Below are 57,119 nucleotides of genomic sequence, written 5' to 3'. Positions count from 1 at the left end.
CCTGTTGCAGCTCCTGTTCGCGTAAACGTCCTGCGGCGATATGTACCCCGAGCTGTTTATATTCATCCTGTACCCCGTCAAACATTTTATCCAGGGTATCAACACGTGCTTTCAAACCGGATTGCGAGGTTTCAATCTCTTTCACCAGTACATCTAGCTGCTCTTTAGTGGTATTGAAATGCGCATCAAAGTTATCTTTCGCACCTTTGAATTTGCTAATGATATTGCCAAAAAAACCCGAACTTTTCTTTTTATTGAGAATACTGCTGGTATTTAGCTGCTGAGCCACCTGTATCACCTGATTCAGTTTTTGTCCTGTCGCATCCAGATCTCTATTTTGCACCAGATTCAGTAATTCATCGGTATAGGTCGAAGTTTTGGTCGCAATATTTTTGCCATATTCAGCCACGCTGTTATGACTCATGTTCTGCAACTCTTTACGTGCAGCCAGCACCTCCTGAAAGTCAGCAGGCTGTAAGCCCAGTTCTTTCAGGTCCATTTGCTGGAATTTTTGTTCGACCAGTTCATTCGAGCTTTCAACAGGTAAATTTACTAAATCAGACTTGGTCATAGTTCACCTTATATTGTTATGTTTTCGAGGGTTTCTCGAGGGATTTTTTTAACGTTTTAATTAGACTCTCACGGCTATTATCAAGTTTTTCCAGATCACTTGTCGAGTGTTTCGTCTGGCTTTGTTTGACATGATATTGCCAGGCCGGAATCAAGACCTGCTGTGCTTCCTTAAAGCGATCCAGCAGGCTAAAGGAAAGCTGCTGCGAAAGCTGCATCTGGGTAATGGCGATGTCATTACTGCTTTGCAAGGTACGTAAGGTATTAATTTTCTTGGAGAGGCGTTCTGAAAAATTATCCAAGGGATGCTGGTTTTTGACGAATAGCGGATATTCAGACAGAAACTCGTCTGCTGCGACAATGTGCTTGGCCATCTGTTCGCGCAACCCCAAAAGCTGCTGAAAACGTGACTGCGATTTCTGAATTTCAATCTGCAATTTACGGCTTAAGTGATCGGCCTGATCCAGCAAACGGTCCAGCCGTTGATAATATTCCATCTGACTTGAGCCATAATCCAGATCGATGCCCAGCCATTTCTGTAGAGCATTAAATTTACGTTTTTTCAGATATTTTTTAGATTCTGCCAAGGCATGAATCAATTGCTCAATGGTCTGGCTTAACTGTTGGGTCAAGTGCGGATCTACACCATTCAGTAGAACGGACTGTGCCTGAATCAGAGCATCTGCATAATGATTCAGCCCATATTGATTATCCAGTACAGGCACAAGCTCATTACGCTTAATCGCCAGAATTTCCTCACGATCAAGCATCATGTCAGTCAAGGCAGGTAGAGCTTCAAAGCGCGACATGGTTGAGGCGATATCCTTTAAAAAAGTGAAACAAAGAAGTCTAGAACATCTTCGAATGTAGCAAAAAAACAGACCGCGTTGTGTATATTTATCCAGAAATTCGTTACATCACTTTAACTAAATCCATGTTTTATCTTTATTTTAATTATGATTTTGGCAATACGATTCAATTGCAGAGATAAATGACTACATTGCATTTTGAGAATTATTTAACTTTAAGCATTTAGAACTTTAAAATGTATTCAATCTGATCTAAATGCTTACAACATCAGGTTTTACTTAAAATCCATATACAAAAAAAGCCATATTGCTATGGCTTTCAAGGATGATCCAACGCTGGCTTAAAGATAATCCCCTTCGCTCTCCGGCTGAAACAGCACTTTTTCAATGGTTACTTTCATGGTATTACCATCCGGTTGTGGCCATTCAATGGTTTGACCTTCCGCTAAGCCCAAAATGGCTGCACCTATTGGTGCGACCACATTGACCTGCCCCTTTTCACCTTTAAATTCGTGTGGGTAAACCAGTGTCACCTCAACAGCTTCCGTAGAAGGTGCAATGGTCAGCAACACACGGGAATGCATGGTCACGATATTGCTTGCGATCGCTTGCGGCTCGACCACTTCGGCACGTGCCAATTCATCCTCTAAGCGGATCATGGTTTCACTCAGCTTGCTCTGATTCTCCAGCATCGTTTCCAGACGATGTAAATCTTGCTCAGATAAAATAATGTTGGGTTTAGTCATCCTTATTACCTTGTTTAATGCATAAATGAAAAATTAATCAATCAACCGCCAGCAGCATTTTTAAATACAGGATTTACCCATATTCAAATGATACCGATCCATATAACGTTTAAATAAAAAGAATGATGTCATTCACGGCGCTTATATCAGCACCACCTTACAGTAACATGGGATTCACTCAAGCGCTTCATCTACCATGATCTTCAGCTCAATAACCTATTATTTTTAAAGTGTCAGGTTCTGAAAATAATTCCTGTAAATAATTTCAAGCAAAGCATGCAACGAATGCATTCATTCTTTTAAAGCATTTAAAAATACAAATAGTTGATAAAAGACTTTAAGCCAGATTGAGAAAAACTCAATATGATTTTATTGATGACTCAATCTCTTACGGCATGGAAATTGATCTATATAAGCCCGATCAAGTCTAAACATCTTTTACATCGTTATTTTTACAGCTATAAAAAAAGCTCCCGGTTGGGAGCTCCTTTCCGTTTATAAGCGATTATGCATAAACTGGGAATTTAGCACATACCGCTGCAACTTTCTCTTTCACCGCGTTGATAACAGCTTCATCGCCTTTAGCATCTAGGATATCAGCGATCCAGCCTGCAAGTTCACGTACTTCAGCTTCGCCAAAACCACGCGTTGTTACTGCAGGTGTACCGATACGGATACCTGAAGTCACGAACGGAGAACGTGGATCGTTTGGTACAGAGTTTTTGTTCACAGTAATGTGAGCAGCACCTAACCAAGCATCAGCTTCTTTACCTGTAATGTCTTGTTTGATTAAAGACAACAAGAACAAGTGGTTTTCAGTACCACCAGAAACTACGTCATAACCACGAGCGATTAATACTTCAGCCATTGCTTTCGCATTAACAACGACTTGTTGTTGATACGCTTTATATTCAGGTGCCATTGCTTCTTTGAAGCAGATTGCTTTCGCAGCAATCGCGTGAACCAAAGGACCACCCTGGTTGCCTGGGAATACAGCCGATTGAAGTTTCTTCTCGATTTCTTCGTTTGCTTTCGCAAGGATCAGACCTGAACGTGGACCACGAAGTGTTTTGTGAGTCGTAGTCGTAGTAACGTCAGCGATTTGCACCGGGCTTGGGTAAACGCCAGCGGCAACCAGACCTGCAACGTGAGCCATATCAACAAATAGGTAAGCGCCAACTTTGTCCGCGATGTCACGGAAACGCTGCCAGTCAACGATTTGGCTGTATGCAGAGAAACCAGCAACGATCATGCGTGGCTTGTGCTCAAGCGCCAAACGCTCAACTTCTTCGTAATCGATCTCGCCAGTTTCAGGGTTTAAACCGTACTGAATCGCATTATATGTTTTACCAGAGAAACTTACTTTTGCACCGTGCGTCAAGTGACCACCGTGAGCAAGGCTCATACCCAGAACTGTATCGCCCGGGTTAAGAAGCGCTAAGTAAACTGCTGAGTTTGCTTGTGAACCAGCATGTGGCTGAACGTTAGCATAATCAGCACCAAAGAGTTCTTTAGCACGGTCAATCGCCAATTGTTCGATAACGTCTACATACTCGCAACCGCCATAGTAGCGTTTACCTGGGTAGCCTTCCGCATATTTGTTAGTAAGTTTTGAACCTTGAGCTTCCATAACTGCTGGTGAGCAGTAGTTTTCAGAAGCGATTAGCTCAATATGAGCTTCTTGGCGAGCATCTTCATTCGAGATTGCTTGAGCTAATTCTGGATCAAATTCAGCGATAGAGATATTGGCAAACATTAGCGAGGTCCTATTGATTTAGGGCTTTTAAGCCGTGCTAAGATTGGCGCGTATTGTAGCATGAAGTTTTAAATTTTCGATCATGAACTTTATTCAGTTTGCAATAAAAATGGCTCATATCTAAAAAACATGAGCCATTCAGATAAAAATAAGTTATTGAATTGGCATTAGAGATTTTACATCTGAAATAATACTAGGAATATTCAGTGCATAGACACTACCATGATCCCATTTAGTCGCATTTGACTCATCCGTAATATAACGTACTGAAGTTTGTTTCTGATTGGCAACTGCCACCATAACATCTGTTGCTGCTTTTGGCACGGTGCGATCGGCTGAACCCTGATAAATAATCACTGGCGTAGACACTTTAACAAGTAAAGGCTGAGAATCTTTTTCCAGGAAATTTTTCACCGCCGGAATACTCATGAAGTTGGCCTGAGTACGCGGGTATCCTTCTAAAGTCCCGTTATTTTGAGCATACTGTCCCATTGCAGCACCAAATTTATTACCCAGTACATCATAGCAATCAGTTTCAGCATTTTTCGCGATCTGGTCAGTCGGTGTTTTAAAAATCTGGCTATATTGCAGATTTGGGTTTGGATTACGTAAACCGGCAGTAATCAATGCTGTGAACGTATCTAAAGATGCCAAAGTTTCAATCTTTTTACCCAGATTGGTTTCTTGTCCAGCTTGGGCCTCACCACCTGACAAAATCAGGCTAAAATTAGAAGCAGGTGCTAGAGCTACTGTCCCCTTATAAGTCATTTGAGCAGCCCGTGCTGCATATTGTGCAGCACCTAAAGCCGCTTGACCACCTTGAGAATGTCCAACAGCCATCCATTGACTAGACGCTTGTGAACCTAAATAATTTCGTGCAGCCACGACTGCATCAGTAATAGAATAAGCTTCACTTTTCAGATTCAAGAAAGGATGAAATTCTTTTCCACTCGGCTCTCCTAAACCTTCATAGTCAGGTGCCACTACAATATAGCCAGCTTGGAGAAACCCGCCAATCATGGCTTTGATATAATCATTTAGTGCTTTTCGACTCGGTGCGCACTGATCAGCAACCCCAGTTGTACCGTGTGCCCATGCCACAATTGGCCAGCCTTGAGCTGGAGGCGTTCCCTCGGGTGTGAAAACTAATGCAGTAGCTTGTGTTTCCTTACCATTAATTCCTAACATCTTATAAGTCATGATCACACTTTCGTCAGCGATCCCGGAGAAATCCGTTTGAGTATAGGCTACAGGTGTTGCCACGACTGGATTATCGATATTATTTACTGGAATGGCAGGTTTGGACTCGTAAAAACGATCATTATCACTATCATCGTTACAAGCAGTTAAGGCTACACTTAATGTGAGAAGAGTACAGGTCAATACTTGACGTTTCATCGATCTTATCCTTATCTTATTTATTATCATCTCTAATGAGTTTCTCTGGTTTTATCTTTAACAAACGATAAAACTACATGTAATTTCCCAATTTATCTAAATAATATCAAGAAAAGAATGCGTTATTTTTTTCTATTAAATTCGCGTCAGTTTATATTTATTATGAAATCAGCAAACTTAAAAATAGAGAATTTCCCCTTTTCAGAACTATACAAATAGTCGTCATACGTTAAAAAGCCTGCAATTAATACAGAAATAAAGCAATTCAATTGTCAGTTGCAAAATAATAATGTTAGATTTTACTCTCCTCTCTTTTCAGGCACATTTCCGACATGCAGGCCATTATTCTTGATACCGAAACGCATACTTTAAATGGTCAACCCATCGAAATTGCTTATGCGCCTGTCGAAATTGTAGAGCATAAAATCAGTCTGGATAAAAGCCGCCTGTTTGATCAGCTTTATTCATGTGACGAAGCCATTTCTTTTGCTGCCATGGCCGTGCATCATATTCTGGAATCGGATCTGGAAGGTGAGCCGCATTACACTACCTTTCGCCTGCCTGATGAAACCGTCTATATGATCGGCCATAATATTGATTATGACGTCCGTGCCATCGAAAAATGTGGTGTAGATACTTCAAAAATCAAGGCGATTTGTACACTGGCTTTAGCACGTCAGGTCTGGCCAGATGCAGAAGCACACAATATTTCTGCACTGATTTATATGATCACCAAAGGCAGCGAAAGAGCGCGTGAAATGATCCGTAAAGCGCATCGTGCCGATATGGATATTATTTTAACTGCCAATATTTTGATGCATATTGTGCATCATTTAAAAATCAACAGCATGCAGGAATTATTCGAGGCTTCTGAAGATGCCCGAATTCCACGTACGATTAATTTTGGCAAACATCGCGGTACTGCCATCGCCGAACTTCCTACTGACTATGTGCAATGGCTATTGCGTCAGGATGAACTGGATCCTTATTTACGTAAGGCCCTTGAAAATACGGCGATCACGACATTATAGGTCTTATCAAAATAAACCTCAGTATTTTAATAAATACTTCATATTAATGTAATTTTCACAGACTATGCTCTAGCTGAATTTTAGCAACAATCTATTCAGCTATGATGCATTTTTATAAAACTCAACGTGGGATCGAGGTGCTACAGGATCGCTCCATCCCACTGACCGCACGCCAACGCCGCTTACTGGTTCTGATCGGCAGCCAAGATTTCAACTTATTAAATGATGGCTTAAAACAACAGCTTGCTCCTGCCGAACTCTTAGATCAGCTTTATGCCATGGATTTAATTATTCCAGCTGAAACGGGCGAGGTAGCCATCAGTCAAAAGCAGGCTGATGCAAGAACAGATACAAAAGTTGACCTGGCACACTCCGAGATTCACCGATCGTTGGACTCATCGATAGCAGCAGCTTCTGCGACAAAAGAACTCCATCCTGAGATGGAATCCATTAAAGTAGCGCAGGACATTCCATCTGCTGAAACGGATTCAAGCCATGCAAAAAAGCTGCCTGAACTGCAACCTATGTCTTTTGAAGACCTTAAATATATGATGATGGAAAGCTTACAAAAATATTGTGGCTTGATGGCCAAGCAGCAAATTCATCAGATTTTACAGGCGCCGGATACGCGCAGTTTAAAACTGTGCCAAATGCAATGGATCACGTCCCTTCAGGAAAGCCGTATTGCTCCCCAAGAATTGAATCACATTCTGAAGCAGATCAATTTTGCTTTAGATCAATTGCAGTAAAATGAAGCGCCTGAATAAGAACATCTTAGTCTTTTAAACTCTTAAATAAGTGAGTTTAACAATGAGGCAGCTTTAATTATTCAAGATAACTAATTGGTTATTTGATATATTTATATTTAAGCAAAATTTAAAGCTCGAAATATCCGACTTAAGCGTGATAGAAAAAGAATTATAATCCCGCCATATAGTGAGCATAGATATCCGATTTAATCATGTATATGTCACATTATTTAGAATTCGATGCGTTCGATAATCCCATGCAACTGAGTAAAGTTGGCAATTGGGTAATTACCTTTTTAAGTCCGGTTGAAGAACTGCAATTTGTGCAACTGGCGATCACCTATGTACTTCCCCGCCAGATCAGTGACAGCTTGCAACCGCGCCGTGTGTTGATTCAAAAAAGTCCCATTGAGCATCATTGGCTGATCCAGGCCATTGAATGTTTTGACAGCACGACTCGTCAGGAAATTTCTTTAAGCCCTGAGCATACAATCGCACAGCAAACTTTAGTGCAGATTCTAAAAGATTTTGAAAAATATGATGTGAATGTGCAGCTTAAACAGATTTAAATATTTGCTCACTCCAGCGAGCTTTTTTATTGTTATGGGATATTTCTTCGGCCAATTAAAGCCTATTATCACGTTGTCTTCTCTTAGATATTGAATCAGAAGCTGATTATAGCTGCATACAGTAGTATCCAAGCTAGCAAACACCAAAGTATAAAAAACTCACCTAAATGGTGAGTTTTTTATCTGCTGAATCGGTGATTTCGGATAAATAAGTTCAATTTTTTTCTACCTATCTGAAGTTCACTGATTAAATTATTCGATAACGCGATAAATATTTGAAGATTGTTGGCTTTCAAACAACAACTCAATACTCGGCAGAATCGTTTCACCATCCACCACGATGTGTTCAATTTTTTTGACCAACTCAGCTGCATGATGAATGTTGTGCTCTGCAAAGGAACGCAGCATCGCTTTCGCTTCAGTCACTTGGCTAAATTGATCTTTCACCTTGATATCAATCATCTTTGACATTTTTCCTTCCTCTCTCATTATCCAATTTGCAGTTTTTTATACCATAATTAGCCAAGCGATTAATCTTCAAGATGTTAGCGAATTTGGCAATGTAAACTTTTTTATCTGGATGGATTATAAGAAAAAAATATTACACTTAATGAATTGCGCAGACATTAAAAAAGCTCGCATTTCTGCGAGCTCTGTGTTGGATGGCTAGTGCTAGATTTATTGTCTGGTGATAAACATCAAACTCAACTAACTGTCATTGATCCGTCCAACTTATCGGTAGCGTCTTATTGGTTTTACGACCTACCATGAGTTCAATATAACGGTATTTTTTTAGCCGACAATACCCTTTTACACTTCTAAAAGAAGACTTATACAAGATTTCAATTGTCATTTTTTTAAAGCAGATTAGAATATTTCTGGCTTGTTATCCGAAGACTTCTGCATTCATATCGTCTTTATTTAATTCATTGATTTTTAGAAAAATACCTTATTAAGCATACGAATTCTTGTTGAATAGCGGTTCAACACCCTCTTTCATAATCTCAATAAGCGCTTCAAAATTTAAACTCGGATATGATTTTTTATTAAAAATACTTTCGAAAAAGGACGCAATATTTAAAGAAACTACTGTTATATAATCTATACTACTAATTTTAAAAGGTTATCTTTAAAAAATTGGAGATAAATCAATCGCTTCGTTCAAGTTAATTCACCATAATTACGTATGAGCACTTAATCATTTGGATGGACAGATCAAAATTATTGAGTAGATTTTCTGGATGTTAAATACCATATTTTTATTTGCAACCTAGTCAAATATTCAGAATCCTAGCCAGCTTTTCAAATTCACCCTATTTACAGCCAAGCGACCTATAAATTCTGAATTTGATCGAAATAAAAACTCCCACCTAATGGAAATTTAATTTTATATCAACCTTAAACATTGAATATAAATGCAATACAATGCTCATAAATACATCGAGATATATCTAATTTTTTATGTCAGCTAATAATTTTAGGAAACACCTTGATCTCAATTTAAGGCAGTTAATACTTTTATTGGCTATTTTTAGTGTATCTAGCCTTTTTATTATTTCTCTCATTATTAGCTATCAGATCGTAAAAAATCAGTTAATCGACAACTCTCTTGCCTTAAACTCTGATCATGCACATAAAATCGCATTAAGCACAGACAACCATTTTAGAAATATGCTTCTTGAACTGGACTATAGCGCCAAGATATTAGGTCAAGACTTTAATAACAATGAACTAAGAGAAGCCGAGGTCAATAAATTAAAATATCAGTCTGAACACTATAACAGTGTCGTAATCAGTGATACCCAAGGCAGACTAATAAACTTTTCGCCGAATATTCTGCATATTGATAAAAGCAAAATACAACATACTCAAGGGATTATTGACTCTCTGCATAAAAAATCGACTTATATATCTTCACCCTATTTTTCTGTGCAAAAAAACATGATCGTGTTTATATCTCAACCTATTTTTGACAAGTCAAATCACTATCAGGGCTTCATCGGTTCAGCGATTTATTTAAAAGAAAAAAATGTGATCAATCAACTCCTAACCACTTATAAAAATTATAAGAATAGTTATATGTATGTGATTAACAATGAAAATAAAATTATTTTTCATCCGGATCGTGAAAGAATTGGGCAATGGGCCAGCAATAATACTGGTCTGGAATATATGCATGCGCATAAAAATGGTCAAATTCGTTTAATCAACAGCCAGGGCGTTGATAATCTGGCAGGTTTTTCTCATATTCCGACTTCAAACTGGATCGTGGTTTCCCAGCAACCTACCCATGACTTACTTAAACAGGCGAATTCTATCCTCTATAAATTAGCCGCAGGATTCTTTTTATTTTATCTGCTTGTTTTTTATATTGTATGGCGACTGTCTGATTCTATCTCGGCCCCATTGAACCAACTGGCAGATATGGCGAGTTTACTGAATCAGGCAGAAATCGGCTCAAAAATTAAGGATATCCAGCCCTGGTACTATGAGGTCACAAAATTCAAGTTAGCCCTACTGCTGAGTGTTCGAAAATTTTCACAACAAATGAGCAAGATGGATCATCATATTAATACAGATCCTTTAACCGGCTTGATGAATCGTCGTGGTTTGAATTATGTCATGACTCAAAACATGAAAATGAACATCCCTTTTTCAGTGCTTCTGATGGATGTTGATCATTTTAAAAACATTAATGACAATTACGGTCATGATCAAGGTGATGTTGTCTTAAAGCATATTGCCAAGACGATGCAGCAAAAATTTCGTAAAGATGATATTTGCTGCCGCTACGGTGGTGAAGAATTTATCATTATTATACCGAACAGCAATCTCACTGAAGTTTATGAAAGCGCAGAAAGGTTCAGAAAAGAAATTGCAGGTAAAGAGATTCAGGACATAGGTCACATTAGCATTTCGATTGGTATTGCTTCTTGGCCAGACAGTTCTAAAAATATTCTAGACGTTTTGAAAATTGCCGATAACAATCTTTATCGGGCGAAAGATGATGGTCGTAACTGTGTGCGTTACTAATTTGATTTATTTTTCAGATTTATAGATTAAATAAATGGTGCGCTCAGCGGGACTCGAACCCACGCCACAGGCTTCGGAGACCTGTACTCTATCCAGTTGAGCTATGAGCGCATCTTTTTTGGATCGCGCACATCATAACAAAAAAAAGCATAAGGTAAAGCAACTATCTCTAACTTCATCATTTTTATGCTTAAGCTTTATACAATGTTCCAAAACAGCAACACAGAATTGCGTGTGAATCACTTGGCTTATTTTGCGAGATCACTCACAATATCTCAACTTTTCACCATTTGAGATATTCATGACTGATGCACTGATCTTAAGGGATGTGTCAAAGACCTATCGCAATGGCTTTCAGGCATTGAAAGGAATTAACTTAAATGTACCAGAAGGTGAATTTTATGCGCTATTGGGTCCTAATGGCGCAGGAAAATCTACTACCATCGGTATTATCAGCTCATTAACAAAAAAAACCTCCGGTACAGTCGAAATTTTTGGTCATAATCTGGATACCCACCCCTCTCAGGCCAAACAGTGCCTAGGTGTAGTACCTCAGGAATTCAACTTTGCCCAGTTTGAAAAAACCTTTGATATTTTGGTGACTCAGGCAGGCTATTACGGCATTCCTAAAAAAATTGCACAGGAACGGGCGGAGCTTTATCTGACCAAACTGGGTTTATGGGAAAAGCGTGCCACTCAGGCCCGCATGTTATCGGGCGGGATGAAACGTCGCCTGATGATCGCGCGTGCCATGATGCACGAACCGAAACTGCTGATTCTGGATGAACCGACGGCTGGTGTTGATATCGAGTTGCGTCGTTCGATGTGGGAATTTTTGAACGAGATGAATGAAAAAGGCACTTCCATCATTCTGACCACACATTATCTAGAAGAAGCAGAAATGCTGTGTCGCCGTATTGCGATTATTGATCGCGGTGTGATTAAAGAAGACACCACCATGAAAAGCTTCCTGAGTCAGCTCAATGAAGAATCGTTTATTTTTGATCTGGCCGAACCGATTGAACCTTTGCATCTGGATATCATCGGCGTGCGTTTTAACCTGATCGATCCGATGACCTTAGAAATCACTATGGACAAGGCACATAGCATAAATGATCTGTTCCAATTGCTGGAATCACAAAATATTCAGGTACGCAGTATGCGCAATAAATCCAACCGTCTGGAAGAACTTTTTGTGAAAATGGTCGAGAAAAATCTGGATGGAGCTGCGCAATGAACATTAATCAACTCAGCGTAGCTTTATATACCATTATCTATAAAGAAGTGCGTCGCTTTATGCGCATCTGGCCACAGACCCTGTTGCCACCTGCAATCACCATGAGCCTGTACTTTGTGATCTTCGGTAATCTGGTCGGTTCACGCATTGGAGAAATGGGCGGCTATAGTTATATGGAGTTCATTGTGCCCGGTCTGATTATGATGGCCGTGATCACCAACAGCTATGCCAACGTCTCGTCTAGTTTCTTCAGCTCAAAATTCCAGAAAAGCATTGAAGAACTGATCATGAGTCCGGTACCGATGCATGCCATTTTATGGGGGCATGTATTGGGCGGTGTGATTCGTGGGATACTGGTGGCAATCATTGTCAGTGCCGTGAGCTTATTTTTTGCCGATTTATACATCACCAACTGGTTTGTGACTATATATACAGTCTTGATTACTTCCCTGCTGTTTTCCTTGGGTGGTTTTATCAATGCCGTCTATGCCAAATCTTTCGATGATATCTCGATCATCCCGACTTTTGTTTTAACACCACTGACCTATTTAGGTGGTGTGTTTTATGCTATTTCGAGCTTAAGCCCATTCTGGCAAAATTTATCTTTAATTAATCCTGTCGTGTATATGGTCAATGCGTTCCGCTATGGCATTTTAGGACATAGCGATGTCAATGTTGCCATTTCACTGACAGTGATTACCTTGTGTTGCGCCGTGCTGTATGCAGTGGCCTATCATTTACTCTCCCGTGGTTCAGGAATGCGTGAATAATGAGTGTAGAACAATCTCTCCTTGGTAAAGACACCAATTACCCGACAGAATATCAGCCTGGTGTTCTGTTTCCGATTTCGCGCGCGCCTGCCCGTGAACAATACGCACATGTCGAAGCGATTCAGCAAGGTGCAGACTGGTGGCATGTATTTGAAATTTCCTGGTTAAATTCAACCGGTGTGCCGCAAGTGGCTATTGGCCGCATTAGCTTGCCAGCGTCTTCGCCAAATCTGATTGAATCCAAATCCTTGAAGCTGTATTTCAATAGCCTGAATTTTGCCAAGTTTGCATCTAAAGAGGCCTTTATCGCGACCGCAGAAAAAGATTTATCTGCTGCGGCTGAAGCTGAAGTCAAACTGCAACTGTTTCAGGTTGATGAGTTAGAAATCAGCAAGCCGGAAGGTATCTGTATTGATGAGCTTACACCTGAGCGTCTGGAAAATCATCCAGATGCCAGTTTATTGGCTTTGGATTCGAAGGATGCAGCAGAAGGCGAAATACAGCTGTATTCACATTTACTCAGAAGTAACTGCCCTGTCACTGGCCAGCCGGACTGGGGAACAGTTTTTATACGTTATCAGGGTAAAAAACCTTGTTATAAGAGTATTTTAGCTTATATTATTTCCTACCGTCAGCATAATGGTTTCCACGAACAATGTGTGGAGCAGATGTTCGCCGATATCTGGCAGCAACTGAAACCGGAAAAGCTGATGGTCTACGCAACCTATACACGCCGTGGTGGATTGGATATCAACCCTTGCCGTGTATCGGATTTAACATGGATGCCTCGCCCTATTCGTTTAGCGCGACAATAAAAAACATTGAGGTTGAACAATGCCATTTTTTGGGTTTATTCCTTCTGCAGAGCTTTTAAATACAATTCAGACTGCACAAAAAAACAAAAATTCAAGTGAGCCGCTTTACCCATTGCGTGATAAAACCGCATTAATGATTAATGATGAAATTATTGATGCGATTCTTACCGAGCTGGTGCGTCGCTTTCCTGCCAGCGATAAACGTGATACTGCGGAAAAACTGGCTGGCTATATCAAGTCGACTGTTGCGGTTTTACTGAAGCAGCTATTGAGTAAAGCGCCGAACGATGTGGTCAGAGAGTCAATTGCATTCTCTGAGCGCAGTCTGTTTAAAGATCCTGAAGGACATTTCCGCATTGGTGAATCACTGGATGCCAGTCTGGTGACGAATTTAAAACATCATTATGCAGAACTTAAAGCCGGTCAGAGTATCGATAAACAAGCGTTCAGTAACCTGTACAAACAATTTGGTGAAGCAACAGTCCGACATTTTATGGTCGACTTTAATAAAACCCTGGATCTTGGCATGATCAAACGTAAGGCAGCAGATATTGGCGCATCTGCAGTGATCAAGGCCATCAATATGGCAGCAGATAAAATCATTCTGAATTTGAATAAAGATGAGCTGCGCGCCATGGCCGAATATCACGACACTTTGTTCTATACAGAATAGTTTTGCACAGCATGGTTTCAAGATTTTCTACAAATCTTGAGGAATTAGCCTGACTTCGGTCAGGCTTTTTTATGATCAGTGAAATAGCTTGTTACAGATAAGCGGCTCTATAAGACAGACTGCCGTAAAAATAGCCAATCCATCGCTATTTTTGTATAAGCGGCTAGGTCTCTTATTCATCCGAATGTTATCTTTAATCTGGCACTTTAAGCCTCACGATTGAAAAAATTTTATCAATCTTTTTCATGGCATGATTCAAATGACATCGCCAGCAACTCATCAAAAAAACTGGAAATCGTAGCAAGATGTTGAAATCGGATTTTTATAAAAAGTTTAAGCAGCTTTCAATCGCACTTACCGCATTCGGTCTCAGCAGTTTGAGTCTGGCCAACGATTTCCAATATCACCCCTCTTATGCCAGTTTTAAGCAGAACGCCATGCAGAGCTATGGGCTGAGTGCCCAGCAAGTAGATTCCGCCATGAGCGGGACGCGTAACCTGCCCAATATCATCAATATCATGAATCGCCCAGGCGAAAGTAAGCCTTGGTATTCATATAAGACTAACTTTCTGGCTGAATCTACTATTCAGCGCGGCGTACGCTTTAAACAGCAATATGCAGAAACGCTTAACCGTGCTGAACAGCAGTTTGGTGTACCGCAATCGATCATTCTGGGCATTTTAGGTGTAGAAACCGGTTTTGGCAGCAACAAGGGCTCTTTTGTCACTCGTGATGCCCTGGCAACCTTAGGGTTTGGCTATGAACGTCGTGCCCAATATTTTCAGGATGAACTGGCTGCTTTAATTGCCTGGTCATATAGAGATGGTGTTGCCACCTCTTCTGTAGTGGGTTCTTATGCTGGCGCTGTCGGTTATCCGCAATTTATGCCAAGCAACATTCCCAAATTCGGCGTGGACTACGATGGCAATGGTCATATTGACCTGCGTAATTCAGCAGTAGATGCGATTGGGTCGATTGCCAACTATCTGGCACAGCATGGCTGGCAGCGTAATCAGCCGATTGCCTTTCCGGCACGTTATACCGGTTCAACTCCAGATGCCGTGATTGCCAAGGATCTGACTCAACCTATGCCTTATGGTGTGTTAAAAACGCAAGGCATCAGCCCAATGAATCCAATCGTAAAAATTGACGATCTGGATCTGGTCAATGTAATTCAATTACAAGAGAATTATGGCTCAATTTACTATATCACTTATCCAAATTTTCAAGTGATTACCACTTATAATCGCAGTCGTATGTATGCCACTGCTTTGTGGTTATTAGGTACCGAAATTACCAGCCGTTAACACTAAAAATTAATACAAATTATGAAAGTCAACATTTTTATGGGTTAATTTGTACGTATTTTAAGCATTTTTAATATTATGTTACAATGTTGATTATTTTTTGATCAATAATTGTTTATTTTGCGTTCTTTTTTTAACTATTTTAATTAAACACTAGACAGGGTATTGCCGGCATGAATATTATCCATTTCGTTAAATGTAGTTGCATAAGTTAAATATCAGGCATGTTTACATGGTTTTTCAGCCATTTATGAACAACCAATAGATATGCTGTTAGGAGTTGATTCGATGCATTCTTCAATTTTGAAGTCTTTTATGGCCATTGCCACGATCGTCACGCTGACGCAATCGCAGGCAGATATGGTTCCGTCATCTTCATTCACCAATGAAAATGACAATTCGCGTCTTGCAACGCGAGTACTCAATAAAGAAGCTCAAAGCTTCAATTCAAATTTCACAAATTTGAACAGCCTTTCAATCACTGAGCGTTCTGGCGATAAAGTTCGCCGTGAAACCATTGCAGCGAAAATTGAACTTCCTGCAGAAGAGCCTTCAGTGATTGAAAAACTGAATACAGTGGCTTCTAATACTGTACGTAAATTCAGTCAGACAGGTACAGCGTCTTGGTATGGTCGTCAATTCCACGGCCGTAAAACTGCAAGCGGTGAAACCTTTGACATGAACGCAATGACAGCTGCCCATCGTAGCCTGCCATTGAACTGCTATATTCGCGTAACTAACCGCAATAACGGCAAGAGCGTCGTGGTTAAAGTAAATGACCGCGGTCCTTTCCATGGTAACCGTGTTGTTGATTTATCTTACGGTGCTGCGAAACAGTTGGGTATTACCAGTGCAGGTACTGCAAAAGTCAGTATTGAACGTGTCGCTGGTCCAAATTCTTAAGATTTGACCTGCAACACATTTAACAAAAGCCACAGCAATGTGGCTTTTTTATTGTGCTCATTTTCTAGAAGAATATAAACGCTCCTGCTCCGCCCTATCTTAAAGTTCTTTCAAGAAAATTTTGGTAGGCTCATCCTGCCTGATAAAATTCGCTCGCTTGCATGATTAACTTTTGACCATATCCGGATTCTGCTTTATATTTCCAGATAAGCAAAACATGTTCATGGAATGGAGCGAAGAATGAAAACAATATCTGAATGGTTTGATGAATATAGTGACAGCCATCAAAATAAAACCAATAAGCTGATTCACTGGGTCTGTGTACCGACTATCTATTTTTCGATTATTGGCATTCTGGCGCATTTCAGCGCTTTGCTGACTACCCTGCTACTGGTTTTGGCTTTTATCTTCTATGCACGCCTAGATCTTGTTTTGGCAGTAGCGATGGCTACGTTGACTTTGGTCATGGCCTGGCTCATCTGGATTCTGCCAGTCGGTACCGGTTTCTTTATTGCCCTGTTTGTCTTGGCCTGGATTGGCCAATTTTATGGGCACAAAGTGGAAGGTAAAAAGCCTTCATTCTTCAAAGACCTCCAATTCCTCCTCATTGGCCCAATTTGGTGCATGGATGCCTATTTAGGTAAAATCCTACCGAACTGGAAATCACGCCATAACAGCGCAATTATGAGCGTTTAAACGCTATATTCGATTTATTCAATTAGAAGAACCTTATTAATAGGTTTTTCCTTGATGTTTTAACCAGCCATCGACATGTTTTCGCGCAGGGTCATGATGCGTCCAGTGAATCACCCCGCCCTTGTCACTGTATTCATATTCTCCATAAAACTCGACCTGATCCTGTTTTTGAATATTCTGAATACGCGGCGCCAGATCGATATTATGTGCAACCAGTACAGTTTGGCCATTTGGTAATTCGAGGATAAACTTTTGATGACGCGATCCTTCATGATCATCTGGTAAAACAGCAACCACCTGCCCGCTTGAACTGACCTGTAGATCACTCTGGCGATGTTGAAACGCCCGTACAATTCGGTCCAGATCATCAGTGGCTTGAGAAGGTGCTAAGTTAGGCTCTGAATGAAGTGTTTCAGTGGTGGTATCAGATGCAGATTGAATAAGTGGTTGGGATTGCTGTAGATCCAGGCCCAGATAAGCAGCGATCAATAATGCAATGACTGCACCGATGCCCAGATTAGTTTTATTTGGCATTTTTTATAACTTTTTTATTAAATGATAAATACATGATCTGAGCTCTATCACTAGACCCAAATCCTGCTCTTGAATTGCTGATGAAGAATAGATCAGCATAAAAAAGCCCCATCAATCAGATAGGGCTTTTTCTAATTCCTAAGGAATTATTTTGCAGCAGCTTGAGCAGCAGCAACTTCTTCAGCGAAGCTCATTTCTGCTTTTTTCTCAATGCCTTCACCAACTTCGAAACGAACGAAGTTTGCAACTGTAGTACCAGTTGCTTTAAGAACGTCTGCAACTTTCTTGTCGTTGTCGATTACGTACATTTGACGCTCAAGCACAACTTCATTCAAGTATTTCTCAACAGAACCTACAACCATCTTCTCAACGATGTTTGCTGGCTTGCCTGATTCAAGTGCTTTCGCTTCAGCAATTTCTTTCTCTTTCGCGATAAGCTCAGCAGAAACGCCTTCAGCATTTACAGCAACTGGGTTGAACGCAGCAACGTGCATTGCCAAGCCTTTACCTGTAGCTTCATCACCAGTGTAAGAAACAACAACACCGATTTTAAGACCGTGTTTGTAAACTGCAAGGTTTTCGCCTTCAACAATTTTCGCACGACGTACTTGGATGTTTTCACCGATCTTTTGAACAAGAGCGATACGCGCTTCTTCAACAGTTGCACCATCTTCTAGTTTCAATTCAGCGATTTGAGCAGGATCAGTTACGTTTGCAGCAAGTGCAGCAGCAGCAACTTTCGCAGAGAAACCAGCAAAGTTTTCGTCTTTTGCAACGAAGTCAGTTTGACAGTTAACTTCTAGAAGAAGTGCTTTGTTGCCGTCTTGAGCAATTGTGATCGCGCCGTCAGCAGCAATGTTACCTGCTTTTTTAGCAGCTTTAGCTTGACCAGATTTACGTAGGTTGTCGATCGCCAGTTCAACGTCGCCGCCCGCTTCTGTCAAAGCTTTTTTACATTCCATCATTGCAAGACCAGTACGATCGCGCAATTCTTTAACCATGCTTGCTGTAACTGCAGTCATGTTTATCTCCTAAATTCGGTAGAAAATGAATTCTTTTTAGAACAGAAACGGCCCAGAGGAGTTCTCATGGGCCGCCTGCATACATAACGCTTACTTTGCCACCATCACATGTCGCAAAAATGACAAGCTAGCGTCAAACGCATTAAGCCTCAGAAGCTGGAGCTTCTTCTGCTTTAGCTTGTGCATTTGCTTGTGATTGAGCATATTCTTTACCAGCAAGAATCGCATCAGCCATAGCAGAAGCATAAAGTGTTACTGCACGGATCGCATCATCGTTACCCGGGATAACGTAGTCTACGTTGTCTGGGTTAGAGTTTGTATCAACGATACCGATTACAGGAATACCAAGGTTCTTAGCTTCTTTGATTGCAATCGCTTCGTGATCAACATCGATTACGAATAATGCGTCAGGTAAACCACCCATGTTTTTAACGCCGCCTAAGCCACGCTCAAGTTTTTCCATCTCACGAGTACGCTCTAGAGCTTCACGTTTAGTCAGCTTAGCGAAAGTACCGTCTTGAGATTGAGTTTGAAGGTCTTTTAAACGGTTGATAGATTGGCGAAGTGTTTTCCAGTTCGTCAACATACCACCTAACCAGCGGTGATCTACATATGGTTGACCAGCGCGTTGAGCTTGTTCACGGATGATCGCAGAAGCTGCACGTTTAGTACCAACGAACAAAACTTTGTTCTTTTTGCTAGCCAAGTTGTTAGCAAAGTTCAAAGCATCATTTAACGCAGGAACAGTGTGCTCAAGGTTGATGATGTGAATTTTGTTACGCGCACCAAAGATGTAATCACGCATCTTTGGATTCCAGAAACGAGTTTGGTGACCAAAGTGCGCGCCAGCTTGAAGAAGGTCGCGCATGCTTACGTTGTAATCTGCCATTTTCTTTACCTTAAAGTTTGGGTTAGGCCTCCATATACCCGCATTCTCCACCCTAAAGGGCACCCAGAGTAATGTGTCGATATATGTGCGGATTTTTTTGCCTCATCGCACAAAGCCCGTGAAATTTATTCACGAAAAAGCATTTGATAAAATGGGCGGCTATTTATACCATAGTCACACACAAATTTCCAAAAGTTTTTAGAGATCATGAACAACACTTATCAAGCTCCACGTCGACTCATCAAAACCCCTGACGAAATTGAAAAAATGCGTGTGGCAGGGCGACTGGCGGCAGAAGTTTTGGATATGATCAAACCGCATATTGTTCCAGGTGTCACCACTCTGGAACTTGATACGATTTGTCATGACTATATTGTCAATCAACAACAGGCAATTCCTGCATGCTTAGGCTATGGCGCTGCACCGGGTCGACCTGCCTTCCAACATACTATTTGTACTTCTGTAAACCATGTGGTGTGTCACGGCATTCCATCAGACAGTAAAAAATTGAAAAAAGGCGACATCCTGAACATTGATGTGACCGTGATTAAAGATGGCTACCATGGTGACACCAACATGATGTATATCGTGGGTGGTGAAACTTCAATTCTTGCCAACCGTCTATGTAAGGTAGCGCAAGAAGCCATGTACCGGGGTATTGAAACTGTAAAACCGGGTTCAACTATTGGCGATATTGGTCATGCCATTCAGCAGTATGTTGAATCTGAGCGTTTTGGCGTGGTACGTGAATATTGTGGTCACGGTATTGGTACGACTTTCCATGACGAACCGCAAGTGCTGCATTATGGTCAACCAGATACTGGCATGGTGCTTGAAGAAGGCATGACCTTTACCATTGAGCCAATGGTCAATGGCGGCGACTGGAAAACCAAATTACTCGGTGATAAATGGACAGTGGTCACCAAAGATCACTCATTGTCGGCACAATATGAACATACAATTCTGGTGACTAAAACCGGCGCGGAAATTTTAACAGCACGCCCGGACGAAGATTTGTCACGCTTTAGTGCGTAACCACAACATCAACAACACAAAATGGTCACTTTAAAGTGGCCATTTTTATTTTATATTTCATGCATCAATATGCATGACCGAGATGTAAAAAGTCTCCCCTTGCCTGCTTCCAGCACATCGAAATTCAAGATAAAGTTCGGCCAATACACCATTTTTTCCTTAAAGTTTTCCAAATTCTTTTGCCCTATCTGCACCATTTTAGGCTAAGATAATGTGCTTTTTATTTTTTAATCCCTATAAGAAGGAATACTGCCGTGGACGTACGTCTCTCTGATCGTGTGAATGCCATCAAACCGTCCCCTACGCTTGCTGTGACCAACAAAGCTGCTGAATTAAAAGCTGCAGGTCACAACGTGATTGGTTTGGGCGCAGGTGAACCAGATTTTGATACCCCTCAACACATCAAAGATGCAGCAATTGCAGCGATTAACAACGGTTTCACCAAATACACCGCTGTTGACGGTACGCCAGGTCTTAAAAAAGCCATTATTGCTAAATTCAAACGCGACAATAACCTAGACTATGCAGCAAACCAGATTCTGGTTTCTTGTGGTGGTAAGCAATCATTCTTTAACTTAGCTTTAGCTTTGTTAAATAAAGGTGATGAAGTAATCATCCCAGCACCATTCTGGGTAAGCTACCCGGACATGGTGATCATCGCTGAAGGTGTTCCTGTTATTGTGAAATGTGGTGAAGAACAACGTTTCAAAATCACCCCTGAACAATTAGAAGCTGCAATCACTGACAAAACTCGTCTAGTGGTATTAAACAGCCCGTCTAACCCAACAGGCATGATCTACACTAAAGCTGAGCTTGAAGCGCTCGCTGACGTACTGCGTAAATACCCAGAAGTATTTATCGCATCTGATGACATGTACGAACCAATCCGTTGGGATGACGAGTTCTACAACATCGCAACAGTTGCACCAGACCTTTATGACCGTACGATTGTGTTAAACGGTGTGTCTAAAGCTTATGCAATGACTGGCTGGCGTATCGGCTACGCAGCGGGCCCTGCTAAACTGATTGGTGCAATGAAGAAGATCCAGTCTCAATCGACTTCAAACCCAACTTCTATTTCGCAAGTTGCTGCTGAAGCTGCATTGAATGGTCCTCAAGACGTTCTTGAGCCAATGATTGAAGCATTCAAACGTCGCCATGACTTGGTTGTGAAAGGCTTGAATGATATTCACGGTATTTCTTGCCTGCCTGCTGATGGTGCATTCTATGCATATGCCAACATCAAACCGTTGATTCGTGCCAAAGGTCTTAAGTCTTGCACAGAATTCTCTGCATGGTTACTGGAAGAAACTGGTGTTGCAGTGGTTCCTGGTGATGCATTCGGTCTTGGCGGTTTCATGCGTATCTCTTACGCAACGGCTGACGAAGTACTTGTTGATGCACTTGCACGTATCAAAAAAGCTGCTGATTCTATCGAAGGCGTTGATGCTGCGATTGCTTCAATCGAAGCTGAAAAAGCTGCAAAATAATCTAGCTTGCTAGATAAAAAAACCCGCGAATTTCGCGGGTTTTTTTATGTTCTTCAACATGTATTAAACAGTGAGCCGTATTCGCTTATAGCTCAAGTATTTAATGAGCAAACAAAACATAGACTTGCTGCAATCGTGTACGCAATACTCAACATCCACCAAAAACCATGAATTCCCAATGCATTGCTTTGCCAATTGAACAGTGTCATTGGATGATACGCCACATACCAACTACCCCCTAAGCCCACGACCAACACCGTACTGATAAAAATAAACATTGGTCTGACAATTTCACGCCAGCAACGTAGCATTGCCAAACTAATCACCAGTAGCGCATCAAAGATATGCATCCAACACATTAACAAGATCAATGCCAAGGCTAATGCAATCACCTGCGCATCATTGCTAAATAACCCCACAATCCAACTATCTAAGCCCCAAATAGTCAACACGACAACGATAGCTATTAGCATCACAGCCATCAGTGCCCGCTTACTGAGTTGCCATGCAGCATCAATCTGCTCCGCACCGATTTTAGTCGACACCAAAATACCGAAGGCGGATGCCATCGACATCGGCAACATAAACATCAGGCCCAATAAACCAAGCATCACCTAATGTGCATTCACTACAATGTCACCCAAAGGCAAGATCAGCAAAGCAATCGCGCTGATGGCAAATACATCCACAAAAGTCACCACCGCATTGGGCAATCCAATTTTTAAAATTTTCGACAAAGTCTGCCAGTGAAAGAAAACACCAGACCACTGGATCTTTAACTTCTGCTCAAGGAAGAAAAAATAGTAAACAAACAACAGTACCCACTGCACAATCAAATGTGCTATGAATGCACCTTCAACCCCATAGCTTGCAACATAACCCTCAATGCCATAAATCAAGACATAAGCCAAAGCTACTTTGAGTAGTAAATAGATCATATTGGCGTAGAACACGCGCTTAGCCTGCCCACAGGCTTGGGTTAAAATATATAAAATACGCAACAATAAATGTGCTGGAATCGTCCAAGCCAATAGCCACAGACATGGCACAATCAATGTCTGTAAGGCCGCATCTGCCTTTAAAAAATCAAGCAAAGGAGTCACATGATTAAACAAGTACATCGCAACAGCAGAAATCACCAGTACAATCAAAATACTTTGCTTCACAATACGTTGGATGTCCGCATAATCCTGACGTCCATTGGCTTCTGCCAACTCTTGCATCATGCCCTGTAACACCCCAATACCCGTCACGAAACACAAAGAATAAACAGACAAACAGACTGCCAATGCAGCCACATGCTGAGGTGAAAAATGTGATAGAAAAATCACGTCGAACAAACTACTTAGCATAATAATGGCATTACTGAGAAAAATAAGCACCCAAAGATGCAGAAACTGTTTCATTACCCTATCACTCGATTTTTAATTCTTTTATAAGATTCGTTTTTTTGGCAGATTATTTAGATCTGAGATATTTCATTAGAAATGTATACCAGTATCCTGCCATAAATTATTCTATTTCTTATTTTTTATAAAAATGACTTTACTCAGGTGCAGGCAATGTAATTCTTACAAAATAATCCGCCATTCCTATACCAGATTGCTATTATCGATGTCACAATTTTGAATTAAATCTCAACAACTCAAGAATAATGACAGGAAAATTACAATGAACCCAAAAGAAATGAGCGGTTTAGCATTACTGGAAGCGATGCGTGATGAAAAAATCCCGGCCCCAAGTATTAGCGAAACCATGTCGATGCAACCAGCAGTGATTGAAAGCGGACATGTAGAATTTAAGGTAAAAGCTGATCATCGACATTTAAATCCGCTTGGCGGCGTCCATGGTGGTTTTGCTGCAACCGTTTTGGATACCGTGACAGGCTGCGCGATTCATACTTTACTTGAAGCAGGTGTCGGTTATGGCACCATTGATTTGAATGTAAAGATGTGCCGCCCCATACCTCAGAATCAGCCACTGAAAGCCGTAGGAAAATCAATTAATCTCAGTAGAAATTTAGGTATTTCTGAAGGTCAGATTCTGGATGAAGAAGGTCGCCTGTATGCTCATGCCACTGCGACCTGTATGATTATTCGGACTGAATGAAATTGCTAGCCTGCACAACTCATCAGGTAATTCATTTAAATAATATTACTTTTCGCCTGCCCTGCTTTAACAAATGACAAGCGTGGTCGAGTTAAGCCTTGAAACTCAAAATAATGCTTGGAAACATTGGCTAATTCCACATCTTGTGTTTGTGTTGTTGAGGCTTGCCACGCTTTAGACTGATTAGTACCTGTCAAAAGATTGCCAGAAATGGCATAGATATAAAGGTCTTTGCCTTGCTCTTTCAGATAGTCTGCATTCAGGAAAACTTCAAAGTTAAATTGACTTTCAGTTTCTACCAACCATTTTTCTGCAAACCATAATTGCAGCAAATCACCTAAATAAAGTGATTTTTGCGCCAAGGGCCATAGCGTGATATGAGCGTCTTTAACCGGGATATAATACTGTGCAGGATCAGCAATAATTTGCAGATAGTTTTCTTGATAATAAGCCAGTTGAGAGAAAATTTGAGGGATGCTGAGCGTATTCATTCGCTGTCTCCGGTTTAGCCATTTTTGTGCTGGCAAGTAGGTTTAAATCCACACTGTTTGACCATTTGGTCAAACGACTTTATGGTTTTAATCTAGCAAGTGAAATTTATTCTGACAAGTATTTTTCGTGAAATTTATGCAATTGCCTAAATTAAAAACAGACAGGCTGTATTTATAATAAATATGATAATTTTTGCTTGACCCCTGTCAAAATCTCTCTATAATCGCTTTCAGATTCTCCAATAGCTCAGTCGGTAGAGCGACGGACTGTTAATCCGCAGGTCCCTGGTTCGAGCCCAGGTTGGAGAGCCAAATTCAAGAAAGCCCACTCATAATGAAGTGGGCTTTTTTATTACTTAAAATTTGACGGCTTGTTATTTTCAAATATTTAAAATAAATAATTATTTTCAATCCCTCATAAAACTCGATATATAAATACCCCTCTTTTAAAATTTCGAGATATAAAAAATCCCCCATAGATGGAGGATTTTTAAGCTGTCACCGAGATTAAGCCGCTTGAGCCGGAACACCGCTATGAAAACGGAAAGTTTCATCAGGCGTGAGAATTAGCTGTTTTTCAACTTCACGAATATGCAGGATTCGCTCCTGAATATCCTCTTTCGGATTTTTCAGTTTCGCTGTGGTAGCCACATCCATCGCCAAAGCCAGATAGTCTTCAAAATGGCGAGATTCGGACTTGAGCAGGTAGCGGTAGTAACGTGCCAATTCATCATCAACACGCGAAGCAAGCGCGTAAAAACGCTCACAGGAACGCGCTTCTACAAAGGCACCAATCACCAAGACATCAATCAAGGCTTCAGGTTCAAAAGTCCGGATTTCCTTACGCAAACCACCGGCATAACGCCCTGCACTCAAGTTTTGCCAAGCCTGACCGCGCTTGTTCATCAATTCAAGTACTTGCTCATAATGCAGCATTTCTTCACGCACCAGCTGTGCAAGCTTTACCTGTAGATCAACAAAATAACTATAGCGGAACATCAGGTTCATGGCCGTGCTGGCTGCTTTTTTTTCACAGTTGGCATGATCTTGCATTAAGATTTCAAGATTTTCGACTGCCATATCCAGCCATGCTTGTGGTGTTTCACAACCGAGGAACGCAATCACCGGCTGCATCAGTTCATCATAATTAATATTCGACATAACCACTCTAATCTTAACGCGCTGACTTAATCACGGCTTTCATTTGCTGAACCGCTTGTGCCAGACCGACAAATACCGCATCCGCAATTAAAGAATGACCAATATTGAGCTCATGAATCTGCGGAATCGCGGCGATTGGCGTTACATTATCCAGATTTAAACCATGACCTGCATTTACCACCAGACCTTTAGATGCAGCATATTCAGCACCTTTCACAATGCGTTCAAGTTCCGCTTGTTGCGCTTCTGGCGTTTCAGCATCGGCATAGGCGCCTGTGTGAATCTCAATCGTCGGTGCACCACAAGCAACTGCTGCATCAATTTGTGCAAAATCTGCATCAATAAATAAAGATACATCACAACCAATCGCTGCCAGCTCTTGAGTCGCTGCTTTTACAGCATCAAAATTACCCACGACATCCAGACCACCCTCAGTGGTCACTTCCTGACGTTTTTCAGGAACAAAGCAAACATGCTGTGGCTTGATTTCCTTGGCAAAGGCGATCATTTCATCTGTTACCGCCAACTCAAGGTTCATACGGGTTTTTAACGCAGGACGCATACGACGTACATCGTCATCCTGAATATGACGACGGTCTTCACGCAAGTGCAAGGTAATGCCCTCTGCCCCTGCCTGTTCGCAGATCAACGCAGCATTGACTGGGTCTGGGTACGTCGTACCACGTGCTTGTCTTAATGTTGCGACATGGTCAATATTGACACCAAGTAATGCAGCCATAATCTTTTCCTAACTACGATTGAGATTGAGAGTTTTGAATCCAGAGTTGTCGACTTTTTAATGGTCGATCACCGAGCAAAGCCGTGATCACCTGTCGATACAGTTTCGTCAGTAATTGTAACTGTTCCGGATTAAAATCCCCACCATTTTCATGCGTCAACATGCTTAAAATCTGTTGACCAGATAGGGTGGAGCGTAAGGCTTTGGCCGATGGCATAAAGCCGGCATTAAGCTGAAAATAATAGTGCTGTAGTGGATCAATCTGCACCTGATTGGCATCTACCGAAAAATCCAGACCATAACCGAGTTCTTCCAACAAAACATGCTCAAACTGGCGCAAGATCTGTTTTAAATATAAATTTGGATTGGATTGTGCGGATAACTGCTGCAATGCAGTCAAAGTCTCAGCATATTTGGCAAAAGTTTGCGGCATTTCGACTTCTAAAGGACATAACCGCAACAGGATTTCATTCAGATAAAAACCCGAAAAAAAGGCATCGCCAAAAAAGAAAATCGGCTGATTGACAATTTCCAGTTTAGTAAAATTTTTGAGTTCGGATTTACCTGAAGCTTGCAAACGAATGGGCTGATATTGCGGTGGTGGCATTTGCCTGAGAATGCCGTCTACCCTGCCATATTCTTGGGTAAATAAATGCACAATATGACTGCGTTCACGGTACTTACGATGATGAATCAGATAGCCATGCAGTACTTCGTTACGCATAAGCGGGTACTTTAATCCTTATCTTTTTTTGATTTTTTATCATCTTCTTCGTCATCCCCATCCGGGATCACTGCGCCCACAACAGCCGCTGTACCTTTCACTGCGACTTTTGTGGTTTTATAAGCCACCTTGACAGGAACCGTGACCACTTTATGAATACAGCCTTGCAGAAATAAAACACATGCAACCACTGCCAACACTTTCATCATCACAGATTCCTCGAAGGGTCTTATCAAGCTTATCGCTTAGATATCACTATAACCTAAGCTTTTTAATGCACGCTCATCATCAGACCAGCCACCTTTGACTTTCACCCAAAGGGTCAGCATGATTTTTTGCTCGAACATTTTTTCCATGTCGAGACGCGCATCCATACCGATTTTTTTCAGTTTGACACCTTTTTCGCCAATCACAATGGCTTTTTGGCTCGGACGATCAACAAAAATCGTGGCATCAATATAGGTACAGGCTGCTTTCATACGACCGGTTTTTTCATTCAAGACCGGCTCTTCAGTTTTGAATGATTCGATCTGAACGGTCAAATCGTATGGAAGCTCTTCACCCAGCTGACGCATGATCTTTTCACGGATAATTTCAGACGCCAGGAAACGCTCTGAACGATCGGTCAGTTGATCCAGTGAATACAGTGGTGGTTGGAACGGAAGATACTTGGCAATCGTGTCACGTAAATGTTCAAGATTGGCACCACGAAGTGCAGATACCGGTACGATTTCCGCAAAATTCATCAGCTTTTCGCGTTCACGAATCAGCGGCAGAGCTTCGTTCTTGTTTTCAAAAGTATCCAGCTTGTTGATCACCAGAATGACTGGCATTTCAGCATTTTTCAGCTTTTCTAGTACCAGGTCATCATTTGGCGTCCACTTTTGTGCATCCACCACGAATAAAACCAAGTTCACATCGCGCAAAGCCGAATGTGCCGCACGGTTCATCATTTTATTGATGGCACGGACTTCTTTTTTATGCATCCCCGGTGTATCGACAAATACAGCCTGAGATTTTTCACGTGAATCAATCCCCACGATTTTATGACGTGTGGTTTGCGGTTTACGTGAAGTAATTGAAAGCTTCTGACCCAGAATATGGTTCATTAAGGTAGATTTACCCACATTCGGGCGACCGACAATGGCCACAAAACCACTACGATAATCTGATGGGATTTCGGTGCCTTGTGCACTAAAAAATTGACTAATAAGGTCGTGACTGTCGCTTTGCGACTCGTGATCAGCATCAATGTGATCGGAATGAGTAGTCATTAAGACTTATGCTCCAAAAGTTTCAAAATATCCGCCGCAACGGCTTGTTCAGCAAAACGTCGGCTCGCGCCTTCGCCTTGCATGGTCGGTAATCCCGCAATCTGGCATTCCACTTTAAAATGCTGATTGGGTGCATCACCTTGAATATCTACAACCTCATAAACTGGGAGAGGTTTCTTACGTGCTTGTAAATACTCTTGTAAGCGAGATTTAGGATCTTTAAGCTGATCTGTCGGCTCAATATGATCTAAATATGGCTCGTACCATTTTAACACAATCGGTTCTAGCACGGTGAGATCACCGCAGTCGACATAAATTGCACCAATAATGGCTTCTACTGTATCTGCCAGTATAGACTCACGATGATGACCACCAGATTTCAATTCACCAGTACTGAGAATTAAATTCTGGCTCAATTTTAAATCATTGGCGATTTTTCCTAATGCTTCCTGACGAACCAGGGTTGCACGCATACGCGTCAACCGGCCTTCGTTTTCGTTTGGATAGGCATTAAAAAGATAATTCGCAATGATCATCCCTAAAAGAGAATCGCCCAGAAATTCCAGGCGCTCGTAGTTGTGTTTATGACTGACTGAACGATGAGTCAATGCCAGTTTCAGCAAATCAGCCTGTTTAAACTGATAGCCGATCCGTTTGGCAAGACGTTCATCATTTAGCTTTGACTGTGCTTTGATCAAACTCTTTCTCAAACTTCATCACTAAATCGATATTCATTATGAAATTTTTACGAATTTCATAATTCTTGTGCACCTGTAAACCATCGGTATTGGTGACTTTGGCAATTTCGTCAAACTTCAGATCACGAATATTATTCATTTCTAAACGCTGACTCATCTGTTGACGGAATGTTTCTGGCGTTATATTGGCTGGAGCACTTTTTAACAGCGCCTCAATCTCACCATCGACCATACGATCATCGAAGTATGGTCCCCACACCGCAATCGCCACTTTTGCAAGAAATGCAAAGCCCACGATTGCAATTAAAACCCCAATATAAGAAGCACCTTGTTGATGTCTCATTTTTATTTTCCTGATTGAAACAATTAATCGATTGTTCCGTTTCGACCAAACGATGGCAATTTAAAGCCAGGTTCTTTATGCATCCAGATATAGAAGGCACGACCTGTTAAGTTTTCTTCCGGAACAAGCCCCCAGAAACGACTGTCAGCACTCTGATCGCGATTATCCCCCATCGCAAAGTAATGACCTTCTGGTACTTTCACTTCCCAATATAAACCATTTTCACCTGAATATTTACCATTTTCCAAGTAGTTAATAAAAGGTGCCTGACGAGCGACATTCACGCCTTCCAGCTCACGCATGGTAAAGGTATGCTCACCCAGGGTTTCTTTATGGTAAATGGCATTTGGAGTATCTAAACGGTCTTTTTCGCGGCTAAATTTTACTGGAACTTTCGCTACTTTTTCACCATTAATGCTCAACTGGCCATAATCATAAACAATATGATCGCCTGGCAAGCCGACAATACGCTTGATATAACTGATGGTCGGTTGCGGTGGATAACGGAATACCGCCACATCACCACGTTCCGGACTGCCGGTATCAATAATTTTGGTATTGACCATAGGCAGTTTGATGCCATAGTCAAATTTATTCACCAGAATAAAATCACCAGTTTCCAGCGTCGGCACCATCGAATCGGATGGAATATTAAAAGGTTCATATAAAAACGAACGCAGTACCAGCACAATGGTCAGTACCGGCCAAAAGTCATAAGCCCAGGTGATAATAAAATTCTCATGGCCCTTACCTCGGGTTTTTCTTTGTTTCAAGACAAACTTGTCTAGCAACCACACTGCGACAAAAAACAGGGTCGCAGGCACAAGAATCAAATTAAAATCAAAATCCATGGGCTTATATCCTTATTATTTTAGCGTTCGACTTTTAATACGGCTAAGAACGCTTCTTGCGGGATTTCTACGCTACCCACCTGTTTCATGCGTTTCTTACCTTCTTTCTGTTTAGACAGAAGTTTTTTCTTACGTGACACGTCACCACCATAACACTTCGCCAATACGTTTTTACGCATCGCTTTCACAGTCGAACGTGCAATGATTTGCGCACCAATTGCCGCCTGAATCGCGACATCAAACATTTGACGTGGAATCAGGTCTTTCATTTTTTCAACCAGTGCAATACCACGATGGCGTGCATCGTTACGGTGACAGATCATCGCCAAGGCATCGACTTTTTCACCATTGATCAAGACATCTACTTTGACTAAAGAGGAGCTTTCAAAACGGACAAAGTTATAGTCGAGTGATGCAAAACCACGTGAACAAGACTTCAATTTATCAAAGAAATCCATCACCACTTCGGCCATTGGAATTTCGAAAGTAATAGAAACCTGATTCGCCATAAACTTCATGTCTTTTTGCACACCACGGCGCTCAACACACAATGTCATGACGTTACCCAGGTATTCTTGCGGCACAAGAATATGACATTCAGCAATCGGTTCACGCAGATCTTCAACGGTTGAACCATCCGGCATTTTGGATGGACTGTCGATATAAATCGTCTGACCATTCTTCATCACCGCTTCATAAATTACAGTTGGCGCAGAAGAAATCAGGTCAAGATCGTATTCGCGTTCCAGACGTTCTTGTACGATCTCCATGTGCAGCATGCCCAAGAAGCCACAGCGGAAACCAAACCCGAGTGCATCTGAACTTTCAGGTTCAAAAAACAAGGCCGAGTCATTGATTTGCAGTTTATGCAACGCTTCACGGAAAGGTTCAAAATCGCTGGCATCAATCGGGAATAGACCAGCATAAACCTGTGGTTTCACCTTTTTAAAGCCCGGCAATGTTGCCACTTCAGGTGTTGCTGCCAGTGTAATCGTATCACCGACTGGCGCACCGAAAATATCTTTAATACCAGCAATCACAAAGCCAACTTCGCCCGCTTCCAGCATACCGGTTTCAGTATGTTTCGGGTTAAAGATACCTACAGAAGTAATAATATGCGTTTGACCAGTTGATTTGATCAACATCTTGTCGCCTTTACGCACTCGACCCTGCTTGACCCGAACCAGAGAAACCACACCCAGGTAGTTATCAAACCAAGAATCCACAATCAGCGCTTGTAACGGCGCTTCGCGATCCCCCTCAGGTGCAGGAATTACATTGACCAGTGTTTCAAGCACACCTTCAATACCTAAACCTGTTTTTGCAGAACAGGTCGGCGCTTCTGTGGCTTCAATCCCGATAATGTCTTCAATTTCCTGAATGACACGTTCAGGTTCAGCTTGCGGCAAGTCGATCTTGTTCAGTACCGGAAGTACTTCCAGACCTTGTTCAATTGCGGTATAGCAGTTAGCAACAGACTGTGCTTCTACGCCCTGCGCAGCATCTACAACCAGCAAGGCACCTTCACAGGCAGCAAGGGAGCGTGAGACTTCATACGAGAAGTCGACGTGTCCCGGTGTATCAATAAAGTTCAACTGATACTCTTGACCGTTGGGATGCGTATAGTACAAGGTTACCGAAGTGGCTTTAATGGTAATCCCACGTTCGCGCTCAAGCTCCATTGAGTCAAGGACTTGAGCCTGCATTTCACGATCTTGCAAGCCGCCACAAGTTTGAATAAAGCGATCCGCTAGGGTCGATTTACCGTGGTCAATGTGCGCAATAATCGAGAAGTTACGAATGTTTTTAATATCAACAGATTTTTTAGCTTGCGCCATGGGTTACCTTGAGAAAAAACACGCTATGTAATTTAAAAATATTACATAACAAAAGCCGAATAGAAATTGCGAAGGATTATAGCAGAATGGTGATCTAGAAAAAGAATTATATTTTTTCCTTTATTCCCTAGGTCGCGTACACCTCAGTCAGATGAAATCTGGATCACCATGATTAGAAAATAGCTCCCCAGCTCCACTTCTTCCTCAATATTATCAAAGTGTACTGATCAAACTGGAAAATGTTGCCTCATTAATCCAGATGTAAAGTTGAAAAGTCAAAAGGATTTACATGCTCTGAAAGTGGCTGATAAGCCTGAGTAAAAGTTGGTGACATACGTTTTGGACGCCCCGTGGCCATTTCGATACAAGCCCATTGCGTACTGCCGTTAAACAACAGGGTCTGATCCTGTGGTCGATAAAATGCATATTGTCGAAATGAATACAGGGCATTGATATCATTCAGCCAAGTGCGCAGAATAATCTCGTCTCCTTCAAAAGCTGCCTTGCGATATTGCACCTGATGTTCAACTGCGACCATGGCATGTTTCAGCTCTACATATTGCTTGAGTCCCAAGCCCAGTTTTTCAATATGAGCTGATGCGACATCCTGCATCCATTGCACATAGACCACATTGTTCACATGACCCAAACCATCAATATGTTTGGCTTGTACCTTTAAAGAAAGATCAAAAATACCACTCACTTTGCTGTTATCCTTTCCATGATTTTAAGGCTATAGAGTCTACCGAATTTATCGCTGGGGTAAATTGCAAAAAATAAAAAACCGCTTATACAAGCGGTCTTTCACAAAAATCTAGCAATTTTATGAGATACGCATCCCGACCACCGCAAGCTGCCCCTGACGAATCAAGGTCACGCGCGCGATGCTACCCTTTTTCAGTTCAGACACCTCCTGCACAAACTGATTTGAATTCAGTACTGTCTGGTTATTAATTTGCGTGATCACATCATTCGGCATGATTCGTGCCTGTGCTGCAATACCACCCGGACGTACATCCTGAATCACCACACCGCCTTTGATTTCCAGACTCGCCAACTCTGCTGGACTTAAGTCACGAATTGAAACCCCGATCACTGGTCCTTTGTTTGGTTGAGCCTGTGTGCCTGCTTTTGCCGGGGTATCATCTGGTGCCGCACTTAAAGTCGCTGCAATACTACGACGTTTATCATCACGCAAGATTTCAAGTTGTACCTGCTGCTGAGGTGCAGTACGGTTCAGATAGTTCAACAGTTCACTGGTACGTGAAATTGGGGTACCGTTGTATTTCAAGATGACATCACTGGCACGCAGACCTGCACGTGCAGCCGGAGAGTTTGGTGCAACCTGAGTTACCAGAGAACCTTCTGGTTTAGGCAGGTTATAAGATTCGGCCAGGTTACGGTCGATATCCTGTAAACTTACGCCCAGATAAGAGCGGGTCACTTTACCATTCTTCTTCAGTTGATCTGCAACTTCCATTGCCACATCAATCGGAATCGAGAAGGACAAACCCATATACCCACCGGTTCCACTAAAGATCCGTGAGTTCACTCCAACCACTTCACCACGCTGGTTAAACAGAGGGCCACCGGAATTACCTGGGTTTAGAGCCACATCGGTCTGGATAAAAGGGACTGCAGTTTCACCCATCATGTTGCGCATTTTGGCACTGATAATTCCAGCAGAAGCAGAATAATCAAAACCAAATGGCGAACCAATGGCAAGAACAGGCTCACCAACACGTAAGCGTCCGACATCTCCTGTGCGTAATTCTGGAAAATTCGAGCCATTAACTTTAAGCAAAGCTACGTCAGTTCGTGCATCACTCCCTACAACAGTGGCATCAATTTCACGACGGTCATTCAGGGTAATGGTAACTTTGGAAGCATCCTCAACCACATGATGATTGGTCAGCAGATAACCATCCTTGCTGATAAAAAATGCACTACCATAACCCGTCTTTTCCTGTGGCATACGCTGCTGCGGAATAATCACCTGATTGCCAAAAAAGCGACGCAGAATTTCCGGGACTTGTTGTTGTAAGAGCTCTTCTTCGCTCATTTTTTTAACGACATTGACACTGACTACAGCAGGACTGACCTGCTCAACCAGATTTGAAAAATCAACCGGCGTGACCGCCTGCAACTGTGCAGCACTCATGGTCAGGGTCGCTGTAAATAATCCTTTTTTTAAGTCTAGAATTTTCATATAAATTATTCACTCAAATTATTGATAAATTTATGTAAATAGGTTTTATCACAAACACTGTAAAGTTTAAGTAATAATATGTTTCAATACTTTATTCTGGGCAATATCTCATTATTAAAGCATTAAGTTAAGGCTTTGATTAATTTTTTTCATCAATAAATGAGCACTTCAACGCTTGCCTTTTGTACAAAAAAGCGCTGTTATTACCAAACTTTTTTAAAATTAGCTGATGGACATGTCTAATTTATCCCTTACCCATCAATTTGACGTCATTATTGTGGGCAGTGGCGGTGCTGGTTTAAGTTTAGCCTTATCGCTCCCAGATCATTTTAATATTGCAGTCTTAGCGAAATCCACCCTGACAGATGCCAGTACCTTTTATGCTCAAGGCGGCGTGGCCGCAGTATTGGATGAAATGGACTCAATTGAACAGCATATTGATGACACGATGATTGCAGGCGCACAGCTATGTGAAATGGATGCGGTTAAACAGACGGTAGAAGGTGGCAAACCTTCAGTTGATTTCCTGCTGAAACACGGCGTGCAATTTACTCTGGATGAACAGGAACAGTTACATCTCACCCGTGAAGGTGGTCATTCACAGCGCCGAATTATTCATGCGGCCGATGCGACTGGTCGTGCCATTTCCACCACCTTGGTACAACGGGCCCAAGAAAAACAGAATATTAAAATCTTTGAAAATTATATTGCGATTGACCTGATCTGTTCACAAAAGCTCGGTTTAGACGGCGATAATCGTGTGCTGGGTTTATATGCCCTGGATGAAACAACTGAAAAAGTGCATACCTTCTTGGCTCCATTTACCGCCCTTGCCTGTGGCGGTGCTATGAAAGCTTATCTTTACACCTCAAATCCGGACATTGCCACGGGTGATGGTATTGCCATGGCTTATCGTGCCGGCTGCCGGGTCGCCAATATGGAATTTAACCAGTTTCATCCGACCTGCCTGTATCATCCGCAAGCACGTTCTTTCCTGATTACTGAAGCAATGCGCGGCGAAGGCGCTTATCTGCGCCTGCCTGATGGTGAACGCTTTATGCTGCGTTTTGACGAGCGCGCCGAACTCGCACCGCGTGATATCGTGGCCCGTGCCATCGACTATGAAATCAAGCGATTCGGTATTCGTCATGTCTGGCTGGACATTACCCATAAAGATGAAAGCTTTGTCAAAGAGCATTTCCCTACCCTGTATGCCCGTTTGCTTGAACTAGGGATCGATATTACCAAGGACATGATTCCAGTCGTTCCGGCAGCCCATTATACTTGCGGTGGTGTAGTGGTCGATGAACATAGCCAGACGGATATTGCCGGACTCTATGCGATTGGGGAAACCTCTTATACTGGCCTGCATGGTGCTAACCGTATGGCCAGTAACTCACTTTTAGAATGCTTTGTCTATGGCATGAGTGCAGCCAAGCATATTCAGAAAAATTTCAAGGCCGATCAGCCAGCTCCTGCAGTACCAGCTTGGGATGATTCTCAGGTGACCAACCCGGATGAGGATGTGGTGATTCTGCAAAACTGGGATGAACTGCGTCAAACCATGTGGAACTATGTCGGAATCGTACGCACGACGAAGCGTCTGGAACGTGCATTACATCGTATTGAAATGCTGAAAAAAGAAATTACCGAGTATTATCAGGATTACCAGGTCAGCAAAAATCTGATTGAGTTACGTAATCTGGTGCTGGTGTCCGAGATGATCGTGCGCTGCGCCATGCACCGCAAAGAATCTCGCGGTTTGCATTTCACCCTGGATTATCCCGAGCTGCTACCAGAACTACGCAAAACAGTCCTCGTGCCACCAAATTTTGAAGTAGAAACACCTTTGGTAAATTGTTAAAAGTGGATGGAGATAACATCCTTGGATGATATCTCCTTTTCTTTTTAGATTTTTATCTGCTCGAAGGTAGCTTAGGCTATTTACAGTCAGTCTTATATCTTTCAGACAATTAACGTTGTGGTGGAATTGAATATGTTCCAGTCACATGCGCCACAGGTTCTTCATGATCTATCGAATAAATCCAGACTTCTCCCACGATCAGTGCCTTGCCGACCTTGATCAGCTTACATTCTCCCCGTATATCCGTTCCACCAGAAGGTTTACGTAAAAAATTGATATTCAAGTTAGTGGTCACGGCCAAACCGACCAATCCAATTTCACCCAGAATGGCGACATAAAGAGCAAAATCCGCCAAGGTCATCATGGTTGGACCAGAAACGGTACCGCCTGGACGCAACTCCTCTGATCTCACCTGATAAAGTAGAGTGGCTCCACGCGGAGAAATGGCTTCAATCCGGCACTTCTCCAGGCTTTGTGGAAATTCTTGTTGTAAAAATTGTTCTATCTCTGTTTTGGTCGTTTTCATCTTATTAAAAAAATCTTCTATATCAGCCTTAATATAGAAGATTCTTCACAGATAAACCTAGAGAAAAATTAAATAAAAAGTATTTTAATAATCGGCTTATTTTAAATAACTTAAGGCCTGCTCAAATACCTGCTCAGGCGTTTGAGTTGCATCCAGACGTTTGATCCGTTCAGGATGACGTTGCCATAAAGTTTCATATCCCGCTCTCACTTTCTCAAAGAAAGTGACTTTTTCCTGTTCAAAGCGATCCAGCGCACCACGTTCACGTGCTCGGTTCATCCCCAGTTCAATAGGTGCTTCTAACCAGAACGTGATGTCCGGCATGCGTGCGACAAAGTGGTCATTCAGTAACTGCAACTTGGTTTCGCTCAGACCCCGACCTGCACATTGATAGGCAAAGCTGGCATCGCTAAAACGGTCACATAAGACAATTTTCCCAGCTTCTAATGCGGGTAGAATCACTTGTGACAGATGCTGGGCACGCGCTGCATACATCAGCAACAACTCGGTATCATGCGCCATGACTTCTTCATGATTCACAGTCAATAGCAGCGAGCGAATCTGCTCGGCCATTGGTGTTCCACCCGGTTCACGAGTCAAAATAACATCTTTACCCTGTGCGATGAAATCTTCATAGATCGAACGAATGAGCGTGGTTTTACCTACACCTTCTGTGCCTTCAAAGCTAATAAACATACTCATTCCTTATTTTTCGAGCGTAAAGTCGTCAGATATTCCTGTACGGCTTTATTGTGGTCATTCAGATTGCTCGTGAACTTATGTCCACCATTACCGGTAGCGACAAAATACAGGTTGTCAGAATTATCCGGATGCATGGCTGCTTCAATGGCTTTCTTGCTTGGCAACGCAATTGGCGTTGGCGGCAAACCTGAAATAGTATAGGTGTTATACGGCGTCGGTGTGCGTAAATCTTTACGGGTAATATTGCCATTATAATTATCGCCCATTCCGTAAATCACTGTTGGATCGGTCTGTAAACGCATGCCAATTTTTAAACGGCGTACAAATACCCCAGAAACCTGTTCCAATTCACGATCTACACTGGTCTCTTTTTCAATGATTGAGGCCATGATCAGCGCGTCATATTTATTCTGATACGGCAGATCAGTTGCACGTTTCGCCCACGCCTCATCCAGTGCTTTCATCTGGCGCTGATACAGATTGGTCAGAATTTTACGGTCAGTTTCACCTTTGGCAAAGAAATAAGTATCCGGTGCAAACAGCCCTTCAGGATGTGAAAACGGAATATTCAATTCTTTGAGTAATTGCTCAGTAGGCAGATGCAGTACTTCTTTGGTGACTAAATCATTTTTCTTCAGGGCATCAATCAGTTGCTTAAAGGTCGTGCCTTCAATTACCAGAATCCGGCTCATCTGGGCATTGTCTGCATCGGAAATCATCTCCAAGACCTGACGGATGCTCATGCCTTGGCGTACTTCATACACGCCCGCTTTCATGGTGTCATGAATCATGATGCGCTGATACAGCTTGAGAATGATCGGGAAACTCACCTGATCTTCTGTGGCCAGACGATCAATAAAACCGGAATAGGTTTGACCAGATTCGATCGCGAGCAGCTGTTTTTTTCCTTCTACAGGATAATCCTTCCACAAACTGCTTTTCAGGATTAACGCCAAGATCAAAGCAATACCAATCAGGACTAAGGCAATTCCTTTGAAAGATGAGGAGAATCTCGCTTTATTTTTCTTTTTGGCTTTAGGTTTGGAAGCTGACATATTAAGACATCTGGTTCAATCGAAGACGGTTAAAAATTTCAATACAAGCATCGCCATCCAAGGTTCGCTGCTCAAATTGCGTGACAATTTTCATCGGGCTGAGTGCATTGCAGAAAAACAGGCTTTGAATATGGTTGATTTCATCCATATCGATACAGCGTTGCTGACAGCTAATTCCCTGATCTTGCATACGTTGTAGAATTTCTGCACGCATGACACCGAAGACGCCATTATAACGAAGTTCCGGTGTAATCCATGTATTGTTTATACGAATGAAACAATTACTGCTTACCCCTTCGACAACACCGCCCTGTACATCTGTCACCAGGGCCTCAGGCCAGCCGCTTTGATCTGCTTCCTGTTTCAGCAAAACCTGCTCTAGACGGTTTAAGGTTTTTAGCCCTACCAGACTCGGCATCGTCAGTCCTAATGCCTGCTGTAAAATGCCACTTTGAATCTGCTCAAACTTAAAATCCTGTACGGTTTGAGGATAATAAAATAGCCAGAGATCTGCAGGATGATCCGGCAAGCTATAACCGCGCTGACCAATTCCACGACTCAGCACGATTTTCAATGTGCCATTCAGTTCATGTTCTGATGCACGTAAAATCTGTAAGCTTTCTGCAATCAGATCAAGATTGGCATTCAGGCTTAATTTCTGATTGCTAATGTGCAAACGTGCCAGATGACGATCATATAATTCAATCCGGTTATGCCGAATCCGGGCCGTGGTAAAACAGCCATCACCATAATGAAAGCCACGATCCAGCACATCTATCTGGCTGACCTGTTGGGCATTTTTTAAATACAGCATATTTTGCAGCCTCTAAAATGAAAAATTGAGCAGTCAGATTCAGGCTTCACCTATATATCTTTTTTACTCACATCCAATTCTTTTTTAATTATTTTTTATGCAAAAAATCTCAAGCTATTCTTGCCTCATCTAACAAAAGCTAAAAAACTTGAGGCAAAAAATGAACACGCGTAAATTAAAAATTGGGGTACTGGCAGCGCTACTTTCAGCAAGCGCCTTAAGCGTTTCAGCAAAAGATTTCCTGAACGTGTCTTATGACCCGACTCGCGAATTGTACGACAACTTTAATAAAGAATTCAGTGCTTACTGGAAAAAAACCACTGGCCAGGAAGTCGATTATAAACAGTCGCATGGCGGTTCAGGCAAACAGGCACGTGCGGTGATTGATGGTCTGGAAGCAGATGTTGTAACACTGGCACTGGCAGCAGATATTGATGAAATTGCAGAACGTGGTTTGCTGCCTAAAGACTGGCAAAAGAAATTCCCGCAGAATTCGACACCCTATACTTCAACCATCGTTTTTCTTGTACGTAAAGGCAATCCAAAAGGAATCAAAGACTGGGGAGATCTGGTTAAACCAGGCGTAGACATTATTACCCCGAACCCAAAAACTTCAGGTGGTGCACGCTGGAATTATCTGGCTGCCTGGGCGTGGGCCAAACACCAGAAAGGTGGCAATGATGCCAAAGCACAAGACTTTGTCCGTCAAATCTACAAACAAACCAAAGTACTGGATTCGGGTGCACGTGGTGCTACCACGACTTTCGCTGAACGCGGGATTGGGGATGTATTACTGGCTTGGGAAAATGAAGCACATTTGGCCGTCCGCGAACAGCCGGGAAAATTTGAAATCATTACTCCTTCTCTGTCTATTCTGGCTGAACCACCCGTGGCAATCGTAGAAAAAAATGCCAAGAAAGATGGTAATGAACATCTGGCCAAAGCCTATTTAAATTACCTCTATTCACCTGCTGGACAGACTGTGGCGGCGAAAAACTTTTACCGTCCACGTAATGCGAATGTATTAAAGCAATACGGTACCGTATTCAAGTCCTTAAAACTGGTCACCATTGATAAAGAATTTGGTGGCTGGACCAAGGTTCAGAAACAGCATTTTGACAATGGCGGTGTGTTTGATCAGATTGTCAAAGCCAATCACGCAAAATAATACTTTAAATGCAGTTCATTATGGCCTTTATTCATAAGGCCATTCTTATTTCAAACACTTAAGAGCTTATTTATCTCTTTTTTTCATATAAAATTCATTTTTAATTATTTTTTATGCATAAAGAATAAGTTTATTCTGCGCTTATGTTACAGAACATATCAGAGATTCAGTCCAGATGAGCATTTCAAACACATTAAAACTTGGGGTTTTAGCAGCTGTTATCTCGGCAACCTCATTTGGTGCAGCAGCACGTGATTTTCTCAATGTATCCTATGATCCGACCCGTGAACTGTATGAAGATGTAAATAAGAATTTTGGCAAATATTGGGAAAGCCGTACCGGTCAAAAAATCAATTTCAAGCAATCGCATGGCGGTTCAGGCAAACAGGCACGTGCCGTGATTGATGGTCTGGATGCAGATATCGTAACGTTAGCATTGGCTGCCGATATTGATGTGCTGGCAGAAAAAGCTAAACTGTTACCTGCGGACTGGCAAAAGAAATTGCCGCAAAACTCGACGCCTTATACTTCAACCATCGTGTTCCTGGTGCGTAAAGGCAATCCGAAAGAGATTAAGGACTGGGGTGATCTGGTCAAACCGGGCGTAGCAATCATTACCCCAAACCCGAAAACTTCAGGCGGTGCACGCTGGAATTATCTGGCGGCTTGGGCTTGGGCCAAACATCAGGCGGGCGGCAACGATAAGACTGCGCAAGAATTTGTTCGTAAAATTTATAAAAATACCAAAGTTCTGGATTCCGGGGCACGTGGTTCAACCACGACCTTTGCTGAACGTGGCATTGGGGATGTTTTACTCGCATGGGAAAACGAAGCGCATTTAGCCCTTCGCGAACAGCCGGGCAAGTTTGAAATTATTACCCCTTCTCTGTCGATTCTGGCTGAGCCACCGGTGGCGATTGTAGAAAAAAATGCCAAGAAAAAAGGCAACCAGCACTTGGCTCAAGGTTATTTGAACTTCCTGTATTCGCCATTGGGTCAAGACCTGGCAGGTAAACATTATTATCGTCCACGTAATGCCAAAGTACTGGCCAAATACAGCCAAGTATTTAAGCCATTAAAACTGGTGACGGTTGATCAGGAATTTGGCGGCTGGAACAAAGTACAAAAGGCTCACTTTGAAAATGGTGGTGTATTTGACCAGATCGTTAAAGCCAACAGCGCGAAATAATTTTCCAAGCTGATTGATATAGGAGCATCGACATGATTCATACGCTTATCGTTCCTGGTGTAGGTGGCAGTGAATACAACCACTGGCAAACCTGCTTACAGCACCGGCTGATGCGATGCTCCCGTGTGCAGCAAAAGGACTGGAATCATCCGGTACTGGATATCTGGGTAGCAGAATTTGTCAAAACTCTGCAAGCCATTCCAGCAGAGGTTCAGATTGTCGCACACAGCTTTGGCTGTCTGACCAGTATTGCGGCCCTTGCCCAACATCCCGAACTCAATGCAAAAGTAAAAAATCTGCTATTGGTGGCACCAGCTAATCCGGCACGATTTGGGGAAAATGGTTTTTCGCGCGACAGTCAGACTGACTACAGCACCTATTTTCAACACCTCAAGCTTCAGGTGCCCACCACGTTATTGATCAGTGAAAATGATCCCTGGTTAAGTTTTGAAGATGCCCACATACTGGCCCAAACCTGGAAAATCAAACCAATTAATCTGGGTGCAGTCGGTCATGTCAATGTCGCTTCTGGTTTTGGCCCTTTTCCTGAAATTGAACACTATTTGATTTCAGAAAACACTATGCCCCATATCAGCAAAGTTGATGAGAGCAAGTGTTATTTTAAATTTGCATTTTAGTCGCTGCAAATTATGCTTGTGCCCAAATTGTTTTTTTATTTTAGCTGATTGACTTCAATCAGCTTTCTCTCTTCTGAGGAGTAATCATGTCGCAGCGATCCCGAGTGCTGCCAGGATTTGGTCTTTCTCTAGGCTTTACCCTAGCGTATTTGTCATTAATCGTTTTGATCCCGCTGTCAGCTGTTTTTATTAAATCACTGGGCATTGGCTGGGATGGCTTATGGGAAATCCTGAGCTCTGAACGTATCTTGAAATCATTGCAGTTAAGTTTCACCGCGGCCATTGTCGCTGCACTGGTCAATGTAGTGTTTGGCCTGTTACTGGCGTGGTGTCTGGTACGTTACAGCTTTCCGGGCAAACGTATTGTCGATGCCCTGGTAGATTTGCCTTTTGCCTTACCCACTGCGGTTGCGGGTATTGCCCTGACCTCTTTATATGCACCGACCGGCTGGATTGGTCAATATTTAGAACCGATTGGCATTCAAGTCGCTTATACCCCGATTGGTATTACACTGGCATTGATCTTTATTGGTCTGCCTTTTGTAGTGCGTACAGTTCAGCCAGTCCTTAGCGATCTGGAAACCGAACTGGAAGAAGCTGCATCTGCATTGGGTGCCAACCGTTTTCAGATTGTGACCAAAGTGATTTTCCCAATTCTGCTGCCTGCGCTGATCACTGGCTTCGCTTTAGCCTTTGCCCGTGGTGTCGGTGAGTATGGTTCGGTGATCTTTATTGCCGGTAACCAGCCTTTTGAAACGGAAATTGCACCCTTAATGATTATTTCTCGTTTAGAAGAATATGACTATGCTGGTGCAACCACGATTGCTGTCGTCATGCTACTGATTTCCTTCGTGATGCTATTCCTGATTAACTTATTACAGGCATGGGCCAGCCGTCGTACCGGGAGAACTGCGCGATGAGTTTAAATACCAACAGTAATGCGCTGGCTGAAAAGCTGCAATCCCGTGATGCAACCCGCGAACCGACTTGGGTACGCTATACACTGCTCACTATTGCCTTAATCTTCTTTTTAAGCTGCTTGATTCTGCCCTTGATTCTGGTTTTTGTTGAAGCGTTTAAACAAGGGGTTGGCGTTTATACACAGGCACTGGTGCATCCAGATACCTTGTCGGCAGTGAAACTTACCTTGCTGACGGCTGCAATCGCGGTACCGCTCAACGTCGTATTTGGTGTTGCGGCAGCCTGGTCTGTGGCGAAGTTTAACTTTCCAGGTAAATCATTCCTGACGACCATTATTGATCTCCCTTTCTCTGTTTCACCTGTGATTGCGGGTATGATGCTGGTACTGATTTTTGGTACCCAAGGCTGGATGGGCTCTTGGCTGATGGATCACGATATCAAGATCCTTTATGCAGTGCCTGCGATTGTCCTAGCGACTATCTTTATTACGGTACCTTTTGTTGCGCGTGAGCTAATTCCGTTAATGGAAGCACAAGGAACCGAAGAAGAAGAAGCTGCGATTGTACTCGGTGCATCTGGCTGGCAGACTTTCTGGAAAGTGACCCTGCCCAATATCAAATGGGGTCTGATCTATGGCGTGATTCTGTGTAATGCGCGGGCCATGGGTGAATTTGGTGCGGTGTCGGTGGTTTCCGGCCATATCCGTGGTGAAACCAATACCTTGCCGCTACACGTCGAAATTCTTTATAACGAATATACCTTTAGTGCTGCGTTTGCCGTGTCTTCGCTTCTGGCTCTCCTCGCAATTGTAACCCTGATTTTAAAAACATGGGTGGAACTGCGCCAGGAAAAACAAGACAAACGTAATGAAGATTCAACAGTTTCTTAAGGAATGCCCACATGAGTATTCAAGTACAAAATATTGAAAAACACTTTGGTGCATTCCATGCACTGAAAAATATCTCGCTGGATTTTCCAGATGGTCAACTGGTCGCGCTTCTTGGCCCATCTGGTTGTGGCAAAACCACTTTGCTACGGATTATTGCCGGTCTGGAATCTGCGGATGGCGGCCAAGTGATTTTAGAAGGTCAGGATGCCACCAATGTGCATGTGCGTGAGCGTGAAGTTGGCTTTGTATTCCAGCACTATGCCCTGTTCCGTCATATGACGGTATTTGACAATATCGCCTTTGGTCTGCGTGTTCGTCCGCGCAAAACCCGTCCCTCGGAAGCGGAAATTAAAAAACGTGTGACACGTTTACTCGACTTGGTTCAGCTCGGTTTCCTGGCTGATCGATATCCAGCTCAACTTTCTGGTGGTCAGCGTCAGCGTATTGCCTTGGCACGTGCTTTAGCGGTTGAACCGCGTGTATTATTACTGGATGAACCTTTCGGCGCACTGGATGCCAAAGTGCGTAAGGAACTGCGTCGCTGGTTACGTACCCTACATGACGAATTGCATATTACTTCTATTTTCGTAACACACGATCAGGAAGAAGCGCTTGAAGTTGCAGATCAAATCGTGGTGATGAACAAGGGCAATGTTGAACAAATTGGTTCACCACGTGAAGTCTATGAAACACCAAAAACTCCATTTGTATTCGACTTTTTGGGTCAGGCGAACCGTTTTGAAGGTCAGAACCATGCAGGCATCATCCAGCTCGGCGAAGACCGCATTCAATTTGAGGGTGCAAAAAATGCCGCTCAAGGTGAAGTGATTTTATTCGCACGTCCAGATGAACTACGCATCCATGCACAGCCACACGACAATGCCATTCAGGCGACCTTCATTCGTGAATTATGGATCGCGGGTAAAGTAGTTGCTGAGCTAAATGACCGTCAAGGCAATCTGATTGAAATTTTACTGACGCCTGATGAAGCGAGAGCGCATCAATTCCGCCCAAATCAAACTGTTTGGTTAAGTGCGGTGAATTTGCATTTATTTGAAAACCAGGTCGCTTAAGACCAAAAGATGGGGCTTTAAAATGCCCCATCCTCTTCTAGGGTAAGAGAATTATGAATTTCCAACAATTAAGAATTATACGAGAAACGGTTAGACAAAACTTTAATTTAACTGAAGCTTCTGCTGCGCTTTATACTTCACAGTCCGGGGTAAGTAAGCATATTAAAGATCTGGAAGATGAACTGGGGGTGCAGCTGTTTATTCGCAAAGGTAAACGTCTACTGGGCTTAACCGAACCGGGCCAGGCACTTTTAGGCATTGTAGAACGCATGCTGGTCGATGCCGACAATATCAAACGTCTGGCCGATGATTTCAATAAAGTCGATGAAGGTACATTGACCGTTGCCACAACGCATACCCAGGCGCGTTATGTGTTACCACCGATTGTCAGCCAATTCAAAAAAGAATTCCCTAAAGTTCATCTAATTTTGCAACAGGCCAGCCCGATTGAAATCACGGAAATGCTACTGCAAGGTCAAGCGGATATCGGTATTGCGACCGAAGCACTCACCACTGAAGATAATCTGGCCAGCGTACCTTACTATAACTGGCAACACAGTATTATTACCCCGCAGAATCATCCACTGGCAAGCAAAGAACACGTGCTCATCGAAGATCTGGCGCACTACCCGATTATTACCTATCATGGTGGTTTTACCGGTCGCTCCAAGATTGATACCGCCTTTGAAGAAGCTGGTTTTGATGTAGATATTGTGATGTCCGCGCTTGATGCCGATGTCATCAAGACCTATGTAGAAATGAATATGGGCATCGGCATTGTCAACGATGTGGCCTATGACCCGGAGCGTGATTACCGTTTAAAGCAGATTGAAACCGATATTTTCGGCGTAAATACCACCTGGATTGCAGTGCGTAAAGGTCATTTATTACGCGGTTATGGCTACGAGTTTATTTCCCTCTGCTCACCAGACGCAGATATTAAGGCACTGAAAAAAGTGGCTTATCCAGACGAATAAAGTGCAATATTTTAAGTTTTTAATCAAAGAGGCTACACCGCCTCTTTTTTATTTTTTGAGTAGATAAAGAATACAAATATCAAGCATAATCACGTGCATAATAAATTGAATTATACCAAGATGATCAATAATAAATTTGCTCTTTTCTCCGTGGGCTTGTTTTTCTCCGGGTCAGGTTATGCAGCAGCGTTTGAACAATCTAATCAAAGTATCCAATCGTTTTTTGAAAAAAATCATTATGCTGAAGTTTCACTGGCGTGGGTTCGCCCCGATATCAGCGGTCAGGTACAACATACTGAAGAGCTGCAACAATTAGGCATCACCGATTTTTCAACAGGAAATCTTGCCCATAGTCAATGGATTTCCAATGTCGCATTAAAATTCCAGTTGAATCCTCAAGTGTCGTGGGGACTGATTTACGATCAGCCTTATTCTATAGATATCGCTTATCATTATGATCCTGTTTTTGCAGGTGCAGCGCTTCCAATTGAGGCTGCTACCATTCAGTTTGAGAGCCATAATTTGACCTCATTAATTGGCTTTCAACCAAACGATAACTGGAATTTTTATACAGGGCTAAGTTATCAAAGCTTAGAGGGAAATTTATATTTATCCGGGCAGACATTTTATATATTCAATGGTTATCGAGCCACATTAGAACGAGATCCCGCTTGGGGCTGGCTTGCTGGAATCAGTTATCAGATCCCAGAATATTTTTTTAGAACCGCACTGACCTATCGCTCTGCAATTACTCATCACAATAAAACCACTGAGTCGATTATTGTAGGTACGAATCCAGCATCTTATACAGAAATTCAAACTCCTCAGTCAGTGAATCTGGATTTTCAGACAGCTTTAACTGATCAAAATGCGCTCTATGGCACGCTGCGTTGGTCGAACTGGCAAAATTTCGTGATCCAGCCGCCTAAATTTGGCGCTGTAATTGACTATGCGGCCTTACAGTTCCCTGAAGTAAAACCTTTTAGAATGATTGATTATCGTAAGGATCAATGGTCTGGAAAAATCGGACTTGCTCATCAATGGCCATCTTTTGTCATAAATTCTATCGAACTTTTATGGGATTCTGGTACAGGAAATCCGGCTTCAACTTTAAATCCGAGTGATGGCTATTGGGGCATCGGACTAGGTCATCTTTATAAGATTCAAGAAACTTGGGATATTGCTACAGGACTATATTATTTAAAGTTTCAAAAACCTGAAATTTCCTCATCCGAACCTATTACGCCACAGATTGCAGGTTTATCTGCAGTTTCTGATAACAGTGCTTTGATCCTAGGTTTGAAACTGGGTTATCACTTTTAAAATTGTTCTAAAAAATAAAAAAACGAGCCGAAGCCCGTTTTTTTTATGAGGTTAAATCTTAGAAGCGGAAGCTTACACCAAGTTTAGCGACTGGTAGCCATTCGTACTCATTGTCGTTACGAATATCATCTTCTTCCAGCTGAACTTGTTGGTTAAAGTCAGCAATAACTCCAGGATTTGTAGGAGTAGCAACTCCACTTGAAGTTAAGTTAACTGTTGGATTTCCATTGTAGTAAGCACCAATTTCACCAAACACACCCCAACGATTAGTAATCGCTGGAGAGAAACCAATACCTAGGTAGGGTGCAATATTATTTTTATAAGATAGGTCACCACTAATACGTGCATCTCCTACTGCCTTGAATTCAACATCATTTACGGAGAAGGTTTCACCCGAACGAACTCGACGATCGATATCATATTGATTATCTACATAAGCTACACCAGCCGCCATATAGAACCAGTTTGCCCAAGGACGAATTTCAGCATTTAAATAGGTCAGGTTATTGTCCATATCCAGGTCATAATCAGAACCATTGATTGATAAATCATCAGACCAAGAGATATCACCGCCGTTATAGCCTAAAGTCACGCCGACATATGGGTTCACGTTCCATGAAAGTGCACCACCATAACCGGTAGTACCGACTTCAGCACGAACAGCTGCGGGTTTAAAGAAAGAAAAAGATGCCACACCTTCATCTGTTACGATTGTTTCATCAGCAGCCATCGCAGAACTCGCTGCTAGAGCTAAGACTGATACTGCCAAAATATTATGTAAAGATTTCATTATTTCTCTCCTCAAAAGAACTTATTTTGATCATTAGTTATTCGTGATAGGCTCAATATAAAGGACTTAAAAAATATTTTTTATTCATGTTTTGCTGATCTTTTGTTATTTTTTGATACAAATTAGTTTTTCTTGTTGAGAACCAAGCGTTTTCTAACACTTCTCCTACATTTCAACATAATGAAAAAGTACACTTATCACTTTAATAATTTCACGCTTTCTACACTTTTAGTTATTTTTCATCTATTTTTAGCCCTTTCAACTATTTTTCCTGCAATATAGTGTAAAATCTAGAAAATTTTTTTCTGGAAGGAAGATCATGTCGCAGCTTTCAACAATCATTGAACAAGCGTTTGAAGACCGTGCGAATTTTACAGCTGCAGATTGCTCTGCTGAAATCCGTCAAGCAGTTGAGGAAGTAATTGCTGGTCTAGACAATGGTACTCTACGTGTTGCTGAAAAAATCGATGGTGAATGGGTTGTTCATCAATGGATTAAAAAAGCGGTATTGTTATCATTTAAATTAAACGACAATAAACCAATGGAAGCTTGTGATCTTCGTTTCTATGACAAAGTAGAAACTAAATTCTCAGGTTGGACTGAAGAACAGTTCAAGGCTGCTGGCGTACGTGTCGTACCACCTGCTGTCGCACGTAAAGGTTCATTCCAGGCTAAAGGCGTGATCTTGATGCCTTCTTATGTCAACATCGGTGCTTATGTAGATGAAGGCACGATGGTTGATACTTGGGCCACTGTAGGTTCATGTGCGCAAATTGGTAAAAATGTTCACTTGTCAGGTGGTGTAGGTATTGGTGGTGTGCTTGAACCGCTTCAAGCGAATCCAACCATTATTGAAGATAACTGCTTTATCGGTGCACGTTCTGAAATCGTTGAAGGCGTAATCGTTGAAGAAGGTTCTGTGATTTCAATGGGCGTATTCATTGGTCAATCAACCAAGATTTATGACCGTGCCACTGGCGAAATCCACTACGGCCGTGTACCAGCAGGTTCAGTCGTTGTTGCTGGTAGTCTCCCTTCTAAGTGTGGCACTTACAGCCTGTATGCTGCCATCATCGTGAAAAAAGTTGATGCACAAACTCGTTCTAAAACAAGTCTGAACGATCTATTACGTGAAGACTAAGATGTCTTAACTTAGAGGACACATTTGTGTTCCTCGGAGCTTCAACTGCTCCTTGTCTCTACGATTAGTAATAATCGTAGGGATTTTTATTTTTATACCCGGTTATTTATTTCTCATTGGTTAGTTTTGTTATGAATACGCTTCGATCTTCCGCAATTCCTGTCTCTGATCCGTCTGCGGGTTTACGCATTACGGAGATTTTCTATTCATTGCAAGGTGAAGCCAATGCCGCAGGACTGCCAACAGTATTTATCCGTTTAACCGGTTGCCCATTACGTTGTAGCTATTGTGATACCACCTATTCCTTTGAAGGCGGTGAGCGTCAGTCTCTGGACGATATTATCCAGACCACGCTTGATTTTAAAACCCCTTATGTCTGTGTGACCGGTGGTGAACCACTGGCGCAGCCCAATGCCCTACCCCTGATGCAGCGACTGGCAGATTTAGGATGCGAAGTTTCACTTGAAACCAGTGGCGCTTTAGATGTGTCCAAAGTGGATTCACGTGTTTCCAAAGTCCTCGATTTAAAAACACCAACTTCAGGTGAAGTTGCACGGAATTTGCTTTCTAATCTCGATCATTTAACTGCACATGATCAAATCAAGTTTGTGATATGCAATCGTGAAGATTATGAATGGTCAAAGCAGCAGTTAGAACTGTACCAACTTCAAGACAAAGTGAGTACAGTTTGGTTTTCGCCTGCATTTGCGGTCGAAAAAGGTGCAGTTCAGTTACCACCACTGGCACGTGATTTGGCTCAGTGGATTTTAGAAGACCATCTCCCTGTTCGTTTCCAGTTACAGCTACACAAGTTGTTATGGAATGATGAAACTGGTCGTTAATTTTTTGTAAAGTATTTTTTTGGAGAATCAGCTTATGCGCCCTCGTGCCATTGTCCTGTTATCTGGCGGATTAGACTCAACAACATGTCTGGCTTGGGCACAGGCACGCTATGAATGTATCGCACTCAGTTTTCGATATGGTCAGCGTTCAACGACCGAGCTGGATGCAGCAAAAGCTTTAACGCAACGTGCCGGTGTGGAACATCGTGTCATCAATATCGACCTGGGCAATCTGGGTGGCTCAGCCCTTACCGATCATAGCATTGACGTGCCGGATCATGAACAGTCAGGTATCCCGATTACCTATGTTCCGGCACGTAATACCATCTTCTTGTCTTACGCCTTAGCAGCAGCTGAAGTGTTCGAAGCTGAAGCGATTGTTATCGGAATTAATGCAGTTGATTACTCCGGTTATCCGGATTGCCGTCCGGAATTTATTGACGCATTTGCCAACATGGCGCGCCTTGCAACCAAGGTTGGCGTAGAGGGTCAGGCACTCAAATTTGAAACACCTTTGTTACATTTATCCAAAGCAAATATTATTCGCTTAGGTATTGAACATGGCGTAGACTACAGTCAAACGGTGTCATGCTATCAAGCAGATGACCAAGGACGTGCCTGTGGCAAATGCGACAGTTGTCGTTTACGTAAACAGGGTTTTGCGGACGCAGGTGTTGAAGACCCGACACGTTATATACCGTAATAACAAGGTAGAGTTTATGAAGAATTTAAAATCAAGCATCGTGCTTTCAGCAATTGTTTCAGCTGCTGCTATGTTCGCAACTACGGCTCAAGCGGCTGATGACAAATTACAACAAGCTTATAAAAGCACCAATGTAAAATCTGCATTGATCAATGTTTGTAAAAATGAAACTGGCAAAAGTAAAAAATTGACGGCTGCTGAAGTCAGCAAATATTGTGGTTGTGCTATTGAAGCAGATGGAAAATTAACCAATGCACAAAAATGGGAAATTCAAAGCACCATTAACCAGAAGAAAAGCCCAGGCACTTTAGCTTTTGTACAGAAGCAGAATAAAGATCTTCAAGCATGCTTTGGTCCACAGTTAACAGGCAAACTGAAAACTTTGACTGAAGAAGCAATGAAATCAGCCCAAGCGGCACCAAAGAAATAATATCTGATTATTCTTTGATAAAATAAGCCACTATAATGTGGCTTATTTTTTTTGAAAAAATTTAGAGAAAACAGGAGTTTTTATGTCTGAAATTAGTTTGCTTGACCAGAATTTTCCTGCGACGACAGGGGAAATTAATTTAACCCAGTTAAATACAGAATGGCTGGTGATTTATTTTTATCCTAAAGATTCTACACCGGGCTGCACAACTCAGGCAGTAGGATTTTCCTGTTTAAAAGATCAGTTCGATGCTTTAAATACCACAATTCTTGGCGTATCCCGTGATTCGGTAAAAGCTCATCAGAACTTTACTGAAAAGCAGAACCTGAGTATTAATCTGATCAGCGATAAAGAAGAGGTGTTGTGCAATCACTTTGATGTGATTAAAGAAAAGAACATGTATGGTAAACAAGTGATGGGCATTGAGCGTTCGACTTTCATTTTCCATAACGGTCAACTGGTCAAAGAATACCGTAAGGTCAAAGCAGCAGGTCACGCAGAACAAGTTCTGGAAGATTTAAAAGCTTTGCAAGCTGCTTAATTGCATGCTTGTGTATAAATAGAAGCTCGAACCATTCGGGCTTTTTTTTACGAGCAAACTTATATAATTAAGTATTTTATATTTCCCCTAGTTCATTGCACACTGGCCTGATAGATGAAGATTCACTTTATCCCCTACGCCGGCAATTCCTTTTTTCATACCAAAATCCCTACGGTTAATCACGGCAGATGCCTGAACATCAAGCAGGTTGGCATTTGACATACTAGGTTTAAAAGTGGTTTCAAAAATCACAGGCTTGGTCACACCACGCAGGGTTAAATGACCTAAAACATTATATTTGCCATTGCCCAAGTCTTTAAACTGGATACTTTTAAAAATTACAGTCTTATATTTTTCTACATAAAACAGGTCTTCGCCCAAAATCATATGTTTAAATAGCGGCTTACTAAAGCTTAAACTTTCTACATCCATGACCAGATGGGTTGAGGCATTTTGCGGTGCTTTAGCATCAAACTGCATCGTGGATTGAACCTGATTGAACTTGGCTTTAACCACAGTAAGACCCATCGACTTAATCTCAAAACCGACATCACTTTTGGGAGTTAAGGTCCATGATCTTGCAAAAGACTGACTAGTCAAAGCTAAACAGATCGCTAGGCTAAGGAGCCCAGTTTTTATTATTGTTTTCAATTTTAAATCCACCTTGTTTAATTTCTTATTGATCGGATTTAAGTACACGGCTTAATCTGAAACTAAATTTTCTTGTTTTTTGAACGAACAGGTTTTCGTTCTTTTTATACCAGTTTATTGAAGTTTTTGTAAAATCATTCATGACTAACGGACAAAATACTTGCGCTGATTTTTCTCTGATAAGTGGCTCTACTAGGCGAGCAGTAAACTTGTGTCATCTTATAAAATTCTGATTTTGTAAATTTTTTATACCAAACAGATCGTTTATTTTAAGCTCAATATATATTGAAATATCCATGTGCTCACAGTAATGAAAAGAGTTGTTTTCTGCGCTGACCATTCTCGATACCTATCTAAAATGACACACTTAGACAACTCTTAACCGATCTATCCACTTTCGTAGCCTGAATCAAATACTGAGGATTAATGACACTGCGACGCCCCACATTGTACAAGCAATGATGGCATCCAGTATTTTCCATGCTTTTGGATGTTGAAACCAAGGCGTCAGTATCTTTGCACCATATCCCAAACTAAAGAAGAAAAACCAGGAAGCACAGACAGCACCTAAAGCAAACCACCATTTTCCTAAGGCGTATTGGGTTGAAATTGATCCAATCAATATGACTGTGTCTAAGTAAACATGCGGATTTAGCCAGGTAAAAGCCAGGCAGATCATCAGTACTTGTAGAAAATGCTCTGTTAGCTGATCACTTGGTGCTAAAACCTCTGTTGATTTAAATGCGCTGATCGCATGGTGCAAACCATAATAAAATAGGAATCCTGCGCCAATATATTTAGAAAATATAACAATATCCGGATAATATTCAATGACGCGCGCAAAGCCCAGTACGCCAAGCAGAATTAAAATGGAATCAGACAAGGCACAAATCACACAGACCCAGAACACATGCTGTTGTTTTAAACCTTGTTTTAATACAAAAGCATTCTGTGCACCGATACTGATAATCAGGCTCATTCCCACAGCAAAACCACTCACCATATAACTGAACATCACATTCCCCTTTTTTGAATAAATGAATTATTCAACAAAATGGATGCGATTAATTAAAACTAAGTTAATATCAATTTAACTAAATTATTTTTAGATAACAGATATGCTGAATGCGAAACAATGTGATGCTTTTTACGCAGTTGCAAAAACGGGAAGTTTCGATCTGGCTGCCGAGCAGCTAAATATTACTGCCTCGGCAGTGACCCTTCGTGTTCAAAGTCTGGAAAAAAAATTGGGACAATTGCTTCTGGTGAGAGATCGGCCTTGCCGTGTGACTCAATCCGGACAAACCTTATTGCATTATTTACAGCATCAACGTTTGCTAGAACAGAATCTGATGCAGGATTTGGGTGGACAATTGCAACAAGAAGGTTTCTATTGTCTGAATATTGCCACCAATGCTGATTCGCTCGCGACCTGGCTATTACCGACCTTACAAGCCCAGCTGATCCAGCATAAAATTGTGTTGCATTTTCAAGTAGACGATCAATCACAAACCCATCATCTGTTAGAAGCAGGTCTCGTCAATGCCTGTTTGAGTACTGAAGCCAAGGCAATGAAAGGTTGTCGGGCGGAATTGATCGGACAGATGCAGTATCGGCTGGTCGCCACCCCTAAGTTTTCCCAAAACTGGTTTCGTCAAGGTGTACATCGGGATGTGCTACGCCTTGCCCCTGCCATTATTTTTAATGAAAAAGACCAACTACATACTCAATTTATTCAGCACGAATTTGGCCTGAACCTTGCTCAATATCCTCATTTTTTTATTCCATCGACCCATGCATTTTTTGATGCGATTGTCATGGGTCTAGGCTATGGCTGGCTGCCGGACTATCAAACCAGGGATTTGCTAGAGTCAGGTCAACTGCTTGAGCTTTCAAGGGAATTACGCATTGAAGTCCCCCTATATTGGCATCACTGGAAAGAACAGTCTCCTGCCTTGGAGATTTTAAGTGAATGTCTAAGACAGCATGCTCAAACTACCATGAATCAACCCATAACGACCTAATACTTTTAAAGCAGATTGGTTTTATCATTCTGGGAAAATTTTTCACTAAGTTGCTGATAGGTCGTGGTTTTTTGGAAATTTTCTAGAAAATCAATCGTGCCTTGTGGAAATTTATCTCGTTGAATTTCGCCACGATAATAAGCTTCACGCATCGGCGTGGCGGATAAGGCATCTTCAAGACTGTCAAGTTCGACCATTTCCCATTCTGGGAAAAACTTTAAATAATAAGAAGAATCATCTTTAAAGTGCCCGATCAGTCCGACTTTGGCATCCGGCTCAATGATCTGATTCACCAGCGATTTCACCAGTTTTTGCCATTTTTCATCATTATAAACATCAATAACTTCTACAAATTTGATCCGCGCCCGATCTTCTGGACTAAAATTTGATAGGATCATGGCTTCACGCTCCGAAGCCAAAAATGGATTCTTGATATTGCGTTCATTTTGCGCAGAACCGAGAGCCAAAATCACATGTTGACTGTGCTGCAGGGCAATATTAATCGTTTGCATGTGTGCCAGATGAAAAGGCTGAAAACGGCCAATGAAAACCAGATAATCAAATGTATAGTTCATAAGGGATCAGTTTTTTTATGACTCATGAGTTGTGCTGCCCCAATAAATATGCGACATAATCATTCCCATAAAATCAAATTAAGTTTAAAGCAAGGATAGTACGATGACACTGAGCTGTATTCAACAACCTCATGAGCATTTGAATGCGAATTTAGAACATGGTGTACTTACTTTGGCCATCAATCGCCCGGAGGCGAAAAATGCGTTATATAGCGAACTGTATCTCTGGATTGCGAAAGCTTTAGATGAAGCTGATCAGGCACCTGAAGTTCGTGTAGTTGTATTGCGTGGTCAGGACACAGACTTTAGTGCGGGCAATGATATGCAGGATTTTATGAAATCTGCTGCGAAGAAAGGTCAGGCACCCGCTGCTGAAGGCCCGCCGTTTGTTTTACTCAAATCTGCTGCAAAATTTTCCAAGCCTTTGATTGCTGCGGTGCGTGGTGTTGCGATCGGCATTGGCGTGACGATCTTATTGCATTGTGATCTGGTCTATAGTGACAATACTGCCTTGTTCCAGATTCCATTTGTCAGTCTGGGTCTATCGCCTGAAGGCGCTTCAAGCAAGCTGTTGATTCAGCAAGCGGGTTATCATAAAGCGGCCGAATTATTGCTGACTGCGCAAAAATTCAATAGCGAAAAAGCACTCGACGCAGGTCTGGTAAATAGCATTGAAGAAGATGTTTACACCAAAGCAGCAGCACAAGCTACCCAACTCTCTGCCCTGCCATTGGCATCACTGGTGCAATCCAAAGCCTTGATGAAACACAATGTGAATGAAATTGTGGAATGGATTGACCATGAAGCAGAGATTTTCATGCAGCGTGTCGGCTCACCAGAAATGCTGGAAGCGGTTCAAGCCTTTATGCAAAAACGGAAACCTGATTTCACACAATTCAACTAATTCTGAAACTTATCTTTTAATTGAGGCAGTTTAGACTGCCTCAATCTTTTATATTTTTGAAAGAACCCAGCTTATGACAAATGAAAACTTCCAAACGACTTCTCAAACAACTGATAGTTCAAATCCTGACAAGAAGCGTTATTACGAGCCGGCACCACAGGATATTGATGTAGAGAATTTCCGTAAGGTCATTGAAAGCCGCCGTTCAGTGCGTAAATTTACCAAAAAACCAATCCCTGCTGAGGTACTGGATGCCTGCCTGGATCTGGCACTACTGGCACCAAATTCATCAAATCTGCAGCCATGGACATTTTATGTGGTGCAGAACCCATCCAAGAAAAAGCATCTGGTGAAAGCCTGCATGAGCCAACTGGCCGCTAAAACGGCTTCTGAACTGATTGTTTGTATTGCACGTACTGACCGCATTGATGAAATGGCGAAACTGAATATTAGTGAGTTTCCATTTCCTGAGGCGCCTCCAGCAATCAAAAAGTACTATAAGTACATTCCCTATAACTACAAGACAGGTTATCTGAATGCCTTTGGTAACTTTAAGAAAGTCGCTTTCAAAGTAGCCCGTACTCTGGATAAGCAGATGCCGGTTTCTGCTTTCAGCCCCGCTGATGCAAAACTATGGGCGACTAAAACCACGGCGCTGGCTTGTGAAAATCTGGTTTTAGCTTTACGCGCTTATGGTTTTGATAGCTGTATGATGGAAGGCTTCGATGAGCCCATGGTTCGTGAAATTCTGGAATTAAATGACAAGCAGTATCCGGTCATGGTGATTGGTGCAGGTGAACGTGCTAAAGATGGGGTATTAGAGGTGGTCCCACTTGTTTGAACAACTAAAAGCGTATTTATAAGTGATATTCCGCTCTAGTTAAGCCACCTTGTTTTGTTGGGGTAGCTG

Annotated in this window: 62 protein-coding genes and 2 tRNA genes (1 of these 64 running past the window's edge); 32 read left to right on the top strand and 32 right to left on the bottom strand. The window is 42.1% G+C overall.

The features are described 5' to 3' along the window. The 5 genes from NI455_RS00320 to NI455_RS00300 all read right to left on the bottom strand — a co-directional run. Positions 1-571 carry the 5' portion of a toxic anion resistance protein gene (locus tag NI455_RS00320; RefSeq protein ID WP_253111909.1) on the bottom strand. 563 nt of this gene lie to the left of the window's left edge, so 571 of the gene's 1,134 nt are visible here — the first part of the coding sequence; it begins with the start codon at positions 569-571; its stop codon lies off the left edge, out of view. A 16-nt stretch (positions 572-587) separates the two neighbouring features. Further along, positions 588-1,379: a tellurium resistance protein gene (locus NI455_RS00315; RefSeq protein WP_253111908.1), complete on the bottom strand. Its 792-nt coding sequence runs from the start codon at positions 1,377-1,379 to the stop codon at positions 588-590. A gap of 341 nt (positions 1,380-1,720) precedes the next feature. Then, positions 1,721-2,125 carry a nucleoside diphosphate kinase regulator gene (gene rnk / locus NI455_RS00310; RefSeq protein WP_253111906.1) on the bottom strand — a complete coding sequence of 135 codons (405 nt, stop codon included), beginning with the start codon at positions 2,123-2,125 and terminating at the stop codon, positions 1,721-1,723. A gap of 505 nt (positions 2,126-2,630) precedes the next feature. Beyond that, positions 2,631-3,881 carry a serine hydroxymethyltransferase gene (glyA, locus tag NI455_RS00305; protein WP_005103619.1) on the bottom strand — a complete coding sequence of 417 codons (1,251 nt, stop codon included), beginning with the start codon at positions 3,879-3,881 and terminating at the stop codon, positions 2,631-2,633. A 153-nt stretch (positions 3,882-4,034) separates the two neighbouring features. Continuing rightward, on the bottom strand, positions 4,035-5,279 hold the full coding sequence (locus NI455_RS00300; protein ID WP_253111904.1) for an alpha/beta hydrolase: 1,245 nt from the start codon (positions 5,277-5,279) through the stop codon (positions 4,035-4,037). Positions 5,280-5,611: 332 nt separating this feature from the next. Here NI455_RS00300 and NI455_RS00295 point away from each other — a divergent pair, with 332 nt between their 5' ends. From NI455_RS00295 to NI455_RS00285, 3 genes are all read left to right on the top strand, one after another. Beyond that, positions 5,612-6,310, top strand: a complete 699-nt coding sequence (locus tag NI455_RS00295) for a DUF3820 family protein (RefSeq protein ID WP_253111902.1) — start codon at positions 5,612-5,614, stop codon at positions 6,308-6,310. Positions 6,311-6,411: 101 nt separating this feature from the next. Further along, positions 6,412-7,059, top strand: coding sequence for a hypothetical protein (locus tag NI455_RS00290; protein ID WP_180038767.1), 648 nt, complete (start codon positions 6,412-6,414; stop codon positions 7,057-7,059). Between the two features lie 218 nt (positions 7,060-7,277). Beyond that, positions 7,278-7,628, top strand: coding sequence for a hypothetical protein (locus NI455_RS00285; RefSeq protein WP_164543105.1), 351 nt, complete (start codon positions 7,278-7,280; stop codon positions 7,626-7,628). A 252-nt stretch (positions 7,629-7,880) separates the two neighbouring features. Here NI455_RS00285 and NI455_RS00280 read toward each other — a convergent pair whose 3' ends face one another. Then, positions 7,881-8,099: a hypothetical protein gene (locus NI455_RS00280; protein ID WP_004645598.1), complete on the bottom strand. Its 219-nt coding sequence runs from the start codon at positions 8,097-8,099 to the stop codon at positions 7,881-7,883. Between the two features lie 990 nt (positions 8,100-9,089). Between NI455_RS00280 and NI455_RS00275 the strand changes: the two genes are divergently transcribed. Further along, positions 9,090-10,661: a sensor domain-containing diguanylate cyclase gene (locus NI455_RS00275; protein ID WP_253111900.1), complete on the top strand. Its 1,572-nt coding sequence runs from the start codon at positions 9,090-9,092 to the stop codon at positions 10,659-10,661. Positions 10,662-10,696: 35 nt separating this feature from the next. Here the strand turns inward: NI455_RS00275 and NI455_RS00270 are convergent. Further along, positions 10,697-10,772, bottom strand: a tRNA-Arg gene (locus NI455_RS00270). Positions 10,773-10,962: 190 nt separating this feature from the next. On the opposite strand from NI455_RS00270, the gene NI455_RS00265 reads away from it, so the two are divergent. The 7 genes from NI455_RS00265 to NI455_RS00235 all read left to right on the top strand — a co-directional run bounded on the left by NI455_RS00265 (position 10,963) and on the right by NI455_RS00235 (position 17,062). Continuing rightward, complete coding sequence (locus NI455_RS00265) at positions 10,963-11,898, top strand: ABC transporter ATP-binding protein (protein ID WP_253111898.1); 936 nt, start codon at positions 10,963-10,965, stop codon at positions 11,896-11,898. Further along, entirely contained in the window at positions 11,895-12,668 is a 774-nt protein-coding gene (locus NI455_RS00260; RefSeq protein ID WP_004279041.1) for an ABC transporter permease, read from the top strand. The genes NI455_RS00265 and NI455_RS00260 overlap by 4 nt, the downstream gene beginning before the upstream one ends. Beyond that, positions 12,668-13,483, top strand: a complete 816-nt coding sequence (gene queF / locus NI455_RS00255; protein ID WP_253111896.1) for an NADPH-dependent 7-cyano-7-deazaguanine reductase QueF — start codon at positions 12,668-12,670, stop codon at positions 13,481-13,483. Before NI455_RS00260 ends, queF begins: the two co-directional genes overlap by 1 nt. Before the next feature lie 19 nt (positions 13,484-13,502). Beyond that, positions 13,503-14,156, top strand: a complete 654-nt coding sequence (locus NI455_RS00250; protein WP_005247485.1) for a hypothetical protein — start codon at positions 13,503-13,505, stop codon at positions 14,154-14,156. A 305-nt stretch (positions 14,157-14,461) separates the two neighbouring features. Next, the gene (gene mltB, locus NI455_RS00245; protein ID WP_253111895.1) at positions 14,462-15,463 is read left to right on the top strand and encodes a lytic murein transglycosylase B; all 1,002 of its coding nucleotides are present in this window, start codon (positions 14,462-14,464) and stop codon (positions 15,461-15,463) included. Positions 15,464-15,751: 288 nt separating this feature from the next. Continuing rightward, positions 15,752-16,366 carry a septal ring lytic transglycosylase RlpA family protein gene (locus tag NI455_RS00240; protein WP_004279046.1) on the top strand — a complete coding sequence of 205 codons (615 nt, stop codon included), beginning with the start codon at positions 15,752-15,754 and terminating at the stop codon, positions 16,364-16,366. A 240-nt stretch (positions 16,367-16,606) separates the two neighbouring features. Continuing rightward, the gene (locus NI455_RS00235; protein WP_253111893.1) at positions 16,607-17,062 is read left to right on the top strand and encodes an Mpo1 family 2-hydroxy fatty acid dioxygenase; all 456 of its coding nucleotides are present in this window, start codon (positions 16,607-16,609) and stop codon (positions 17,060-17,062) included. Positions 17,063-17,098: 36 nt separating this feature from the next. Here the strand turns inward: NI455_RS00235 and NI455_RS00230 are convergent, their stop codons facing one another. The 3 genes from NI455_RS00230 to rpsB all read right to left on the bottom strand — a co-directional run bounded on the left by NI455_RS00230 (position 17,099) and on the right by rpsB (position 19,507). Beyond that, positions 17,099-17,596, bottom strand: a complete 498-nt coding sequence (locus tag NI455_RS00230; RefSeq protein WP_253111890.1) for a DUF3465 domain-containing protein — start codon at positions 17,594-17,596, stop codon at positions 17,099-17,101. Between the two features lie 146 nt (positions 17,597-17,742). Beyond that, on the bottom strand, positions 17,743-18,618 hold the full coding sequence (tsf, locus tag NI455_RS00225) for a translation elongation factor Ts (protein WP_004279049.1): 876 nt from the start codon (positions 18,616-18,618) through the stop codon (positions 17,743-17,745). A 142-nt stretch (positions 18,619-18,760) separates the two neighbouring features. After that, positions 18,761-19,507, bottom strand: a complete 747-nt coding sequence (gene rpsB, locus NI455_RS00220; RefSeq protein ID WP_004279050.1) for a 30S ribosomal protein S2 — start codon at positions 19,505-19,507, stop codon at positions 18,761-18,763. Positions 19,508-19,714: 207 nt separating this feature from the next. Here rpsB and map point away from each other — a divergent pair, with 207 nt between their 5' ends. Beyond that, on the top strand, positions 19,715-20,542 hold the full coding sequence (map, locus tag NI455_RS00215) for a type I methionyl aminopeptidase (RefSeq protein WP_004279051.1): 828 nt from the start codon (positions 19,715-19,717) through the stop codon (positions 20,540-20,542). Positions 20,543-20,796: 254 nt separating this feature from the next. Further along, complete coding sequence (locus NI455_RS00210) at positions 20,797-22,032, top strand: pyridoxal phosphate-dependent aminotransferase (protein ID WP_005103791.1); 1,236 nt, start codon at positions 20,797-20,799, stop codon at positions 22,030-22,032. Positions 22,033-22,124: 92 nt separating this feature from the next. Here the strand turns inward: NI455_RS00210 and NI455_RS00205 are convergent, their stop codons facing one another. Both NI455_RS00205 and NI455_RS00200 read right to left on the bottom strand, forming a co-directional pair. After that, positions 22,125-22,643, bottom strand: coding sequence for an MATE family efflux transporter (locus NI455_RS00205; protein ID WP_253111889.1), 519 nt, complete (start codon positions 22,641-22,643; stop codon positions 22,125-22,127). 3 nt (positions 22,644-22,646) lie between these two features. Then, the gene (locus NI455_RS00200; protein WP_253111887.1) at positions 22,647-23,438 is read right to left on the bottom strand and encodes an MATE family efflux transporter; all 792 of its coding nucleotides are present in this window, start codon (positions 23,436-23,438) and stop codon (positions 22,647-22,649) included. A gap of 265 nt (positions 23,439-23,703) precedes the next feature. Between NI455_RS00200 and NI455_RS00195 the strand changes: the two genes are divergently transcribed. After that, entirely contained in the window at positions 23,704-24,141 is a 438-nt protein-coding gene (locus NI455_RS00195) for a PaaI family thioesterase (protein ID WP_253111885.1), read from the top strand. Positions 24,142-24,176: 35 nt separating this feature from the next. On the opposite strand, the gene NI455_RS00190 is transcribed toward NI455_RS00195, so the two are convergent. Then, on the bottom strand, positions 24,177-24,632 hold the full coding sequence (locus NI455_RS00190; protein WP_005247501.1) for a hypothetical protein: 456 nt from the start codon (positions 24,630-24,632) through the stop codon (positions 24,177-24,179). Between the two features lie 236 nt (positions 24,633-24,868). On the opposite strand from NI455_RS00190, the gene NI455_RS00185 reads away from it, so the two are divergent. Beyond that, positions 24,869-24,944: transfer RNA gene (locus NI455_RS00185), tRNA-Asn, on the top strand. A gap of 195 nt (positions 24,945-25,139) precedes the next feature. On the opposite strand, the gene NI455_RS00180 is transcribed toward NI455_RS00185, so the two are convergent. From NI455_RS00180 to NI455_RS00130, 11 genes are all read right to left on the bottom strand, one after another. Further along, complete coding sequence (locus tag NI455_RS00180; protein ID WP_005247503.1) at positions 25,140-25,793, bottom strand: MiaE family protein; 654 nt, start codon at positions 25,791-25,793, stop codon at positions 25,140-25,142. Between the two features lie 13 nt (positions 25,794-25,806). Beyond that, positions 25,807-26,532, bottom strand: a complete 726-nt coding sequence (gene pdxJ / locus NI455_RS00175; protein WP_164542953.1) for a pyridoxine 5'-phosphate synthase — start codon at positions 26,530-26,532, stop codon at positions 25,807-25,809. Between the two features lie 13 nt (positions 26,533-26,545). Further along, positions 26,546-27,256, bottom strand: a complete 711-nt coding sequence (gene recO / locus NI455_RS00170; RefSeq protein WP_253111882.1) for a DNA repair protein RecO — start codon at positions 27,254-27,256, stop codon at positions 26,546-26,548. An 11-nt stretch (positions 27,257-27,267) separates the two neighbouring features. After that, on the bottom strand, positions 27,268-27,465 hold the full coding sequence (locus NI455_RS00165; protein ID WP_004645619.1) for an NF038104 family lipoprotein: 198 nt from the start codon (positions 27,463-27,465) through the stop codon (positions 27,268-27,270). Positions 27,466-27,501: 36 nt separating this feature from the next. Beyond that, a complete protein-coding gene (gene era, locus NI455_RS00160) occupies positions 27,502-28,530 on the bottom strand; it encodes a GTPase Era (RefSeq protein WP_004279061.1) in 1,029 nt (342 codons plus the stop codon). Next, positions 28,530-29,228 carry a ribonuclease III gene (rnc, locus tag NI455_RS00155; RefSeq protein ID WP_005247509.1) on the bottom strand — a complete coding sequence of 233 codons (699 nt, stop codon included), beginning with the start codon at positions 29,226-29,228 and terminating at the stop codon, positions 28,530-28,532. The genes era and rnc overlap by 1 nt, the downstream gene beginning before the upstream one ends. Then, on the bottom strand, positions 29,200-29,571 hold the full coding sequence (locus NI455_RS00150) for a DUF4845 domain-containing protein (protein WP_004645621.1): 372 nt from the start codon (positions 29,569-29,571) through the stop codon (positions 29,200-29,202). Before NI455_RS00150 ends, rnc begins: the two co-directional genes overlap by 29 nt. 23 nt (positions 29,572-29,594) lie before the next feature. After that, the gene (gene lepB / locus NI455_RS00145) at positions 29,595-30,422 is read right to left on the bottom strand and encodes a signal peptidase I (RefSeq protein ID WP_253111880.1); all 828 of its coding nucleotides are present in this window, start codon (positions 30,420-30,422) and stop codon (positions 29,595-29,597) included. Positions 30,423-30,442: 20 nt separating this feature from the next. Continuing rightward, the gene (lepA, locus tag NI455_RS00140) at positions 30,443-32,260 is read right to left on the bottom strand and encodes a translation elongation factor 4 (protein ID WP_004731667.1); all 1,818 of its coding nucleotides are present in this window, start codon (positions 32,258-32,260) and stop codon (positions 30,443-30,445) included. Positions 32,261-32,510: 250 nt separating this feature from the next. Next, complete coding sequence (locus tag NI455_RS00135; protein ID WP_004645622.1) at positions 32,511-32,963, bottom strand: acyl-CoA thioesterase; 453 nt, start codon at positions 32,961-32,963, stop codon at positions 32,511-32,513. A gap of 120 nt (positions 32,964-33,083) precedes the next feature. Continuing rightward, a complete protein-coding gene (locus tag NI455_RS00130; protein ID WP_253111879.1) occupies positions 33,084-34,469 on the bottom strand; it encodes a Do family serine endopeptidase in 1,386 nt (461 codons plus the stop codon). Between the two features lie 229 nt (positions 34,470-34,698). Here NI455_RS00130 and nadB point away from each other — a divergent pair, with 229 nt between their 5' ends. Further along, entirely contained in the window at positions 34,699-36,333 is a 1,635-nt protein-coding gene (gene nadB / locus NI455_RS00125) for an L-aspartate oxidase (protein WP_253111878.1), read from the top strand. A 109-nt stretch (positions 36,334-36,442) separates the two neighbouring features. On the opposite strand, the gene NI455_RS00120 is transcribed toward nadB, so the two are convergent. The 4 genes from NI455_RS00120 to pabC all read right to left on the bottom strand — a co-directional run bounded on the left by NI455_RS00120 (position 36,443) and on the right by pabC (position 39,430). After that, the gene (locus tag NI455_RS00120; protein ID WP_164542957.1) at positions 36,443-36,859 is read right to left on the bottom strand and encodes a PaaI family thioesterase; all 417 of its coding nucleotides are present in this window, start codon (positions 36,857-36,859) and stop codon (positions 36,443-36,445) included. Between the two features lie 96 nt (positions 36,860-36,955). After that, positions 36,956-37,555 carry a dTMP kinase gene (tmk, locus tag NI455_RS00115; RefSeq protein ID WP_253111877.1) on the bottom strand — a complete coding sequence of 200 codons (600 nt, stop codon included), beginning with the start codon at positions 37,553-37,555 and terminating at the stop codon, positions 36,956-36,958. A gap of 2 nt (positions 37,556-37,557) precedes the next feature. Further along, the gene (gene mltG, locus NI455_RS00110; RefSeq protein WP_253111876.1) at positions 37,558-38,616 is read right to left on the bottom strand and encodes an endolytic transglycosylase MltG; all 1,059 of its coding nucleotides are present in this window, start codon (positions 38,614-38,616) and stop codon (positions 37,558-37,560) included. Between the two features lies 1 nt (position 38,617). Continuing rightward, on the bottom strand, positions 38,618-39,430 hold the full coding sequence (gene pabC / locus NI455_RS00105) for an aminodeoxychorismate lyase (RefSeq protein WP_005247525.1): 813 nt from the start codon (positions 39,428-39,430) through the stop codon (positions 38,618-38,620). 160 nt (positions 39,431-39,590) lie between these two features. Between pabC and NI455_RS00100 the strand changes: the two genes are divergently transcribed. The 8 genes from NI455_RS00100 to NI455_RS00065 all read left to right on the top strand — a co-directional run bounded on the left by NI455_RS00100 (position 39,591) and on the right by NI455_RS00065 (position 47,608). After that, the gene (locus tag NI455_RS00100; protein ID WP_253111875.1) at positions 39,591-40,598 is read left to right on the top strand and encodes a sulfate ABC transporter substrate-binding protein; all 1,008 of its coding nucleotides are present in this window, start codon (positions 39,591-39,593) and stop codon (positions 40,596-40,598) included. A gap of 175 nt (positions 40,599-40,773) precedes the next feature. Next, positions 40,774-41,787, top strand: coding sequence for a sulfate ABC transporter substrate-binding protein (locus NI455_RS00095; protein ID WP_004731673.1), 1,014 nt, complete (start codon positions 40,774-40,776; stop codon positions 41,785-41,787). Between the two features lie 32 nt (positions 41,788-41,819). Continuing rightward, positions 41,820-42,425, top strand: a complete 606-nt coding sequence (locus NI455_RS00090) for an RBBP9/YdeN family alpha/beta hydrolase (RefSeq protein WP_253111874.1) — start codon at positions 41,820-41,822, stop codon at positions 42,423-42,425. Positions 42,426-42,511: 86 nt separating this feature from the next. Continuing rightward, positions 42,512-43,345: a sulfate ABC transporter permease subunit CysT gene (gene cysT, locus NI455_RS00085; RefSeq protein WP_004279076.1), complete on the top strand. Its 834-nt coding sequence runs from the start codon at positions 42,512-42,514 to the stop codon at positions 43,343-43,345. Then, positions 43,342-44,235, top strand: a complete 894-nt coding sequence (cysW, locus tag NI455_RS00080; protein ID WP_004279077.1) for a sulfate ABC transporter permease subunit CysW — start codon at positions 43,342-43,344, stop codon at positions 44,233-44,235. Before cysT ends, cysW begins: the two co-directional genes overlap by 4 nt. A gap of 11 nt (positions 44,236-44,246) precedes the next feature. Continuing rightward, positions 44,247-45,308, top strand: a complete 1,062-nt coding sequence (locus NI455_RS00075; RefSeq protein ID WP_085064085.1) for a sulfate/molybdate ABC transporter ATP-binding protein — start codon at positions 44,247-44,249, stop codon at positions 45,306-45,308. A 53-nt stretch (positions 45,309-45,361) separates the two neighbouring features. Continuing rightward, the gene (locus NI455_RS00070) at positions 45,362-46,285 is read left to right on the top strand and encodes a CysB family HTH-type transcriptional regulator (RefSeq protein ID WP_219308879.1); all 924 of its coding nucleotides are present in this window, start codon (positions 45,362-45,364) and stop codon (positions 46,283-46,285) included. Between the two features lie 93 nt (positions 46,286-46,378). After that, positions 46,379-47,608 carry an OmpP1/FadL family transporter gene (locus NI455_RS00065; RefSeq protein WP_253111872.1) on the top strand — a complete coding sequence of 410 codons (1,230 nt, stop codon included), beginning with the start codon at positions 46,379-46,381 and terminating at the stop codon, positions 47,606-47,608. Positions 47,609-47,666: 58 nt separating this feature from the next. Here the strand turns inward: NI455_RS00065 and carO are convergent, their stop codons facing one another. Continuing rightward, positions 47,667-48,398 carry an ornithine uptake porin CarO gene (gene carO / locus NI455_RS00060; RefSeq protein WP_253111870.1) on the bottom strand — a complete coding sequence of 244 codons (732 nt, stop codon included), beginning with the start codon at positions 48,396-48,398 and terminating at the stop codon, positions 47,667-47,669. A 319-nt stretch (positions 48,399-48,717) separates the two neighbouring features. On the opposite strand from carO, the gene dapD reads away from it, so the two are divergent. The 5 genes from dapD to NI455_RS00035 all read left to right on the top strand — a co-directional run bounded on the left by dapD (position 48,718) and on the right by NI455_RS00035 (position 52,055). Beyond that, the gene (gene dapD / locus NI455_RS00055; RefSeq protein WP_004645637.1) at positions 48,718-49,539 is read left to right on the top strand and encodes a 2,3,4,5-tetrahydropyridine-2,6-dicarboxylate N-succinyltransferase; all 822 of its coding nucleotides are present in this window, start codon (positions 48,718-48,720) and stop codon (positions 49,537-49,539) included. A gap of 131 nt (positions 49,540-49,670) precedes the next feature. Then, on the top strand, positions 49,671-50,381 hold the full coding sequence (gene queE, locus NI455_RS00050; protein ID WP_195725783.1) for a 7-carboxy-7-deazaguanine synthase QueE: 711 nt from the start codon (positions 49,671-49,673) through the stop codon (positions 50,379-50,381). A gap of 34 nt (positions 50,382-50,415) precedes the next feature. Next, entirely contained in the window at positions 50,416-51,084 is a 669-nt protein-coding gene (queC, locus tag NI455_RS00045; protein ID WP_148334605.1) for a 7-cyano-7-deazaguanine synthase QueC, read from the top strand. Positions 51,085-51,100: 16 nt separating this feature from the next. Next, a complete protein-coding gene (locus NI455_RS00040; RefSeq protein WP_005097581.1) occupies positions 51,101-51,514 on the top strand; it encodes a hypothetical protein in 414 nt (137 codons plus the stop codon). 82 nt (positions 51,515-51,596) lie between these two features. Continuing rightward, entirely contained in the window at positions 51,597-52,055 is a 459-nt protein-coding gene (locus tag NI455_RS00035) for a peroxiredoxin (protein ID WP_004731690.1), read from the top strand. 87 nt (positions 52,056-52,142) lie between these two features. On the opposite strand, the gene NI455_RS00030 is transcribed toward NI455_RS00035, so the two are convergent. Both NI455_RS00030 and NI455_RS00025 read right to left on the bottom strand, forming a co-directional pair. Continuing rightward, positions 52,143-52,706, bottom strand: a complete 564-nt coding sequence (locus NI455_RS00030; protein ID WP_253111868.1) for a YceI family protein — start codon at positions 52,704-52,706, stop codon at positions 52,143-52,145. Between the two features lie 409 nt (positions 52,707-53,115). Then, complete coding sequence (locus NI455_RS00025; protein WP_253111867.1) at positions 53,116-53,721, bottom strand: LysE/ArgO family amino acid transporter; 606 nt, start codon at positions 53,719-53,721, stop codon at positions 53,116-53,118. Between the two features lie 103 nt (positions 53,722-53,824). On the opposite strand from NI455_RS00025, the gene NI455_RS00020 reads away from it, so the two are divergent. Next, positions 53,825-54,730: a LysR family transcriptional regulator ArgP gene (locus NI455_RS00020; protein WP_253111865.1), complete on the top strand. Its 906-nt coding sequence runs from the start codon at positions 53,825-53,827 to the stop codon at positions 54,728-54,730. Positions 54,731-54,735: 5 nt separating this feature from the next. Here NI455_RS00020 and NI455_RS00015 read toward each other — a convergent pair whose 3' ends face one another. Then, positions 54,736-55,305 (bottom strand): nicotinate-nicotinamide nucleotide adenylyltransferase, encoded by a 570-nt coding sequence (locus tag NI455_RS00015; protein WP_253111863.1) that lies wholly within the window; start codon positions 55,303-55,305, stop codon positions 54,736-54,738. Positions 55,306-55,408: 103 nt separating this feature from the next. Between NI455_RS00015 and NI455_RS00010 the strand changes: the two genes are divergently transcribed. Together NI455_RS00010 and NI455_RS00005 are read left to right on the top strand one after the other, a co-directional pair. Beyond that, entirely contained in the window at positions 55,409-56,209 is an 801-nt protein-coding gene (locus NI455_RS00010; protein WP_004645646.1) for an enoyl-CoA hydratase-related protein, read from the top strand. A gap of 73 nt (positions 56,210-56,282) precedes the next feature. Beyond that, positions 56,283-57,050: a nitroreductase family protein gene (locus tag NI455_RS00005; protein WP_253111862.1), complete on the top strand. Its 768-nt coding sequence runs from the start codon at positions 56,283-56,285 to the stop codon at positions 57,048-57,050. Positions 57,051-57,119: the final 69 nt, after the last annotated feature.

Source organism: Acinetobacter lwoffii, from assembly GCF_024129435.1.
Taxonomy (GTDB): Bacteria; Pseudomonadota; Gammaproteobacteria; order Pseudomonadales; family Moraxellaceae; genus Acinetobacter; species Acinetobacter lwoffii_F.
This window is presented reverse-complemented; position numbering and strand designations above follow the sequence as displayed.

Bases quoted from the DNA above. Each gene is read 5' to 3' on its own strand.
- NI455_RS00315 (WP_253111908.1), bottom strand. From the start codon at position 1,379: ATGTCGCGCTTTGAAGCTCTACCTGCCTTGACTGACATGATGCTTGAT.
- rnk (WP_253111906.1), bottom strand. From the start codon at position 2,125: ATGACTAAACCCAACATTATTTTATCTGAGCAAGATTTACATCGTCTG.
- glyA (WP_005103619.1), bottom strand. From the start codon at position 3,881: ATGTTTGCCAATATCTCTATCGCTGAATTTGATCCAGAATTAGCTCAA.
- NI455_RS00300 (WP_253111904.1), bottom strand. From the start codon at position 5,279: ATGAAACGTCAAGTATTGACCTGTACTCTTCTCACATTAAGTGTAGCC.
- NI455_RS00295 (WP_253111902.1), top strand. From the start codon at position 5,612: ATGCAGGCCATTATTCTTGATACCGAAACGCATACTTTAAATGGTCAA.
- NI455_RS00290 (WP_180038767.1), top strand. From the start codon at position 6,412: ATGATGCATTTTTATAAAACTCAACGTGGGATCGAGGTGCTACAGGAT.
- NI455_RS00285 (WP_164543105.1), top strand. From the start codon at position 7,278: ATGTCACATTATTTAGAATTCGATGCGTTCGATAATCCCATGCAACTG.
- NI455_RS00280 (WP_004645598.1), bottom strand. From the start codon at position 8,099: ATGTCAAAGATGATTGATATCAAGGTGAAAGATCAATTTAGCCAAGTG.
- NI455_RS00275 (WP_253111900.1), top strand. From the start codon at position 9,090: ATGTCAGCTAATAATTTTAGGAAACACCTTGATCTCAATTTAAGGCAG.
- NI455_RS00265 (WP_253111898.1), top strand. From the start codon at position 10,963: ATGACTGATGCACTGATCTTAAGGGATGTGTCAAAGACCTATCGCAAT.
- NI455_RS00260 (WP_004279041.1), top strand. From the start codon at position 11,895: ATGAACATTAATCAACTCAGCGTAGCTTTATATACCATTATCTATAAA.
- queF (WP_253111896.1), top strand. From the start codon at position 12,668: ATGAGTGTAGAACAATCTCTCCTTGGTAAAGACACCAATTACCCGACA.
- NI455_RS00250 (WP_005247485.1), top strand. From the start codon at position 13,503: ATGCCATTTTTTGGGTTTATTCCTTCTGCAGAGCTTTTAAATACAATT.
- mltB (WP_253111895.1), top strand. From the start codon at position 14,462: ATGTTGAAATCGGATTTTTATAAAAAGTTTAAGCAGCTTTCAATCGCA.
- NI455_RS00240 (WP_004279046.1), top strand. From the start codon at position 15,752: ATGCATTCTTCAATTTTGAAGTCTTTTATGGCCATTGCCACGATCGTC.
- NI455_RS00235 (WP_253111893.1), top strand. From the start codon at position 16,607: ATGAAAACAATATCTGAATGGTTTGATGAATATAGTGACAGCCATCAA.
- NI455_RS00230 (WP_253111890.1), bottom strand. From the start codon at position 17,596: ATGCCAAATAAAACTAATCTGGGCATCGGTGCAGTCATTGCATTATTG.
- tsf (WP_004279049.1), bottom strand. From the start codon at position 18,618: ATGACTGCAGTTACAGCAAGCATGGTTAAAGAATTGCGCGATCGTACT.
- rpsB (WP_004279050.1), bottom strand. From the start codon at position 19,507: ATGGCAGATTACAACGTAAGCATGCGCGACCTTCTTCAAGCTGGCGCG.
- map (WP_004279051.1), top strand. From the start codon at position 19,715: ATGAACAACACTTATCAAGCTCCACGTCGACTCATCAAAACCCCTGAC.
- NI455_RS00205 (WP_253111889.1), bottom strand. From the start codon at position 22,643: ATGCTTGGTTTATTGGGCCTGATGTTTATGTTGCCGATGTCGATGGCA.
- NI455_RS00200 (WP_253111887.1), bottom strand. From the start codon at position 23,438: ATGAAACAGTTTCTGCATCTTTGGGTGCTTATTTTTCTCAGTAATGCC.
- NI455_RS00195 (WP_253111885.1), top strand. From the start codon at position 23,704: ATGAACCCAAAAGAAATGAGCGGTTTAGCATTACTGGAAGCGATGCGT.
- NI455_RS00190 (WP_005247501.1), bottom strand. From the start codon at position 24,632: ATGAATACGCTCAGCATCCCTCAAATTTTCTCTCAACTGGCTTATTAT.
- NI455_RS00180 (WP_005247503.1), bottom strand. From the start codon at position 25,793: ATGTCGAATATTAATTATGATGAACTGATGCAGCCGGTGATTGCGTTC.
- pdxJ (WP_164542953.1), bottom strand. From the start codon at position 26,532: ATGGCTGCATTACTTGGTGTCAATATTGACCATGTCGCAACATTAAGA.
- recO (WP_253111882.1), bottom strand. From the start codon at position 27,256: ATGCGTAACGAAGTACTGCATGGCTATCTGATTCATCATCGTAAGTAC.
- NI455_RS00165 (WP_004645619.1), bottom strand. From the start codon at position 27,465: ATGATGAAAGTGTTGGCAGTGGTTGCATGTGTTTTATTTCTGCAAGGC.
- era (WP_004279061.1), bottom strand. From the start codon at position 28,530: ATGACTACTCATTCCGATCACATTGATGCTGATCACGAGTCGCAAAGC.
- NI455_RS00150 (WP_004645621.1), bottom strand. From the start codon at position 29,571: ATGAGACATCAACAAGGTGCTTCTTATATTGGGGTTTTAATTGCAATC.
- lepB (WP_253111880.1), bottom strand. From the start codon at position 30,422: ATGGATTTTGATTTTAATTTGATTCTTGTGCCTGCGACCCTGTTTTTT.
- lepA (WP_004731667.1), bottom strand. From the start codon at position 32,260: ATGGCGCAAGCTAAAAAATCTGTTGATATTAAAAACATTCGTAACTTC.
- NI455_RS00130 (WP_253111879.1), bottom strand. From the start codon at position 34,469: ATGAAAATTCTAGACTTAAAAAAAGGATTATTTACAGCGACCCTGACC.
- nadB (WP_253111878.1), top strand. From the start codon at position 34,699: ATGGACATGTCTAATTTATCCCTTACCCATCAATTTGACGTCATTATT.
- NI455_RS00120 (WP_164542957.1), bottom strand. From the start codon at position 36,859: ATGAAAACGACCAAAACAGAGATAGAACAATTTTTACAACAAGAATTT.
- tmk (WP_253111877.1), bottom strand. From the start codon at position 37,555: ATGTTTATTAGCTTTGAAGGCACAGAAGGTGTAGGTAAAACCACGCTC.
- mltG (WP_253111876.1), bottom strand. From the start codon at position 38,616: ATGTCAGCTTCCAAACCTAAAGCCAAAAAGAAAAATAAAGCGAGATTC.
- pabC (WP_005247525.1), bottom strand. From the start codon at position 39,430: ATGCTGTATTTAAAAAATGCCCAACAGGTCAGCCAGATAGATGTGCTG.
- NI455_RS00100 (WP_253111875.1), top strand. From the start codon at position 39,591: ATGAACACGCGTAAATTAAAAATTGGGGTACTGGCAGCGCTACTTTCA.
- NI455_RS00095 (WP_004731673.1), top strand. From the start codon at position 40,774: ATGAGCATTTCAAACACATTAAAACTTGGGGTTTTAGCAGCTGTTATC.
- NI455_RS00090 (WP_253111874.1), top strand. From the start codon at position 41,820: ATGATTCATACGCTTATCGTTCCTGGTGTAGGTGGCAGTGAATACAAC.
- cysT (WP_004279076.1), top strand. From the start codon at position 42,512: ATGTCGCAGCGATCCCGAGTGCTGCCAGGATTTGGTCTTTCTCTAGGC.
- cysW (WP_004279077.1), top strand. From the start codon at position 43,342: ATGAGTTTAAATACCAACAGTAATGCGCTGGCTGAAAAGCTGCAATCC.
- NI455_RS00075 (WP_085064085.1), top strand. From the start codon at position 44,247: ATGAGTATTCAAGTACAAAATATTGAAAAACACTTTGGTGCATTCCAT.
- NI455_RS00070 (WP_219308879.1), top strand. From the start codon at position 45,362: ATGAATTTCCAACAATTAAGAATTATACGAGAAACGGTTAGACAAAAC.
- carO (WP_253111870.1), bottom strand. From the start codon at position 48,398: ATGAAATCTTTACATAATATTTTGGCAGTATCAGTCTTAGCTCTAGCA.
- dapD (WP_004645637.1), top strand. From the start codon at position 48,718: ATGTCGCAGCTTTCAACAATCATTGAACAAGCGTTTGAAGACCGTGCG.
- queE (WP_195725783.1), top strand. From the start codon at position 49,671: ATGAATACGCTTCGATCTTCCGCAATTCCTGTCTCTGATCCGTCTGCG.
- queC (WP_148334605.1), top strand. From the start codon at position 50,416: ATGCGCCCTCGTGCCATTGTCCTGTTATCTGGCGGATTAGACTCAACA.
- NI455_RS00040 (WP_005097581.1), top strand. From the start codon at position 51,101: ATGAAGAATTTAAAATCAAGCATCGTGCTTTCAGCAATTGTTTCAGCT.
- NI455_RS00035 (WP_004731690.1), top strand. From the start codon at position 51,597: ATGTCTGAAATTAGTTTGCTTGACCAGAATTTTCCTGCGACGACAGGG.
- NI455_RS00025 (WP_253111867.1), bottom strand. From the start codon at position 53,721: ATGTTCAGTTATATGGTGAGTGGTTTTGCTGTGGGAATGAGCCTGATT.
- NI455_RS00020 (WP_253111865.1), top strand. From the start codon at position 53,825: ATGCTGAATGCGAAACAATGTGATGCTTTTTACGCAGTTGCAAAAACG.
- NI455_RS00015 (WP_253111863.1), bottom strand. From the start codon at position 55,305: ATGAACTATACATTTGATTATCTGGTTTTCATTGGCCGTTTTCAGCCT.
- NI455_RS00010 (WP_004645646.1), top strand. From the start codon at position 55,409: ATGACACTGAGCTGTATTCAACAACCTCATGAGCATTTGAATGCGAAT.
- NI455_RS00005 (WP_253111862.1), top strand. From the start codon at position 56,283: ATGACAAATGAAAACTTCCAAACGACTTCTCAAACAACTGATAGTTCA.